The 56,149-nt window shown below is 69.6% G+C and carries 53 protein-coding genes and 1 tRNA gene (2 of these 54 cut by a window edge); 15 read left to right on the plus strand and 39 right to left on the minus strand.

Translation table 11 applies throughout. The features are described 5' to 3' along the window. The 9 genes from I5731_RS19035 to coaD all read right to left on the minus strand — a co-directional run. Window positions 1-184 carry the 5' portion of a hypothetical protein gene (locus I5731_RS19035; RefSeq protein ID WP_197312996.1) on the minus strand. Its footprint begins 137 nt before the window's first position, so the window shows 184 of its 321 coding nt (coding positions 1-184); it begins with the start codon at window positions 182-184; the stop codon falls past the left edge of the window. A gap of 296 nt (window positions 185-480) precedes the next feature. After that, on the minus strand, window positions 481-1,152 hold the full coding sequence (locus I5731_RS19040) for a sulfite oxidase-like oxidoreductase (RefSeq protein ID WP_197312997.1): 672 nt from the start codon (window positions 1,150-1,152) through the stop codon (window positions 481-483). Window positions 1,153-1,275: 123 nt separating this feature from the next. After that, on the minus strand, window positions 1,276-2,703 hold the full coding sequence (gene der, locus I5731_RS19045) for a ribosome biogenesis GTPase Der (RefSeq protein ID WP_197312998.1): 1,428 nt from the start codon (window positions 2,701-2,703) through the stop codon (window positions 1,276-1,278). 72 nt (window positions 2,704-2,775) lie between these two features. Next, a complete protein-coding gene (locus I5731_RS19050) occupies window positions 2,776-4,128 on the minus strand; it encodes an outer membrane protein assembly factor BamB family protein (RefSeq protein WP_197312999.1) in 1,353 nt (450 codons plus the stop codon). 35 nt (window positions 4,129-4,163) lie between these two features. Next, window positions 4,164-4,874, minus strand: coding sequence for a tetratricopeptide repeat protein (locus tag I5731_RS19055; RefSeq protein ID WP_197313000.1), 711 nt, complete (start codon window positions 4,872-4,874; stop codon window positions 4,164-4,166). Between the two features lie 159 nt (window positions 4,875-5,033). Continuing rightward, window positions 5,034-5,603: an NnrU family protein gene (locus I5731_RS19060; RefSeq protein ID WP_197313001.1), complete on the minus strand. Its 570-nt coding sequence runs from the start codon at window positions 5,601-5,603 to the stop codon at window positions 5,034-5,036. Window positions 5,604-5,716: 113 nt separating this feature from the next. Next, window positions 5,717-6,187, minus strand: a complete 471-nt coding sequence (locus I5731_RS19065; RefSeq protein WP_197313120.1) for a peptidylprolyl isomerase — start codon at window positions 6,185-6,187, stop codon at window positions 5,717-5,719. A gap of 64 nt (window positions 6,188-6,251) precedes the next feature. Next, complete coding sequence (locus I5731_RS19070) at window positions 6,252-6,788, minus strand: peptidylprolyl isomerase (RefSeq protein WP_197313002.1); 537 nt, start codon at window positions 6,786-6,788, stop codon at window positions 6,252-6,254. A gap of 58 nt (window positions 6,789-6,846) precedes the next feature. Further along, window positions 6,847-7,338, minus strand: a complete 492-nt coding sequence (coaD, locus tag I5731_RS19075) for a pantetheine-phosphate adenylyltransferase (RefSeq protein ID WP_197313003.1) — start codon at window positions 7,336-7,338, stop codon at window positions 6,847-6,849. 320 nt (window positions 7,339-7,658) lie between these two features. Here coaD and I5731_RS19080 point away from each other — a divergent pair, with 320 nt between their 5' ends. After that, window positions 7,659-7,901 carry a hypothetical protein gene (locus tag I5731_RS19080; protein ID WP_197313004.1) on the plus strand — a complete coding sequence of 81 codons (243 nt, stop codon included), beginning with the start codon at window positions 7,659-7,661 and terminating at the stop codon, window positions 7,899-7,901. Window positions 7,902-8,137: 236 nt separating this feature from the next. Beyond that, window positions 8,138-8,392 (plus strand): hypothetical protein, encoded by a 255-nt coding sequence (locus I5731_RS19085; RefSeq protein WP_197313005.1) that lies wholly within the window; start codon window positions 8,138-8,140, stop codon window positions 8,390-8,392. A gap of 168 nt (window positions 8,393-8,560) precedes the next feature. On the opposite strand, the gene gyrA is transcribed toward I5731_RS19085, so the two are convergent. The 6 genes from gyrA to I5731_RS19115 all read right to left on the minus strand — a co-directional run bounded on the left by gyrA (window position 8,561) and on the right by I5731_RS19115 (window position 18,003). After that, on the minus strand, window positions 8,561-11,284 hold the full coding sequence (gene gyrA / locus I5731_RS19090) for a DNA gyrase subunit A (RefSeq protein WP_197313121.1): 2,724 nt from the start codon (window positions 11,282-11,284) through the stop codon (window positions 8,561-8,563). Window positions 11,285-11,635: 351 nt separating this feature from the next. Beyond that, complete coding sequence (locus I5731_RS19095; protein ID WP_197313122.1) at window positions 11,636-13,189, minus strand: Ppx/GppA phosphatase family protein; 1,554 nt, start codon at window positions 13,187-13,189, stop codon at window positions 11,636-11,638. Beyond that, the gene (locus I5731_RS19100) at window positions 13,149-15,374 is read right to left on the minus strand and encodes an RNA degradosome polyphosphate kinase (protein WP_197313006.1); all 2,226 of its coding nucleotides are present in this window, start codon (window positions 15,372-15,374) and stop codon (window positions 13,149-13,151) included. The genes I5731_RS19095 and I5731_RS19100 overlap by 41 nt, the downstream gene beginning before the upstream one ends. Window positions 15,375-15,459: 85 nt before the next feature. Then, window positions 15,460-16,149: a P-loop NTPase family protein gene (locus I5731_RS19105; RefSeq protein ID WP_197313007.1), complete on the minus strand. Its 690-nt coding sequence runs from the start codon at window positions 16,147-16,149 to the stop codon at window positions 15,460-15,462. Beyond that, window positions 16,146-17,321 carry an AI-2E family transporter gene (locus I5731_RS19110; RefSeq protein ID WP_197313008.1) on the minus strand — a complete coding sequence of 392 codons (1,176 nt, stop codon included), beginning with the start codon at window positions 17,319-17,321 and terminating at the stop codon, window positions 16,146-16,148. The genes I5731_RS19105 and I5731_RS19110 overlap by 4 nt, the downstream gene beginning before the upstream one ends. A gap of 148 nt (window positions 17,322-17,469) precedes the next feature. After that, entirely contained in the window at window positions 17,470-18,003 is a 534-nt protein-coding gene (locus I5731_RS19115) for a CDP-alcohol phosphatidyltransferase family protein (RefSeq protein ID WP_197313009.1), read from the minus strand. A gap of 215 nt (window positions 18,004-18,218) precedes the next feature. Between I5731_RS19115 and purM the strand changes: the two genes are divergently transcribed. Next, window positions 18,219-19,298: a phosphoribosylformylglycinamidine cyclo-ligase gene (purM, locus tag I5731_RS19120; RefSeq protein WP_197313010.1), complete on the plus strand. Its 1,080-nt coding sequence runs from the start codon at window positions 18,219-18,221 to the stop codon at window positions 19,296-19,298. Between the two features lie 2 nt (window positions 19,299-19,300). Further along, window positions 19,301-19,978: a phosphoribosylglycinamide formyltransferase gene (gene purN, locus I5731_RS19125; RefSeq protein ID WP_197313011.1), complete on the plus strand. Its 678-nt coding sequence runs from the start codon at window positions 19,301-19,303 to the stop codon at window positions 19,976-19,978. 1,119 nt (window positions 19,979-21,097) lie between these two features. Here the strand turns inward: purN and I5731_RS19130 are convergent. From I5731_RS19130 to I5731_RS19170, 9 genes are all read right to left on the minus strand, one after another. Next, the gene (locus I5731_RS19130) at window positions 21,098-21,439 is read right to left on the minus strand and encodes a hypothetical protein (RefSeq protein WP_197313012.1); all 342 of its coding nucleotides are present in this window, start codon (window positions 21,437-21,439) and stop codon (window positions 21,098-21,100) included. Between the two features lie 92 nt (window positions 21,440-21,531). Continuing rightward, a complete protein-coding gene (locus tag I5731_RS19135; protein WP_197313013.1) occupies window positions 21,532-23,619 on the minus strand; it encodes a molybdopterin-containing oxidoreductase family protein in 2,088 nt (695 codons plus the stop codon). Between the two features lie 188 nt (window positions 23,620-23,807). After that, entirely contained in the window at window positions 23,808-24,230 is a 423-nt protein-coding gene (ndk, locus tag I5731_RS19140) for a nucleoside-diphosphate kinase (RefSeq protein WP_197313014.1), read from the minus strand. 113 nt (window positions 24,231-24,343) lie between these two features. Next, window positions 24,344-25,168: a sulfite exporter TauE/SafE family protein gene (locus I5731_RS19145; protein WP_197313015.1), complete on the minus strand. Its 825-nt coding sequence runs from the start codon at window positions 25,166-25,168 to the stop codon at window positions 24,344-24,346. 78 nt (window positions 25,169-25,246) lie between these two features. Continuing rightward, window positions 25,247-26,239: a tRNA dihydrouridine(20/20a) synthase DusA gene (gene dusA, locus I5731_RS19150; RefSeq protein ID WP_197313016.1), complete on the minus strand. Its 993-nt coding sequence runs from the start codon at window positions 26,237-26,239 to the stop codon at window positions 25,247-25,249. Window positions 26,240-26,473: 234 nt separating this feature from the next. Then, window positions 26,474-27,547, minus strand: a complete 1,074-nt coding sequence (locus I5731_RS19155; RefSeq protein WP_197313017.1) for a 4-oxalomesaconate tautomerase — start codon at window positions 27,545-27,547, stop codon at window positions 26,474-26,476. Next, window positions 27,540-28,211 carry a 4-carboxy-4-hydroxy-2-oxoadipate aldolase/oxaloacetate decarboxylase gene (locus I5731_RS19160; protein WP_197313018.1) on the minus strand — a complete coding sequence of 224 codons (672 nt, stop codon included), beginning with the start codon at window positions 28,209-28,211 and terminating at the stop codon, window positions 27,540-27,542. The genes I5731_RS19155 and I5731_RS19160 overlap by 8 nt, the downstream gene beginning before the upstream one ends. Then, window positions 28,208-29,179: a VOC family protein gene (locus I5731_RS19165; RefSeq protein WP_197313019.1), complete on the minus strand. Its 972-nt coding sequence runs from the start codon at window positions 29,177-29,179 to the stop codon at window positions 28,208-28,210. The genes I5731_RS19160 and I5731_RS19165 overlap by 4 nt, the downstream gene beginning before the upstream one ends. 62 nt (window positions 29,180-29,241) lie before the next feature. After that, window positions 29,242-29,976, minus strand: coding sequence for a PIG-L deacetylase family protein (locus I5731_RS19170; protein WP_197313020.1), 735 nt, complete (start codon window positions 29,974-29,976; stop codon window positions 29,242-29,244). Between the two features lie 125 nt (window positions 29,977-30,101). Between I5731_RS19170 and I5731_RS19175 the strand changes: the two genes are divergently transcribed. The 5 genes from I5731_RS19175 (at window position 30,102) to I5731_RS19195 (ending at window position 35,193) form a co-directional block, all read left to right on the plus strand. Next, the gene (locus tag I5731_RS19175) at window positions 30,102-31,316 is read left to right on the plus strand and encodes a LysR family transcriptional regulator (RefSeq protein ID WP_197313021.1); all 1,215 of its coding nucleotides are present in this window, start codon (window positions 30,102-30,104) and stop codon (window positions 31,314-31,316) included. 104 nt (window positions 31,317-31,420) lie between these two features. Then, window positions 31,421-32,350 (plus strand): NAD(P)-dependent oxidoreductase, encoded by a 930-nt coding sequence (locus I5731_RS19180; protein ID WP_235981959.1) that lies wholly within the window; start codon window positions 31,421-31,423, stop codon window positions 32,348-32,350. A 37-nt stretch (window positions 32,351-32,387) separates the two neighbouring features. Further along, window positions 32,388-33,377 carry a TRAP transporter substrate-binding protein gene (locus tag I5731_RS19185; protein ID WP_197313023.1) on the plus strand — a complete coding sequence of 330 codons (990 nt, stop codon included), beginning with the start codon at window positions 32,388-32,390 and terminating at the stop codon, window positions 33,375-33,377. A 6-nt stretch (window positions 33,378-33,383) separates the two neighbouring features. Next, on the plus strand, window positions 33,384-33,896 hold the full coding sequence (locus tag I5731_RS19190) for a TRAP transporter small permease (RefSeq protein ID WP_197313024.1): 513 nt from the start codon (window positions 33,384-33,386) through the stop codon (window positions 33,894-33,896). Beyond that, complete coding sequence (locus tag I5731_RS19195; protein WP_197313025.1) at window positions 33,889-35,193, plus strand: TRAP transporter large permease; 1,305 nt, start codon at window positions 33,889-33,891, stop codon at window positions 35,191-35,193. Before I5731_RS19190 ends, I5731_RS19195 begins: the two co-directional genes overlap by 8 nt. A 22-nt stretch (window positions 35,194-35,215) precedes the next feature. Here the strand turns inward: I5731_RS19195 and I5731_RS19200 are convergent, their stop codons facing one another. After that, window positions 35,216-35,659 carry a MarR family winged helix-turn-helix transcriptional regulator gene (locus I5731_RS19200; RefSeq protein ID WP_197313026.1) on the minus strand — a complete coding sequence of 148 codons (444 nt, stop codon included), beginning with the start codon at window positions 35,657-35,659 and terminating at the stop codon, window positions 35,216-35,218. 154 nt (window positions 35,660-35,813) lie between these two features. Between I5731_RS19200 and I5731_RS19205 the strand changes: the two genes are divergently transcribed. From I5731_RS19205 to I5731_RS19215, 3 genes are all read left to right on the plus strand, one after another. Beyond that, on the plus strand, window positions 35,814-37,730 hold the full coding sequence (locus tag I5731_RS19205; RefSeq protein WP_197313027.1) for an FAD-binding monooxygenase: 1,917 nt from the start codon (window positions 35,814-35,816) through the stop codon (window positions 37,728-37,730). A gap of 430 nt (window positions 37,731-38,160) precedes the next feature. Continuing rightward, window positions 38,161-38,234 (plus strand) — tRNA-Cys (locus I5731_RS19210). A gap of 100 nt (window positions 38,235-38,334) precedes the next feature. Beyond that, on the plus strand, window positions 38,335-38,538 hold the full coding sequence (locus I5731_RS19215) for a DUF2842 domain-containing protein (RefSeq protein ID WP_235981905.1): 204 nt from the start codon (window positions 38,335-38,337) through the stop codon (window positions 38,536-38,538). Window positions 38,539-38,594: 56 nt separating this feature from the next. Here the strand turns inward: I5731_RS19215 and I5731_RS19220 are convergent, their stop codons facing one another. Next, entirely contained in the window at window positions 38,595-40,592 is a 1,998-nt protein-coding gene (locus tag I5731_RS19220; protein ID WP_197313029.1) for a GumC domain-containing protein, read from the minus strand. Window positions 40,593-40,807: 215 nt separating this feature from the next. Here I5731_RS19220 and I5731_RS19225 point away from each other — a divergent pair, with 215 nt between their 5' ends. Beyond that, window positions 40,808-41,365 (plus strand): polysaccharide biosynthesis/export family protein, encoded by a 558-nt coding sequence (locus I5731_RS19225; protein WP_197313030.1) that lies wholly within the window; start codon window positions 40,808-40,810, stop codon window positions 41,363-41,365. 484 nt (window positions 41,366-41,849) lie between these two features. Here I5731_RS19225 and I5731_RS19230 read toward each other — a convergent pair whose 3' ends face one another. The 12 genes from I5731_RS19230 to rpoZ form a co-directional block, all read right to left on the minus strand. After that, window positions 41,850-42,524, minus strand: coding sequence for a class I SAM-dependent methyltransferase (locus I5731_RS19230; protein WP_197313031.1), 675 nt, complete (start codon window positions 42,522-42,524; stop codon window positions 41,850-41,852). A 1-nt stretch (window position 42,525) separates the two neighbouring features. Then, window positions 42,526-43,740, minus strand: coding sequence for a DUF3419 family protein (locus tag I5731_RS19235; protein WP_197313032.1), 1,215 nt, complete (start codon window positions 43,738-43,740; stop codon window positions 42,526-42,528). Between the two features lie 124 nt (window positions 43,741-43,864). Then, window positions 43,865-44,380, minus strand: a complete 516-nt coding sequence (locus I5731_RS19240) for a CinA family protein (protein WP_197313033.1) — start codon at window positions 44,378-44,380, stop codon at window positions 43,865-43,867. Further along, a complete protein-coding gene (locus tag I5731_RS19245; protein ID WP_197313034.1) occupies window positions 44,377-45,582 on the minus strand; it encodes a bifunctional 2-C-methyl-D-erythritol 4-phosphate cytidylyltransferase/2-C-methyl-D-erythritol 2,4-cyclodiphosphate synthase in 1,206 nt (401 codons plus the stop codon). Before I5731_RS19245 ends, I5731_RS19240 begins: the two co-directional genes overlap by 4 nt. 270 nt (window positions 45,583-45,852) lie before the next feature. Further along, the gene (gene era / locus I5731_RS19250) at window positions 45,853-47,052 is read right to left on the minus strand and encodes a GTPase Era (RefSeq protein ID WP_197313035.1); all 1,200 of its coding nucleotides are present in this window, start codon (window positions 47,050-47,052) and stop codon (window positions 45,853-45,855) included. Continuing rightward, complete coding sequence (rnc, locus tag I5731_RS19255; protein WP_197313036.1) at window positions 47,049-47,759, minus strand: ribonuclease III; 711 nt, start codon at window positions 47,757-47,759, stop codon at window positions 47,049-47,051. The genes era and rnc overlap by 4 nt, the downstream gene beginning before the upstream one ends. 20 nt (window positions 47,760-47,779) lie before the next feature. Continuing rightward, window positions 47,780-48,535: a signal peptidase I gene (gene lepB / locus I5731_RS19260; RefSeq protein WP_197313037.1), complete on the minus strand. Its 756-nt coding sequence runs from the start codon at window positions 48,533-48,535 to the stop codon at window positions 47,780-47,782. A 152-nt stretch (window positions 48,536-48,687) separates the two neighbouring features. Beyond that, window positions 48,688-49,113, minus strand: a complete 426-nt coding sequence (acpS, locus tag I5731_RS19265; protein ID WP_197313038.1) for a holo-ACP synthase — start codon at window positions 49,111-49,113, stop codon at window positions 48,688-48,690. Further along, on the minus strand, window positions 49,110-49,721 hold the full coding sequence (locus I5731_RS19270) for a DUF2062 domain-containing protein (RefSeq protein ID WP_197313039.1): 612 nt from the start codon (window positions 49,719-49,721) through the stop codon (window positions 49,110-49,112). Before I5731_RS19270 ends, acpS begins: the two co-directional genes overlap by 4 nt. A 98-nt stretch (window positions 49,722-49,819) precedes the next feature. After that, the gene (gene pyrE, locus I5731_RS19275) at window positions 49,820-50,398 is read right to left on the minus strand and encodes an orotate phosphoribosyltransferase (RefSeq protein ID WP_197313040.1); all 579 of its coding nucleotides are present in this window, start codon (window positions 50,396-50,398) and stop codon (window positions 49,820-49,822) included. Window positions 50,399-50,475: 77 nt separating this feature from the next. Further along, window positions 50,476-52,692: a RelA/SpoT family protein gene (locus tag I5731_RS19280; protein ID WP_197313041.1), complete on the minus strand. Its 2,217-nt coding sequence runs from the start codon at window positions 52,690-52,692 to the stop codon at window positions 50,476-50,478. A gap of 244 nt (window positions 52,693-52,936) precedes the next feature. Continuing rightward, entirely contained in the window at window positions 52,937-53,317 is a 381-nt protein-coding gene (gene rpoZ / locus I5731_RS19285; RefSeq protein WP_197313042.1) for a DNA-directed RNA polymerase subunit omega, read from the minus strand. Window positions 53,318-53,992: 675 nt separating this feature from the next. Here rpoZ and I5731_RS19290 point away from each other — a divergent pair. Continuing rightward, a complete protein-coding gene (locus I5731_RS19290; protein WP_197313043.1) occupies window positions 53,993-54,589 on the plus strand; it encodes a LabA-like NYN domain-containing protein in 597 nt (198 codons plus the stop codon). Then, entirely contained in the window at window positions 54,582-55,262 is a 681-nt protein-coding gene (locus I5731_RS19295; RefSeq protein ID WP_197313044.1) for a uracil-DNA glycosylase, read from the plus strand. The genes I5731_RS19290 and I5731_RS19295 overlap by 8 nt, the downstream gene beginning before the upstream one ends. Window positions 55,263-55,349: 87 nt before the next feature. On the opposite strand, the gene I5731_RS19300 is transcribed toward I5731_RS19295, so the two are convergent. Beyond that, window positions 55,350-56,149: the end of a sodium-translocating pyrophosphatase gene (locus I5731_RS19300; protein ID WP_197313045.1), read on the minus strand. 1,339 nt of this gene lie beyond the right edge of the window; the window shows 800 of its 2,139 coding nt (coding positions 1,340-2,139); its start codon lies beyond the right edge, outside the window; the stop codon is at window positions 55,350-55,352.

Here is a 56,149-nt window from a genome sequence, read left to right on the forward strand (position 1 = left end):
GCGAGGTAAGAAACCGCCCGTCGGGACCGTAGAGCAGCGGGCTGCCCGCGGCGATCGTCTCGTCGTGCGGCAGCGCGACCGGGTCGTCGGTGCCGATGCGGGCAATTTCACCCGCGGCCTTCTCGAAGCGCTGCTCGGCAGCGCGCATGCCGGAAAACGCCGTCCCGATTGCAGAGAGCAGCATCGCGACCTCCCGTCCTGGGTTGGTACGCGGGCATCCTGCGGTGCGAGGCGCTAAGGCGGGGTTGCGGGAAAGCGTTGGATTTTAAGGGGTTTGGGGTGGGTTCTTGCCGTGGGCTCCCCCCTCCCTGTCCCTCCCCCGCTTCGCAGGAGAGGGGACGATGGGCGAGAGGGCGTTCACATAACGAAAGCGACGCCGAACCGAGGCGCTGATGAGGCGAGCACCTTCTCCTCCTGTGTCCCCTCTCCTGCGAAGCGGGGGAGGGACAGGGAGGGGGGAAACCCCACGGCACGATCCCCTCAATCGTCGTCCGAATAGCGCTGCTCGCGCCACGGGTCGCCGCGGTTGTGATACCCCCGCACCTCCCAGAAGCCCGGGGCGTCGGCACCGAGGAACTCGATGCCGCGCAGCCATTTGGCGCTCTTCCAGAAGTAGAGGTGCGGTACCACGAGGCGGACGGGGCCGCCGTGTTCGCGGGCGAGCGGCTTGCCCTCCCAGGCGTGGGCGAGCAGGGCGTCGGGGGCGGCGAAGTCCGCGAGGTCGAGGTTGGTGGTGTAGCCGTCGTAGCTGTGCAGCACCACGACCCGGGCGGCCTCGGTCGGCCGGCAGGCCGCCAGCAGGTCGCGGGTCGCGACGCCGTCCCAGGTGTTGTCGTAGCGCGACCAGGTGGTGACGCAGTGGATGTCGGAGAGGAAGCGGGTCTGGGTCAGCGCCATCAGGCCGGCCCAGTCGAGGCTCAGCGGCTGTTCGACCGCACCGCCGACATCGAGCCGCCAGCTTTCCGGCGTTACCGACGGCTTCACGCCGAGGTCGAGCACCGGCCAGTCGCGCACGAGATGCTGGCCGGGCGGCAGCCGCTCGGTGTCGGGGCGGGCGGCGCGGCCGGTGAGGAACTTGCCCTCGTCCGCCCAGCGCTGCTTGGTGGTGGTGAGCTTGCTGTCCGGCGGCAAGGTTTCGCGGTCGTCGGTCATCGGCGGCTCCCGGAATCTGCTAGGGGGCTACGGTGCCACGCAACGGGTGGCGAGACCAGCCTGCGGGGCGGCTGGCTGGCATGAGCGCCGTGGCGCCCTCGCCAGCCCGGTCATCTCGCCCTGTCACTTGCCCTTGTCGAACGGGTTGTCGCCGCCCTTCTTGACGTGCAGCCGGATCGGCACGCCGGGCATCTCGAAGCTGTCGCGCAGGCCGTTGACCATGTAGCGCAGGTAGCTTTCGGGCACGGCGTCGGGCCGGGTCGAGAAGATGACGAAGTGCGGCGGGCGCGTCTTCGCCTGCGTCATGTAGCGCAGCTTCAGCCGGCGGCCCGAAACGGCGGGCGGCGGGTGATGCTCGATCAGCGCCGACATCCAGCGATTGAGCCGGCCGGTGGAGACGCGGGTGTTCCAGAGGTCGTAGGCCTTGACGCAGGCGTCCATCAGCCGGTCGAGGCCCTGCCCCACGAGGCCGGACAAGGTCACGAGCTGCACGCCGCGCGCCTGCGGCAGCAGCCGGTCGGCCTCCTCGCGCAGTTCCTTCAGCTTGGCGGTGCGGTCCTCGATCAGGTCCCACTTGTTGAGCCCGATGACCAGCGCCCGGCCCTCGCGCACGACGAGGTCGGCGATCTGCAGGTCCTGCTTCTCGAACGGGATCGTGGCGTCGAGCAGCACGACCACCACCTCGGCGAACTTCACCGCGCGGATGCCGTCGGCGACGGAGAGCTTTTCCAGCTTCTCCTGCACGCGCGCCTTGCGGCGCATGCCGGCGGTGTCGAAGATCTTGATCTCGCGGCCGCGCCAGACCCAGTCGACCGAGATCGAATCGCGGGTGATGCCGGCCTCGGGACCGGTCAGCAGCCGTTCCTCGCCGACGAGGCGGTTGATCAGCGTCGACTTGCCGGCGTTCGGGCGGCCGACCACGGTGATGCGCAAGGGGCGGATCGGGTCGTCGCCGATCGTGTTGCCCTCCTCGTCGACGGGCACGCCGGTGATGGCGATGTCTTCCGGGCGCAGGCCGAGGTCGTCGTCGTCGCCCGCGATCTCGGCGGCGCCGGCCGCCTCGAACACCTCGCGCAGCGCCGAATAGAGGTCGGCCATGCCCTCGCCGTGCTCGGCGGAGATCGGCACCGGGTCGCCGAGGCCGAGCTCGAAGGATTCGTAGGCGCCGGCCATGCCGACCTTGCCCTCGGCCTTGTTGGCGACGAGGATCACCGGCGGCTTCGACCGGCGCACGATGTCGGCGAAGTGGCCGTCGAGCGGCGTCATGCCGACGCGGGCGTCGATGACGAAGAGGATCGCGTCGCATTCGGCGAGCGCGGCCTCGGTCTGCGAGCGCATGCGGCCCGCGAGACTTTCGGGATCGGCGTCCTCGAGACCGGCGGTGTCCATGATCGTGAAGCGCAGGTCGCCGAGCTTCGCGTCGCCGGAGCGGCGATCACGGGTGACGCCCGGGGTGTCGTCGACCAGCGCGAGTTTCTTGCCGACGAGCCGGTTGAAGAGCGTCGACTTGCCGACGTTGGGTCGTCCGACGATGGCGACGAGGGGCAGCATCAGCGTCTAGCTCCGTGCGTGGCCGCGGCACCGCCCGCGACGGAGAAACCGAACGCGGGCGGTGGGCGGCGATCAGTTGAACCCGGACAACGTGCCGTCGGCGCCGAGCACAACCAGCGTGCCCGAGGCCGAAACCGGGGCGATCGCCCCGGCCGTGCCGCTCGAAATGGTCGAGCCGATCTGTCCGGTCGCCGCGTCGACCGTGGTCATGTTGCCGTCGTTGGCGACGAACCAGAGCCGTCCGCCGGCGAGCAGCGGGCCGGCCCAGGTCGAGGCGCGCCGGGCATCGGCCGGGCGCGGCAGGGCGACCTGCCACAGCACGGTGCCGTTCGAGCGGTCGAAGGCAACGGCGCGGCCGTCGAGGTCGACGAGGAACACGGCGCCGCCGGAGACGACGGGCGTGTGCGCGCTGCCGATCGGCTGCTCCCAGATGGTCTCGCCGGTGGCGAGCCGGGCGGCGACCATGCGGCCGCCGACGCCGGTGGCATAGACGACGCCGTCGTGCACGACGGGGCTCGCCGAGGCGTCGCCGAGGCCGGCGACGGCCATCGTGCGGCTGCCGCCGGCGACCGTGAAGATCCACTTCTGCGCGCCGTCGGCGGCCGAGAGGCCGACGATGTCGCCGGACGAGGTCGGCACCACCACCGTGTCGCCGGCGACCGCCGGGCTGGCGGAGGCGAGCAGGCCGGCGGAAGACGCGGCGGTCTCGACGGTCCACGCCACGGCGCCGCTCGCCTGGTCGAGCGCAATGACGCCGTTGGTGCGGGTCACGACGTAGACCTTGCCGCCGGCGACGGCCGGGGCGGTGCGGGCCGGGGAATCGAGCTGGGCGGTCCACAGCGTCGCGCCCGAGGCCTGGTCGAGGGCGGCGACGGTGCTGAAGCCGGTCGCGGCGAAGATCCGCCCGCCGGCCGCGGCGACGCCGCCACCCGCCGCGACGGCGTCTTCGCCGGTCGGGCGCAGCGAGGTGCTCCAGGCGCGGCCGCCGCTCGACAGCGAATGCGCCGAGACGTTGCCGGCCGGGTCGTAGACGATGACCTGGCCGCCGGCGATGATCGGCCGCGCCGAGACGCGCAGGCCGGAGCCGCCGAAGCCGAACGAACCGGCCGAGCCGGGCTGACCGGCACGGACGCTCCAGATGCGCGAGCCGCCGCCGGAGAAAGCGACGTTGCCCGGATCGTTCGAGGCGTTGCCGCCGGGCTGGGTCCAGTCGCCGAGCGCCGAGGCCGCGCCGACGGGCGCGGTGCGGTTGGTGGCGGTCAGCGTCGGGTCGCCGTTCGGCAGAACTGCGCGCCGCTCGCCCGGCAGCCGGGTTTCCGCCGGCTTGAAGGGATTGAGGTCGCCGACCGAATCGATGCCGTCAGAGCCACAGCCGGCAAGGCCGACCGCGGCGATGGACAGGAACAGGATTGCACTCCGACGCACGCTTGACCGTCCTTCCGCTGAATGACCCGGCCGGCTCAAGATCCGGCTCCTTCGGCGTCGCCGCCGGCACTGCCCATGCCGACCGTGCCGATCACGATGTCCATCAGGATCTGCGCCCGCGAGCGGACGTCGGCCGGCGTCGTCTCGTCGTCGAGCAGGTCGGAGAGATGGGTACGCGCCTCGTCCCAGCGCGCGGCTCGCACGGCGGCGAGGCCGGCGATCTCGCGCGCGGCGGCCCGCCAGGCGTTGCCCTCGGCGAGCAGCGGCGCGAGACGCGCCGAGACGGCGTCATAGTCCTCGATGTCGACGGCGATCATCGCGGCGCGCAGCCGGGCGAGATCGCGCAGGTCGGTGGAGAGCGACCCGTCGTCGATCAGCTGCTGCCAGGCGCCGAGCGCGCCTTCGGTCTCGCCGGCCGCGGCGCGTTCGCTCGCGGCGCGGAAGCGGGCGAGCACGGCATAGCCGGCCGGAGCCTCCGACGAGAAGGCGAGCAGCGCCGAGGCGGCATCGGCATTCGAGCCTTCGTCGCCGAGCTTGATCGCGTCGAGGTATTTCGAGGCCGCCGCCACCGACTGCTGCTGCTGCCAGTAGTCGTAGCCGCGCCAGCCGGCGGTGCCGACGACGACCAGCACCGCGACCGCGATGACATAGGCACCATAGGACCGCCAGGCGCGGTTAAGCCGCTCGCGGCGAAGGTCTTCGGAGACTTCGTTGAAGAGATCGACCATCGACGTGCCCTGCCCCATGACGCGCAACCCTGCGATCCAGGGCGGCGGTGGGGATCTGCTTCCCCGATGAATTCTTGTCCGGCCGGCGCACCGGCCCGGTATCACTGGCGTTTACAGCTTTTGCCCGCATCCGCCAACTGCACAAACCCGCAATTCGTCATGTGCGCGCGGTGACCCTCAGGCGACCGGGCTGACGCCGATCAGCCATTCGTGCAGGAACAGCACCGTCGCGACATAGAGCGCGAGGCCGGCGACCACCGCGATGACGTCGTTGCGCGTGCTGCCACCGGTGACGACCGGTGCGGTCGCCCGCCGCTTCACCGAGATGCGGTCGACCACCGCCCAGGCGAGCACCGTTCCGAACAGCAGCAGATCGGCCAGCGTGCCGTTGACGAGAAGGTGGGCGAAGGCCCAGATCTTCACCGACGCGAGCATCGGATGCTTCACCTTCGCCTTGATGCGGCCGGGCAGATAGGTCGCCAGCAGCAGCGGGAAGACGAACAGCATGAGGGCGAGCGAGAAATGGCGCAGGCCCGTCGGCGGCACGTAGAGCACGACGGGATCGAGCCGCGCGATGCCGTAGCCCCAGATGATCAGCAAGAGGCCGAGCGCCGAGACCAGCGAATAGACGCCGCGCCAGCCGCCGGCGCCGAGGCGGGCGATGCCGCGCTCGCGCAGGTCCGGTGCGAAGATCTGCACCGAATGCACACCGAGAAAGATCAGGAGCCCGAGTATCAGGATCGTCACGGCGTCACCTCGGGTTGCGGACGGGCAGCGGGGCCGGCGGGCCGGCTCGTGCGGGCGGGGCGAAGCCGGCCCGGAAATCCGGTGCCGCGCCGCGCCCCGCCCGCGGGGATTGGTCAGGCGGCGATGTCGGCCGCGACCTTCATCGAGACGATCTTGTCGGGATCACGCACGGGCTCGCCGCGCTTGATGCCGTCGACGACGTCCATGCCCTCGATCACCGCACCCCAGACCGTGTACTGGCGGTCGAGGAAGCGGGCATCGTCGAAGCAGATGAAGAACTGCGAGTTGGCGCTGTTCGGGTTCTGCGCCCGGGCCATCGACGTGGTGCCGCGGACGTGCGGCTCGGCGTTGAACTCGGCCTTCAGGTCCGGGTACTTGGAGCCGCCGGTGCCGGTGCCGTGCGGGCAGCCGGTCTGGGCCATGAAGCCCTCGATGACGCGGTGGAACACGATGCCGTCGTAGAAGCCTTCGCGGGCGAGCTTCTTGATGTGGGCGACGTGACCCGGCGCGAGGTCGGGACGCATCGCGATGACGACGGTGCCCTTGGTCGTCTCGAGGACGAGCGTGTTCTCGGGATCCTTGATATCGGCCAAGTCGGCCTCCTCTTCTTCGTTCTTCGTAACGTCCGGCGCCGCAGCGCCGTGGCGGTCAGTCGATGTCGGCGGCGATCTTCATCGAGACGATCTTGTCGGGATTGGTGGGCGGCTCGCCGCGCTTCACCTTGTCGACGAACTCCATGCCCGAGACCACCTCGCCCCAGACCGTATACTGCCCGTCGAGGAAGCGCGCATCATCGAAGCAGATGAAGAACTGTGAATTCGCGCTGTTCGGGTCCTGGGTACGCGCGGCGCCGATCGTGCCGCGGACGAAGGGGGTGTTGGTGAACTCGGCGGGGACGTCGGCGAGGTCGGAGCCGCCCATGCCGGTGCCGGTAGGATCGCCGGTCTGGGCCATGAAGCCCTCGATGACGCGGTGGAACACGATGCCGTCGTAGAAGCCGCTGCGGGCGAGTTCCTTGACGCGGGCGACGTGCTGCGGCGCGAGGTCCGGGCGCAGGGCGATGACGACGCGGCCATAGGTCAGCTCCAGGTAGAGCGTGTTCTCGGGGTCGGCGGCCTGGGCGCGCGCCTGCGGCGCGATCGCCAGCAGCGCCAGCGCCAGCGCGGCGATGAAGGTGCGGATCATTCTCGATTGTCTCCTGGATGGGCCCCCTGGCCGGACGGCGGATCTGTTGCGATCCGCGTCAGGCCGGCGGGAGGGTCAGGTTGCGGGCGACGTGCGGCGGAACCAAGGCGTCAAGCGGCCCGCCGAGCGCCGCCACCTGCTTGACGAGACTGGAGGCGATATGGCGCACATCGGCGCTCGCGACCAGGAAGATCGTATCGATGTCCGGGGCGATGGCCCCGTTCATGCCGGCCATCTGCGTCTCGTAGTCGAGGTCGGAGCCGTTGCGCAGGCCGCGCACGATGGCGCTGGCCCCGGCCCGGCGCGCCGCCTCGACGACGAGGCCGTCGAAGGTCGCCACCTCGATCCGCGCGCCGACCTCGGCCGGCAGGGTGGCCAGCGCCTCGGTCAGCATCGCGACGCGCTCGGCGGGTGCGAAGCGGGCCGACTTCGAATGATGGGCGCCGACGGCGACCACGACGCGGTCGAACAGGCCGGCGGCCCGCCGGATGATGTCGAGGTGGCCGAAGGTGACCGGGTCGAAGGAGCCCGAATAAAGCGCTGTCGTCATGCGGCATGGATAACGAAACCTAACCCGGGCCACAAGCGCGGGAAATTTCGCGGCCTGTCATGGCGATCTCTGGCGGAAAGCCGGGCTGCGCGTCCCGTAAGCCGGTATCGGGAGACACGGCACGACGTCGCAACCTCCCGTCAACGTAAACAAGGCCTCTCCCCCGGCGTCCGGATCCAAGGCGACCCATTCACCATCGCTTAAGGCTTGATTCAGATTCGAGTCATAGCGTCGAACGGTCCGCTTCCGATTGACGGTCCTGCGTATCCGGGCCGGAGGAGCGAAACAGAAGGTTGAAGATCATGCGCGTGTCCCCCTCCATGATCCGAGCCCGCCGGCTGGGCGCTCTCTGCCTCGCCATCGCCGCCGCCGCATCGACGGTCGGCGCCGCCTCCTACGAGTGGTCCTTCGCGCCGAAGGGCGACCGGGTCGTCTCCGCCGCCGATTGCCGCGGCGCCTTCATCGACGCGGTTGCCTGCGAAGGCACCGAACTGCCGGTCTACGCCACCGGCCTCGCCGAAGTCGCCCCCGGCGTCTCCGCGGTCGTGCGTATCGCCAACTGAGGCACGGGCGGCGCGCCCGCCCACCCCATCGGCCCCGGTTTCGACAGTGCCCGCAAGTCGTCGGACGATGGTCCGTGTCGATCACGCACGAATTGAACACAGCGTGATTGGAACAAACGGACTTGCATCTCCATTTCTGTTGCAGAGCGAAGGAAGACACGAGTGTCGCGTCTTCCGCCAACTCCAAATTTGATCGTTGCGCGAAGAGCGGACGACGTCACGCGGGAGGTTCGACGATGCGTACGCAGACCGGCCTTGTCATGCTCGGGTGTCTTGTCTCGATCGGCTTCGCCGCCGTCGGTTTCGCCGTCGCCGCCAACGCGGAAGCGGTTCTCGCCTCCGATATGGACAACTTCAGCGGCAAGTCGGACCGGATCGAGATCCCGGTCGATGTGCCGGTGTCGAAGTTCGTGACGATCGGTGCGACCGACGTCGATTCGCAGGCGTCGATCCTGCTGCGCTACGAAGCGCCGCGCGTCGCGGGCTCGTAAGGGCCAACGTCGTCGCGTCTCCCTCGATATTCCCCATAGCCAGACCCGATCAGGTCCGGCCTCCAAGGGCAAAGGCCCGGCACGCTCCACCCCCGTGCCGGGCCTTTGTCGATTCCGATCAATGAACTGCCGAAGTCCGCTGAGGTTGTTAGCGAACGGCAGCGAGGATCACTCCTCGCCGGGTTCCTCGTCGACTTCCGAGATCCGCTCGACGGAGACGACCTTCTCGCCGGCCGCCGTGTGGAAGATGCGAACGCCCTTCGACGCGCGGCTCGCGAAGCGGATGCCGTCGACCGGCACGCGGATCAGCTGGCCGCCGTTGGAGACCAGCATCAGCTGGTCGCTGGCGTCGACCGGGAAGGCGGCGATCAGGTTGCCGATTTCCTTCAGCTTGGTGTGGTCGGTCGCCTTGATGCCCTTGCCGCCACGACCCGTGACGCGGAAATCATAGGACGAGGTGCGCTTGCCGAAGCCGAGTTCGTTGACGGTGAGCACGAACTGCTCCGCCCCGCCCATTTCCGCATAGCGCTTCAGCGACAGGGCGATCTCGCCCTCCCCTTCGACCATCTCCTCGGGCTCGGCCGCGGCCGGCTCGTCGGAATCGGCGTCCTCGCCCATGGCGGCGCGGCGGGCGGCGCCCGCCTGCTTCAGGTACTCCGAACGCTCGGCCGGGTTGGCGTCGAGGTGATTCAGGATGCACATCGAGATGACGGTGTCGCCATCGCCGAGGGCGATGCCGCGCACACCCATCGAATCGCGGCCCTTGAAGACGCGGACGTCGCCGACCTCGAAGCGGATGCACTGGCCGAGTGCGGTGGTCAGCAGGACGTCGTCACGCTCGGTGCAGGTCTCGACCGAGACGATGCCCTCGCCGTCGTCGAGCTTCATCGCGATCTTGCCGTTGCGGTTGACCGAGACGAAGTCGGACAGCTTGTTGCGCCGGACTGTGCCGCCGGTGGTGGCGAACAAGACGTCGAGCGTCGCCCAGGCGGCCTCGTCCTCGGGCAGCGCCAGGATCGAGGTGATGCGCTCGCCGTCCTGCAGCGGCAGCAGGTTCTTGAAATACTTGCCGCGCGACTGCGGGTTGCCGATCGGCAGCCGCCAGACCTTCATCTTGTAGGCGATGCCGCGCGAGGAGAAGAACAGCACCGGCGTGTGGGTGTTGGCCACGAACAGCCGGGTGACGAAATCCTCTTCCTTGGTCGACATGCCCGAGCGGCCCTTGCCGCCGCGGCGCTGGGCGCGGTAGGCGGAGAGCGGCACGCGCTTGATGTAGCCCTCGTGGCTGACGGTGACGACCATGTCCTCGCGGGCGATGAGGTCCTCGTCCTCCATATCCGCGTCGCTCTCGGTGATCTCGGTGCGTCGCGGCGTCGCGAACATCTCCTTGATCTGGCCGAGCTCGTCGCGAATGATGCCCTGGATCCGCTCGCGCGAGCGCAGGATCTCGAGATACTCGCGGATCTCCGCCGCGAGCTTCTCGAGCTCCTCGGCGATCTCGTCGCGGCCGAGCGCGGTGAGGCGCTGCAGGCGCAGGTCGAGGATGGCGCGGGCCTGTTCCTCGGAGAGGTGATAGGTGCCGTCCTCGGCGACGCGGTGGCGCGGATCGTCGATCAGGCGAATCAGCGGCTCGATGTCGGCCGCCGGCCAGGCGCGCTCCATCAGCTGCGTGCGCGCGGTCGCCGGGTCCGGCGCGGTGCGGATCAGGCGGATCACTTCGTCGATGTTGGCGACGGCGATCGCGAGGCCGACGAGGACGTGGGCGCGGTCGCGAGCCTTCGCCAGCAGGAACTTCGTCCGCCGGCTCACCACCGTCTCGCGGAAGGCGATGAAGGCGACGAGCACGTCCTTCAGGCCGAGCAGTTCCGGCCGGCCGCCGTTCAGCGCCACCATGTTGACGCCGAAACTCGTCTGCAGCGGCGAGAAGCGGTAGAGCTGGTTCAGGATCACGTCGGCGACGGCGTCGCGCTTCAGCTCGATGACGACGCGCATGCCGTCGCGGTCGCTCTCGTCGCGGATGTCGGAGATGCCCTCGATGCGCTTGTCGCGCACCAGATCGGCGATCTTCTCGATCATCGTCGCCTTGTTCACCTGATACGGGATCTCGGTGATGATCAGCGCGTCGCGATCCTTGCGGATCTCTTCCACCGCCACCTTGCCGCGCATCACCACCGAACCGCGCCCGGTGAGATAGGCCTGGCGGATGCCGGAGCGGCCGAGGATCAGGCCGGCGGTCGGGAAATCCGGGCCGGGCACGATGTCGATCAGGTCCTCAACCTCGATCGCCGGATCGTTCATCACCGCGATGGTGGCGTCGATGATTTCGCCGAGATTGTGCGGCGGAATATTCGTCGCCATGCCGACGGCGATGCCGCCGGCGCCGTTGACGAGCAGGTTCGGGAAGCGCGCCGGCAGGACGGAAGGCTCGCGCTCCGAATTGTCGTAGTTCGGCGTGAAGTCGACGGTGGCCTTGTCGAGGTCGGACAGCAGTTCGTCCGTGACCCGCTCGAGCCGCACCTCGGTGTAGCGCATCGCCGCCGCGGGATCGCCGTCGACCGAGCCGAAGTTGCCCTGGCCGTCGATCAGCGGCAGCCGCATCGAGAACGGCTGCGCCATGCGCACCAGCGCGTCGTAAATCGACTGGTCGCCGTGCGGATGGTACTTACCGATCACGTCGCCGACGATGCGGGCCGACTTGCGGTAGGGCTTGTTCCAGGCGTAGCCGTTCTCGTACATCGAGAACAGGATGCGCCGGTGCACCGGCTTCAGGCCGTCGCGCACGTCGGGCAGCGCGCGGCTGACGATCACGCTCATCGCGTAATCGAGATAGCTCCGCCGCATTTCATCTTCGATGGAGATCGGCCGGATGTCCGAGGGATGCGCCCCCGGCATGGCGGGCGGAGGCGTCGTCTTGTCGTCGTCTGCCAAAAGGATGCTCGTCGTTTGGGCCGCCGGTCAGCGCCGAGGCGGCAGGAACGCTCAACGTAAACGTGACTTCTAGCCGATTCCGTGGGCTGCGGCCACCCTTCGGGCGGGGTTTGGGGGCGTGCCGCGGTGCCGCCCCCTCCCTGTCCCTCCCCCGCTTCGCAGGAGAGGGGACGATGGGCGAGAGGGCGGTGGTCCCATTCACGTTTCGCCGAAGCGAGGGCCTATCGGTGATGGCGCCCCATCCTCCTGCGTCCCCTCTCCTGCGATAGCCGAGGGAGGGACAGGGAGGGGGCACCACACGGCACGGCCCCCACCTCACCCGACGATCTGCACCCGTCCGTCCTTCATGCCGCCGAGCTTGGCGAGCTGGGTGAGGCGCTTCTTCAGGCGGTCGCCGTCGATCAGGGCGAGCGCGGCGGGCACCTTCAGCACCAGCCGGTCGCCGTCGGTGTCGAAGCTGGTCGCCGGGACGACGCCGGGCATCGAGGCGGAGATCAGGTAGGCGACGCGCAGGGCGGCGCCCAAGGTGCGGGCGCGCTCCTTGACCCGCGTCGAGGCGAGCTCGCGGATGCGCGGGCCGACGGCCTCGTCGACGATGCCGATGTGGCGGAAGTAGTTCGACAGGGCGAGATAGGCGCGACCGGGATGGTCGATGCCGATGAACGAGCCGTGCGCGACGATGTTGAGGCTCTGCTCGCCGCGATAGTCGGGGTGGGCGCGCCAGCCGATATCGGAGACGAGGCAGCCGGCGGCGCGCAGGCGGGCCTCCTCCGGGGTTTCCTCGATGCCGAGCGCTGCAAAGGCGTCGGCGGTCCAGTCGATCAGTTCCTCGGCGTGGCGCGGCGAGCGCGAGCGGAGGTAGGCGAGTTCGGCGCAGGCCTCGAGCAGCGGATCTTCCGCCTGCTCGGCGGGGTCGAGCAACTCGTAGAGATGGCCTTCGCGGACGCCGAGCGCCGAGATCACCACCTCGGACGGGCGCAGCACGCGCAGCACCTGCTCCAGCACCAGCGCGCCGAACGGCAAGAGGCCGCGGCGCGACTTCGAGACGACGCCGATCTGGTCGATGCTTTCGGGATCGCGCCGGGCGACGATGCGCGAAAACTCCAGCGCCTCGTCCGCCGCGATCGAGTAGTGGTGCATGACGTGGAGCGGGTAGCCCTTCTCGAACATGTGCAGCCGGGCGAGCGAGCGCCAGGTGCCGCCGACGGCGTAGAACGGCTGGCCGGCCCCGCCCATCACCTCGCCGGCGCCGGCGAGCGCGGCCTCGACGAGCTTTTCGGCCTTCCGGATCGAGCCCTCGGCATCCTCCTCGAGGCGGATGCCGCCGAGCGGATAGGTGCGCCCCTCGCCGATGGCGCCCTTGTCGAGCGCCACGAGTTCGAGGCTGCCGCCGCCGAGGTCGCCGACGACGCCGGTGGGCTTCAGGAAGCCCGAGACGACGCCGAGCGCCGACAGACGCGCCTCGTCGGCCCCCGACAGCAGCGTCACCGGGACGCCGCAGATCGACTCGACCGCGTCGAGGAAGTCCTTGCCGTTGGCCGCGTCGCGCGCGGCGGCGGTGGCGAGGATGTGCACCTCGACGCAGCGACCCTGGTCGGCGAGGAACTTGAAGCGCCGGATCGCGTCCAGCGCCGCGGTTACGCTGTCGCCGGCGAGCTTGCCGGTCGCGCCGATGCCGCGGCCGAGCCCGGCGAGCACCTTCTCGTTGAAGAGCACCGAGGGTGTTCGGGACAGCCGTTCATAGATGACGAGGCGAACGGAGTTGGAGCCGATGTCGATGACGGCGATCGGGCCCCGGCCGGCAAGCCGGCCGGGCGCGCGCGGCCCGTCAAGAGCGTCGGCGACGACGTAGGATCGGTTTTGGAGAATCGGTTTCAAGAGACTGTCCACGACCCGAAAGCGATGGGTTCGTCATGAAGTACTGATGGGCGTTGAAGGGCTCTTCGCCCTCCTCCGGTACGATGCGTTCATGCGAACCGTCGGACAGGAGCCGCCAGCTCTGCTGATTGTCGCGCAAGCTCGCCATCATGATCTGGTCGACCACCTGGTCGTGCACGGTCTGCGTCGTCAGTGGCACAAGGGTCTCGACACGCCGGTCGAGGTTCCGAGGCATCATGTCCGCCGACCCGATGTAGACCTTGGCGCGCTCCGACGGAAGCCCGTGGCCATTTCCAAAGCAGAATATCCGGCTGTGCTCAAGGAAGCGGCCGACGATGGAGCGGGCGCGGATGTTCTCCGAAAGCCCGGGAACGCCGGGCCGGAGGCAGCAGATGCCGCGGATCACGATGTCGATCTGCACGCCGTTGTTGCTGGCGAGATAGAGCCGGTCGATGACCTGCGAATCGACCAGCGAGTTCATCTTCAGCCAGATCTGCGCCGGCCGGCCGGCGCGGGCATGCTCGATCTCGGCGTCGATGTTGGCGAGAATCGTCTGGCGCAGCGATAGCGGCGAGACGCTGATCGCCGACAGCTTCTGCGGCTCGGCATAGCCGGTGATGAAGTTGAAGATGCGTGCGACGTCGTGGCCGATGGTCTTGTCGGCGGTGAAGAACGACAGGTCGGTGTAAACCTTGGCCGTGATCGGGTGATAGTTGCCCGTGCCGATGTGGCAATAGGTGGCGAGACCCTGCGGCTCGCGCCGGACGACCATCGACAGCTTGGCGTGGGTTTTGAGCTCGATGAAGCCGAACACCACCTGCACACCGGCCCGTTCGAGGTCGCGCGCCCAACGGATATTGGCTTCCTCGTCGAATCGCGCCTTCAGCTCGACCAGCGCCGTCACCGACTTGCCGGCCTCGGCCGCCTCGATCAGGGCGCGGACAATCGGGCTGTCGTTCGAGGTGCGGTAGAGCGTCTGCTTGATCGCGACGACGTCGGGGTCGAGCGCCGCCTGCCGCAGGAACTGCACCACCACGTCGAAGGTCTCGTAGGGATGGTGGACGAGGATTTCCTTCTGGCGGATAGCGGCGAAGCAGTCGCCGCCGTGCTCGCGGATGCGCTCGGGGTAGCGCGGCGTATAGGGCGGGAACTTCAGGTCCGGGCGGTCGAGGCTGACGAGCTGGCCGACCTCGTTCAGCGCCAGCGCGCCCTCGAACAGGAACATCTCGTCCGGCGAGGTGCCGATCGCCTGGGCGACGAAATTGCGCAGTGCGACCGGCGTCGCCGCCTCGAACTCGAGCCGGATCACCGAGCCGCGGCGGCGGCGCTTCAGCGCCGTCTCGAACAGGCGGACGAGATCCTCGGCCTCTTCCTCGACTTCGAGGTCGGAGTCGCGCACCACGCGGAAGGCGCCCTGCCCCTTCACCGTGTAACCCGGGAACAGCCGGTTGGTGAACAGGCTGACGAGGTGCTCCATGATCATAAAGCGCGCGACGCCGGGCTCCTCGGGGCGATCCGGCAGCCGCACGAAGCGCTCGATCTTCGAGGCCATGCGGATCAGCGCCGTCATGCGCTGGCCGTCGCGGTTGCGCTCGAGGTCGAGCGCCAGAGTGAAGCCGAGGTTCGGGATGAACGGGAACGGATGCGCCGGGTCGATGGCGAGCGGCGTCAGCACCGGGAACACCGAGGCGAGGAAGTAGTCGTCGATCCAGGCGCGTTCCTCGGCGTTGAGGTCCTCGGCCGCGGTGATGACGATGCCGACGTTGGCGAGTTCGCCGAGCAGCCGCACCCAGCGTCGCTGCTGCGACGCTGCCAGCGCGGAGGCGCCCTCGGAAATGCGCGCGAGTTGCTCGGCCGGCGTCAGCCCGTCGTCGGAGCGCGTGGTGATGCCCTCGCGGATCTGGCCCTTGAGGCCGGCGACGCGGACCATGAAGAATTCGTCGAGGTTGTTCGCCGAGATCGACAGGAAGCGCAGCCGCTCCAGCATCGGGTGCCGCTCGTTGTCGGCCTCCTCGAGCACGCGCCGGTTGAAGCCGAGCCAGGACAGCTCCCGGTTGATGAAGCGCTGCGGAGAGGTGGTGATGTCGTCGCGCGGCTCGGGCGCAGCGTCGGGCGGTGCCGGCAACGCGGACTTGGTCTCATCATCCAGCGGGGCCGCCTCGGGCAGGTCCATCATCAATCCTCGTATCCGCAAACTCCACGATACTCGTACCTTAGCCGTGCATTGTGAAGGTTCTAAGAGGGTGATCCGACGACCGCGGCTATTCGGTGTCCTCGTCGCCGTGGCTTTCGGCGAGGATTTTGGCGGCGAGGCCGCGTCCGAGAGGGCGTCCGCGCGCCAGCGAGCCCTCGTCGAGGCGCTGCACGATGGCGCTCGCAGCGGCGTAGGAGCGCTCGATGCGCGGCAGCAGGTAATCGATCACGCTGCGGTCGACGTCGATCTGCCGGTCGGCAAACAGCTTCACCAGCACCCGGGCGAGCAGGTCGTCGTCGGGCGCGCCGAGCCGCACCGGCTGCGCCGCCCTGAGGCGCGAGGCGAGGTCCCGCAGCGCGCGGGCGGCCGGCCAGCCGGCGGCATCGCCCCGTCCCGCGGCGAGCAGCCGGCCTCCGGCGGCACGAACCGCGTTGACGAGGTGGAAGAAGGCGGCGGGATCGGTGGCTGCCGCATCGGCGTCGTCGAGCGCGACGGGCCGCCCGGCGAGCGCCAGCGGGTCGCGGCCGGCGAGATCGGGACCGGCGAGCAGCGTCGCCCCGGCCTCGTCGGCGAACACGCGCAGGAGATGCGACTTGCCCGAGCCGGCCGGCCCGGCGAGTACGGCGACCGGCGCCGCCCAGTCGCGCCAGCTGCCCACCAGCCCCCAGGCGGCGCGGTTGGCGTCGCCGACGACGAAGTCGTCGCGCCCCAGCGCCGCGACATGGGCGATCGGGATCGGAAGCTGCGCCGGGGTCATGGCTCGCGCTTGGGTCCGGGACCCGGCAGGGGCAGGCTGGTCGCCGGCCCCGGCACGGGCGTTCCGGCGAGGCCCGGCAGGCGCCCGGTCGACGGCGGGGGGACGACCGAGGGCTGGACGCCCTGGTAGAGCGGGCTTTCCATGTATTTCGCCAGCGCAAAGCGCGTCAGCACCGCGACCGCCGTCGCGGCGGGCACGGCGATCAGCATGCCAACGAAGCCGAACAGCGTGGCAAATGCGAACAGCGAGAACATCAGCCACACCGGGTGCAGCCCGACGCTGCCGCCGATCAGCTTCGGCTGCAGGATGTTGCCCTCGAGGAACTGGCCGAGGGCGAAGATGCCGGCGATGATGGCGATCATCGTCCAGTCGGGCCAGAACTGCATCAGGGCGACGCCGATGGCGACGAAGCCGCCGACGAAGGAGCCGATATAGGGGATGAAGCTGATCAGGCCGGCACCCATGCCGATCAGCAGGCCGAAGTTCAGCCCGGCGATGATCAGCGTCACGGCATAGAACAGGCCGAGCAGCAGGCAGACCGAGAACTGGCCGCGCACGAACTTCGAGACGCCCTCGTCCATCTCGCGGGCAAGGCTGCGGATCGTATCGGCATGGTCGCGCGGCAGCCAGCCGTCGACCTTCTGCACCATGCGGTCCCAATCGAGCAGCAGGTAGAAGGCGACGACGGGGGTGATGACGAGCGCGGACACCACCGAGACGATCGCCTGGCTGCCCGAGAGGATCTGCTTGGCGAGTTCGGTCAGCCAAGAGACGCCCTGGTTGAGCACGCCGCCGACCGAACTGCGCAGTTCGTCTTCGCTCATGTTGAGCATCTCGGAGATGCGCGGGCCCGCCGTATCGACCACGAAGGACTGCAGCCAGGCCACCGACTCCGGCAGGCGGGCGACGAGGCCGGTGAGCTGGTTGGCGAGCACCGGGATGATCAGCACCATCAGCAGCACGACGACCATGAGGAAGAGCAGCACGATCAGCACCGTCGCCAGCATGCGCGACAGGCCGAGCCGCTGCAGCCGGTCGGCAATCGGGTCGAGCATGTAGGCGACCGCCATGCCGCCGACGAACGGCAGCAGGATGCCCGAGAACACGTAGAGGAAGAGGATCAGGCCGACCGCCGCCAAGACCCAGAAGATGACCGTGTTCTTGAGACTCACGACGTTGCGCCTTGGGGCCAGCCGGGGGCCCGGTTCGGGAAGCAAAAATTGTCTGGCCTGCGACCGTGGCGAAGGTGGGGCACCGGTCACCGGCGCCGCTGCACCGCATCCCGACGCAGGAAACGCGCCATGCGCCGGGCGACCGGCGTCAGCGCTCGTCCATGTGGCGTGTCCAGGCGATCAGGTAGGCCGCGGTCGAGGCGAGCGTCAAGGCGGCAACCAGCCAGACGCCGACCTCGATCAGGCCGCCGATGCGCCAGCCGTAGCCGAGCCCGGCCAGCACCACCGCCGCAAAGCCGAGCTGCACCGCCGTGTTCGCCTTCGAGACGAAGATCGGCTCGATCGCCACCGGCCGCCCGACCACCCATGACAGCACCACCCCGCCGATGATCAGGAGGTCGCGGCTGACGACCAGCACGATCAGCCAGACCGGGATGTGGCCGATGTAGCCGAGCGCCATGTAGATCGAGACGAGCAACGCCTTATCGGCGAGCGGATCGAGATAGGCGCCCAGCGCGCTGCCCTGGTTGAAGTGCCGCGCGATGATGCCGTCGATCGCGTCGGAAATGCCCGCGGCGACGAACAGGATGAAGGCGAGATCGTACCGGCTGGCGAGCATGAACATCACGACGGCCGGTACGGCGCAGAGCCGGGCGAGAGTGATGAAGTTCGGAATCGTCACGTCAGGGTCCCACCCGCCTGCTGCCTCGTCGCCCTCATGTGGTCCTGCGCCGGCCGCTTTGAAAGGGATTTCCGCTGCGCCGCCGGCATCGGCGCCCTCCCCGGCTTTTGACCGCCGCTGCGCAGATTCGTCTTGTAATGCCCGCCGATAGTTGATTTCTGCGGCGGATCGGGACCGGGCGTGACGACAACGCCGGATTGACGGGGACGACGGACATGGCGGGCGAACCGACCGAGCCGCGCAGCGGGCTCACCTATCGCGACGCGGGCGTCGACATCGATGCCGGCAACCTGCTGGTGGAGCGGATCAAGCCGCTGGTCAAGGCGACGCGGCGGCCGGGGGCGGACGCCGACATCGGCGGCTTCGGCGGCGTGTTCGATCCGCGCGCGGCGGGCTTCAAGGACCCGGTGCTGGTCGCGGCCAACGACGGCGTCGGCACCAAGCTGCGCGTCGCCATCGAGGCGGGGATCCACGACACGGTCGGCATCGACCTCGTGGCGATGTCGGTGAACGACCTCGTCGTGCAGGGCGCGGAGCCGCTGTTCTTCCTCGACTATTTCGCGACCGGCCGGTTGTCGGTCGACACCGCGACCGCCGTGGTCGCCGGCATCGCCGAAGGCTGCCGCATCGCCGGCTGCGCGTTGATCGGCGGCGAGACCGCCGAGATGCCGGGCATGTACGCCGACGGCGACTACGACCTCGCCGGCTTTGCCGTCGGCGCCGCCGAGCGCGGCACGCTGCTGCCGCGGCGCGACGTCGGCCCCGGCGACGTGCTGCTCGGCCTCGCCGCGTCGGGCGTCCATTCCAACGGTTATTCCCTCGTGCGCCGCATCGTCGAGCGCGAAGGCCTTTCGTACACCGACCCGGCGCCGTTCGCGCCCGAGACCAGCCTCGGCGCGGCGCTGCTGACGCCGACGCGGATCTATGTGAAGCCGCTGCTCGCGGCCCTGAAGGCGACCGACGGCATCAAGGCGCTCGCCCACATCACCGGCGGCGGCTTCGTCGACAACGTGCCGCGCGTGCTGCCGGCCGGCGTCTCGGTGCGGATGGACCTCTCCGCCGTCCCCGTGCTGCCGGTGTTCAAGTGGCTGGCGGCGGCCGGCGGCGTGCCGGCGGCGGAAATGGTGCGCACCTTCAACTGCGGCATCGGCATGGTGGTCGTCGTCGAGGCGTCGACCGCCGACGCGGCGATCGCCGCGCTGACCGAGGCCGGCGAGGCCGTGGTGCGCCTCGGCACGCTGGAAGCCGACGCCGAGGGCCCGCGCACGCTGTTCTCCGGCGAACTGGCGCTCTGACGATGGCGGACGCGGCACCGGGTCCACAGCGGCCGAAGCTCCGCGTCGCGGTGCTGATCTCGGGCGGCGGCAGCAACATGGCCGCGCTGCTCGGCGCCGCCGCGGCCGCAGACTTCCCGGCCGAAATCGCGCTGGTGTTGTCGAACCGCGCCGACGCCGGCGGGCTCGCCAAGGCCGCGGCGGCCGGCGTCGCCACCGCCGTCGTCGATCACCGCGCCTTCCCCGACCGCGACAGCTTCGACGCCGCCATCGATGCGGAACTCGCCCGGCACGGCATCGAGTTCGTCTGCCTCGCCGGCTTCATGCGGCTCCTCACCGAGGGCTTCACCGACCGCTGGCGCGACCGGATGATCAACGTCCATCCCTCGCTGCTGCCGCTGTTCAAGGGCCTGCACACGCACCAGCGCGCCCTCGACGCCGGCGTGCGCTTCCACGGCTGCACGGTGCATTTCGTGCGCTTCGGCATGGACGAGGGCCCGATCATCGTGCAGGCGGCGGTGCCGGTGCTCGCCGGCGACGACGCGGACAGCCTCGCCGCGCGGGTGCTGGCGATGGAGCACAAGATCTACCCGCTCGCCCTCCGCCTCGTCGGCGAGGGCCGCGCGGTGGTCGACGGCGAACGGGTGCGGATCGAGGGCGAAGGCGCGGCGCCGGGCGGGATGTTGTGGCCGGCGGGGTGAGGCGGAAGCCGGAGTCTTTTCAGGGGGAAGGCCCGGCCGGCTGAGAGAGTGAGTCAGCCGCGGGGTCGGAGGGGTGGCGGATTGCGGCGCGGGAGTTTCGCCTGGCGACCGCAGCAGAGGGCGGGCAGAACGCCCCTCACTCGTCGATCCTCAATCATCAGCCCGGGGATATGGCCGACAGGTGTTCCGGGACATCACCGACGCTTCCGTCGCGCGTCAGATCGCTGACCAGCAAAGCTGCGCTGCCCGAAAACCCCTTCGATCGTCATCGCCGGGCTTGACCCGGCGACCCAATGGCGTCGCCGCAAGCCACACCTCAGGACTTAAAACTCATTATTTCCAGATGGTTGAACCATTCTGCTGCGGTAGGCTAGTGGGTTGCCGGGTCCAGCCCGGCAATGACGACTGAGAGGGGGGTGGGGTGGCGCTGGGGCTGGGGGGGTGCCAATCAGCCACCACGTTGCGATCCCGAAGTTCCCGCTGACCTTCCTCGGTAAACCGGCGCGGCGACGCCTCGGCTTTTCCCTCGCCCTTCGAGACAGCCGCTCCGCGGCTTCCTCAGGGTGAGGGAAAAGGACAAATGCCTGCAACGAAGCGAAAAATCCTCCGAGGCCTCATCCTGAGGAGGGCCGTCAGGCCCGTCTCGAAGGGCGAGGCCGGGTGCGTCGGCGCGGGCCATGGGATGAGCCGGACAGTCGCGGGTCAAGCCCGGCAATGACGACTGAGAGGGGGGTGGGGTGGCGCTGGGGGGGGCCAATCACCCACCACGTTGCGATCCCGAAGTTCCCGCTGACCTTCCTCGGCAAACCGGCGCGGCGACGCCTCGGCTTTTCCCTCGCCCTTCGAGACAGCCGCTCCGCGGCTTCCTCAGGGTGAGGGAAGAGGACAAATGCCTGCAAAAAAGCGAAAAATCCTCGGAGGCCTCATCCTGAGGAGGGCCGTCAGGCCCGTCTCGAAGGGCGAGGCCGGGTGCGTCGGCGCGGGCCATGGGATGAGCCGGACAGTCGCGGGTCAAGCCCGGCAATGACGACGGCGAGGGTTTGGGAGGGGTGACCCATCCGCGTCGCCCGGCCCGGGCGATCTCGACGTTCCAAAGAGGCGGAAACCCGCCCCACCCGCTCACTTTACGCAGGCGGCGATGCCGGCGCGCAGCGCGGTGTCCTGCGGGCCGGTCAGGGCGCCGCCGCGGGCGAGGACGTAGTTGCCTTCGGGCAGCGTCTTGATGGCGTTGCGGGCGGCGCAGCGGCAGCCATCGACGAGGGTCATGCGGTTGACGCCCTCGACGCGGTACTGGCGATAGATGCAGGCGTCGGCGAGGCGGCGCTCCATCACCGGCCGGTCGAGCGGCGTCGCGCCGGCCGTGACCGGGGCCGGGCCGCCGCCGCTGGTCTGCGGTGTTGCATTGCAGGCGGCAAGCACCAGAGCGAGGGCGGGAACCAGGAAGCGGCCAAGGCGAATCATCGTGCCACGCGAGACAGGAGGTGGAAAACGTCGTTCGTTTGCCACGAAGTCCTTGGCCGCGCAACGCCTTGGCTGCATGACGCCCCGTCACCTCACGCGGGCTTGATCCAGACCTTGTTGTCGTGGAACGCCGCGCCGCCGTAAGGCGCGACCGGATCGGCGCCGGTCAGGGCGTTGATGCCGACGCCGCCGTCGTGCGCCGCATTCGGCCAGATACCCTCCGCGACCAGCACGCCGGGCTTCAGGCCGTCGAAGAACTTCGCATGGACACGGGTGCGGCCGCGGCCGTTGCCGATCTCGACGAGGGCACCCTCGGTGATGCCGTGGGCGGCGGCATCGCCGGGACGGATCATCACCTCGGGCCGCCCTTCCCGCTTCAGCGAGCCCGGCGTCTCGGTGAAGGTGGAATTCAGGAACGAGCGCGCGGGTGCCGTCACCAGCCGGAACGGGTGCGCGGCGTCGGCCTCCTCGATCACCGGCCAGTAGTCGGGCAGCGCCGGCATTGCCTCCCACGGCCCCATCGGCCCGGCATTCGGCGCCTTCACCCGGCGCCAGTCGGGCCGGAAGCGGAACTTGCCGTCCGGCTGGGCGAAACCGTCGAGATAGTGCGCGGTGCGGAAATCGGGCTGCACGTCGAGCCAGCGCTTCTCTTCAAGCTCGGCGAGGGTGCCGAAGCCGGACTTCTGCAGCATCCAGTCGACGTGCTCGCGCGAGCTCATCTCGAAGCCGCGGTGGCTGGCGCCGAGGCGGCGGGCGAGCTCGACGTGCACGAAATGGTTCTCGCGCGCTTCGCCGGGCGCCTCGGCGAGCTTCGGCCCGAACAGCAGATACTGGTGGCCGCCGCCCTTGTAGATGTCGTCGTGCTCGACGAACATCGTCGCCGGCAGCACGACGTCGGCCATTTTCGCCGTCTCGGTCATGAACTGCTCGTGCACGCAGACGAAGAGATCCTCGCGCGCAAATCCCGCCGCGACCCGCGCCTGATCGGGGGCGACCGACACCGGGTTGGTGTTCTGGATGAACAGCGCCGCGACCTTCGGCCCGCCGAGCAGCGCCTCGGCGTCGCCGGTGAGGATCGCGCCGATGCGCGACTGGTCGAGCCGGCGGGTCATGCGGCCGGGGATGTCGTTGCCCTCGATCATGGTCTTGTCGAGGGTGTAGATCGCGCCGTTGTTGTGGAACGCGCCGCCACCTTCGTGCTGCCAGGCGCCGAGCACGGTCGCGATCGAGGCGGCCGCGTGCATCGAGACCGTGCCGTTGCGCTGGCGGGTGAAGCCGTAGCCGAGGCGGAAATAGGTTTTGGGCGTGGTGCCGACGAGCCGGGCGAAGGCCTCGATCTCGTCCACCGACAGGCCGGTGATCGCCGCCGCCCACTCCGGGGTGCGCGTCGCGAGATGCGCCTCGAGCTCTTCGGGGCAGTCGGCATAGGCGGCCATGTAGGCGCGGTCGGCGTAGTCGTCGCGGAAGGCGACGTGCATCACGGCGCAGGCGAGCGCGGCGTCGGTGCCGGGGCGCAGCACGAGGCCCATGTCGGCCTGGCGCACGGTCTCGGTCTCGTAGACGTCGATCGCGACGATCTTCGCGCCGCGCGTCTTTCGCGCCTTCACGGCGTGGGTCATCACGTTGACCTGGGTCGCGACCGCGTTGGTGCCCCAGATCACGACGCAGTCGGAAAGCGCCATCTCGCGCGGATCCGGCCCGGCGAGCCGGCCGGTGCCGGCGATGTAGCCGGTCCAGGCCGGGTTGGTGCAGATGCTGTCGAACTGGCGCGAATAGCCCTTGGCGTGGCGCAGCCGGTGGATGCCGTCGCGCTGCACGAGGCCCATGGTGCCGGCGTAGTAGTAGGGCCAGACGCTCTCGGCGCCGTGCTGCCGCTCGGCCTCGAGCAGCTTTTCGGCGACGAGGTCGAGCGCCTCGTCCCATGACGCGCGCCGGAATTCGCCGCTCCCCTTGGCGCCGGTGCGGATCATCGGGTGCAGCAGCCGGTCCGGATGATGGATGCGCTCGCCGTAGCGCGCGACCTTGGCGCAGATGACGCCGAGCGTATAGGCGTTGTCCGGACTGCCGCGCAGCCGCCCGATCCGCCCGTCGGGCAGGATCTCGACGTCGACCGCGCAGGTGGACGGGCAGTCGTGCGGGCAGGCGGAATGGCCAAAGCGGGGGCCGGCCGGCTTGTTCATCGGAGCCTCGAACGGGATGGGGCGCGCAGGTCGTCGCGGCAACACTAGCGCGACTTCGGCGCCCGCGACACCTCACGCCGGCGACGGGCAGGCATGAGCATCCCGCCATCTCCGCGGCGGCGACGCGCGAAAAGAAAAAGGCGGCCGAAGCGGCCGCCTTGATCAGAAGCGTCGGAAGAAGTGTCGGCTCAGCCGACGATCTCGGTCTTCGAGAACCAGAAGGCGATCTCTTCGGCGGCGGTTTCCGGCGCGTCGGAGCCGTGCGCGCTGTTCTCGCCGATCGAGAGGGCGAACTCCTTGCGGATGGTGCCCTCGGCGGCGTTGGCCGGGTTGGTGGCGCCCATCACTTCGCGGTTCTTGAGGATCGCGTTCTCGCCCTCGAGCACCTGCACGACGACCGGACCGGCCGACATCTGCTTGGTCAGCTCCTCGTAGAACGGGCGGCCCTTGTGCACGGCGTAGAACGCCTCGGCCTGGGCGAGGCTCATGTGGATGCGCTTCGAGGCGACGACGCGCAGGCCGGCGTCCTCGAGCTTGGCCACGATCTTGCCGGTGAGGTTGCGCGCCGTGGCATCCGGCTTGATCATCGAGAAGGTGCGTTCGATCGCCATGGAGAAAAGTCCCGGTTTCTGTGCCCGGAGCGGGCGTTACGTCGAGGGAATGGTTGGGCGGTGTATAGCCGCCGGCTCGAAGCCCCGCAAGCTGCCGCCGGCGCAACAACGCCTCAGAGCAGCGACCAGCCGAACTTGATCGAGACCGAGATCAGGAACAGGCCGAACAGGATCTCCAGCTTGCGCCGCGACAGCGCGTGCGCGAGGCGGACGCCATAGGGCGTGACCCACAGCGACACGGGAATCAGCAGCGCGACGCCGACCGCGTTGACGAAGCCCAGCGAGAACGGCGGCAGTTCCGGCCGGCCCCAGCCGGCGACGATGTAGCCGATTGTGGCCGGGATCGAGATCAGCACGCCGACGCCGGACGAGGTCGCCACCGCCTGGTGCATCGAGCGGCCGTAGAGCGTCATGAAAGTGTTGTTGATCACCCCGCCGCCGATGCCCATCAGTGTGGAAAGGAAGCCGAGCACCGAGCCGAAGATCGCCCGGCCCGGATTGCCCGGCAGCGCGGTGCCGAGGCGCCAGCTGTCGCGGTTCAGCAGCATGCGCGCGGCGAGCACCAGCGCGATCACCGCGAAGATCGCCCGGAGGCCCTCGCTGGAGATGAAGGCGGCAAGCGCGGTCGCGAGGATGACGCCGAGCGGCACCCAGACCACCCAGCCCCTCAACAGCTCCATATCCACCGCGCCGCGCGCCTTGTGGGCGAAGTAGGAGCGCAGCGAGGTCGGCAGGATCACGCCGGTGGAGGTCGCGACCGCGACGTGCATGCGCACGCTCTCGTCGACGCCGATGACGCCGAGCAGCTGGTAGAACACCGGCACCATGACGGCGCCGCCGCCGATGCCGAACAGGCCGGCGAGCAGTCCGGAGATCGCCCCGGCGGCGACCACGACGGCGGCGAGTTCGAAGAGTTCCATCGGCGAGACGGCGAGCATCGGCACTATTCCGGGGTGGCGCGGGCGGCGATGCGCCGGGCGCGGGGAGCCGCAGGGGGGGTCGGGAGCGCCGGGCCGTCAGGCGGCTTCGGCGCGATCGTCGCGGCGGACGGCGGCGAGTGCCCGGACGAGCAGGTCGGCCCCCGCCTCCGGATCGGTCGCGCCTTCGGTGAGGATGCGGCGCCAGGCGCGCGCGCCGGGGCGGCCCTGGAACAGGCCGAGCATGTGGCGGACGTAGTGGCGCACCCTGCCCCCGGCGGCCCGGTGGGCGGCGATCACCGGGATCAGCGCCTCGACCACCGCAAACGGATCGGGGTCGTCAACGGCCAGGCCACAGATGCGGCGGTCGACGCCGGCGAGCAACGCCGGCGACTGGTACGCCGCGCGGCCGAGCATGACGCCGTCGACGTGCTTAAGGTGCGCTTCCGCCGCATCGAGATCGTTGATGCCGCCGTTGATGCCGATGAAGACGCCCGGCAGGCGGGCTTTCAGGCGATAGACGCGGCCATAGTCGAGCGGCGGCACGTCGCGGTTCTCGCGCGGCGACAGGCCCTTCAGCCAGGCTTTCCGGGCGTGCACCCACAGCGCATCGGTGCCGGCGGCGACGACGCTGTCCGCCATCGCGTCGAGCGCGGGTTCGGGGTCCTGCTCGTCGACGCCGATGCGGCACTTCACCGTGACCGGGATCGATACCGCCGCCTTCATCGCGGCGACGCAGTCGCCGACCAGCGCCGGCTCCTGCATCAGGCAGGCACCGAAGCGGCCGGACTGGACGCGGTCGGACGGGCAACCTACGTTGAGGTTGATCTCGGCATAGCCGTAGTCCGCGCCGATCCGGGCGGCGCGCGCGAGATCGGCCGGGTCGCTGCCGCCGAGCTGCAGCGCGACGGGTTGTTCGTCCGCGGAAAAGCCGAGCAGCCGCTCGCGGTCGCCGTGGATCACCGCGCCCGTTGTCACCATCTCGCTATAGAGCAGCGCCTCGCGCGTCAGCGCACGATGGAACGTCCGGCACCAGCGGTCGGTCCAGTCCATCATCGGGGCGACGGCGAAGCGCCGGTCGAGGTCGGTCATTCGGATACGCTTTGCTGCTCCCGGTCGGTCCGGGACACGGCCGGGCCGACCGTTGAAGTCGTTGCCATATCATATCCGAATGCACGCGAAACAGCGGCAATGGCCTCCGGCCGGCGGGAGGCAGCCTTGTCGTGATCGCACACGGGCGCATCCGGCGCCGAAGACCGGGTGCTCGGACGCCAGCCGGCGGCATGGCCTCGCGCCGGCTCAGGCGCCGGCGGCGCGCGCCGGCGCTTAGGGCCGAGGGGCCGGGAAGACGCGGCCGTCGAAGAGTTTGCGCGCCGTGCGGATCGTGCCGGCCGCAACGACGGCTCCGGTCGGGTCGCGCCGGATCGCCACTTCCGCGGCCCCGGACGGGTGCTCGATGCGGAAGATGCCGTCGGGCGGGAGCACGGCGAGGCAGGCGGCGGGGCCGTCCGGCAAGGCGCACGCGGTGGCGACGCTGACGGCGGCGAACACGCCGATCGAGGCGTGGCAGCGGTGCGGAATGAAGCTGCGGGTGGCGATGGCGCCGCCGTGCCGCGGCCGGGACACGAGGGTCATCTTCGGCACGGACTTTTCGGTGACGTCGCCGAGGTTCATGAGCGGCCCGGCCTGCAGGCGGATCGCCTCGAGCCGGCCTTTCAGGCCGGCGTCGGCGTCGAGCTCGGCGCGGGTCTCCTGCCCGGTGAGGCCGAAATCGGCCGCGTCCAGCACCACGATCGGCATGCCGTTGTCGATCAGCGTGCAGGCGACGCCGTCGATGATGTCGACCGCGTGGCCGGTCGGCAGCAGCGCCCCCGTCATCGAGCCGGCGATGTTCTGGAACATCAGCGGCACGGCCGCGTGCGCGCCCGGCACGCCGTCGATGCGGGCGGTGCCTCGGTAGGAGACACGCCCGCCCGGTGTCGCGACCTGCGCGACGGCGACTTCGCCGGTGTTGACCATGTGGATGCGGACGGGGGTCTCGTCGCCAGTCGCGGCCACGAGCCCGCGCTCGATCGCCGCCGGGCCGACGCCCGCGAGGATGTTGCCGCAGCCCTGCGCGTCTGACACCAGCGCCGCGTCGACGAAGACCTGCAGGAACAGGTAGTCGACGTCGGCATCGGGCCGGGTGGACGGCGACAGGATCGCGACCTTGGACGTCAGCGGATCGGCGCCGCCGATGCCGTCGATCTGCCGCGCGTCCGGCGACCCCATGACCCGCAGCAGCAGGTCGTCGATGGCCGCGCGATCGGGCGGCAGATCGGAGGCAAGAAAATAGGCGCCCTTCGACGTGCCGCCGCGCATCCAGAGGCAGGGGATGCCGTCGAGTTCCGGGTCAGACATATTTCAGCCCGAGGTCGGCGAGGCGCTGGCGCATGTCGTAGATGTCGAGCCCGAGTTCGCCGGCGGCGAGGCGCCGGCGCTTGGCGTCCTCGGCCGCGACGCGCTTTTCCGCGGCGGCGGCCACAGTCGCAGCTTCGGCGCGCCGGACGACCACGACACCGTCGTCGTCGGCGACGATCACGTCGCCGGCCTCGACCAGCTGGCCGGCGCAGACCACCGGCACGTTGACCGACCCGAGCGACGCCTTGATGGTGCCCTGCGCGCTGATCGCCTTCGACCAGACCGGGAAGCCCATCGCGGTCAGGTCGCGGATGTCGCGGACGCCGGCGTCGATGATCAGCCCGCCGCAGCCGCGGGCCTTGGCCGAGGTCGCCAGCAGGTCGCCGAAATAGCCGTTGTCGCAGGGCGAGGTCGGGGCGAGCACGAGGATGTCGCCGGCGCGCAGCTGCTCGATGGCGACATGCAGCATCCAGTTGTCGCCGGGCGGCGCGCTGATCGTCACGGCGCTGCCGGCGATCTGGGCGCCGGAATAGATCGGCCGCATGTAACTCGCGAGACACCCCGTGCGCCCCTGCGCCTCGTGGACGGTGGCCACCCCTGCCGCGGCGAGACGGCGGATCGTCTCGGGGTCGGCGCGCTGGATCTCCGTGACGACGACGCTCATCGGCCGTGCTCCTTGCCAGCGACCGGGGGCGTTCCGTGCGAATGGAAGGTGTCGATGGTCTTCAGGCCCCAGGCCTGGCCCTTCTTGCGGTCCTTTTCCGTCCAGACGATCGGTCGCCAGTCGGGGGCGAGGATCAGGCGCGCGCCGGCGTTGGCGAGTTCCACCCGGTTGCCGGCCGGCTCCCAGACGTAGAGGAAGAAGGTGCCCTGGATCGCATGCTTGTGCGGGCCGGTTTCGATGTGGACGCCGTTCTGCAGGAAGATGTCGGCGGCGCGCAGGATGTCCTCGCGCTGGTCGGTGGCGTAGGTCACATGGTGCAGCCGGCCGTTGCCGCCGCCGTGCTCCTCGGTGCAGGCGAGGTCGTAGGTCTTGTTGTTGACCGTGAACCAGCAGCCGCCGAGGCGCCCGTTGTCGAGCTGGATGCACTCGGTGACCCGCGAGCCGAGGCAGGTCTCCATGAAGCGGCGGAACTCCGTCACGTCGGCGCTGAGGAGATTGAGGTGGTCGAGGCGGCGGGGCGCCGCGCCGGTGAAGGCCGACGCCGTGTTCTTCAGCGCCGCCCGGTCGCTGTCGTCCGCCGGCTCGTACCAGACCGTGTCGTAGTAGATCTCGAAGACGTGGCCGAACGGATCCTCGAAGCGGAAGGCGGCGCCGTGGCTGAGGTCGCCGTCGTGCCAGCCGTGCAGCTTGTAGCCGGACGCCTTGATCAGCGCGACGCGCTCGGCCAGCGCTTCGGGTGAGGCGGCGCGATAGGCGATGTGGCCGACGCCGGTCGTCGCCGCCCGCGTCAGCTTCAGCGAGCAGAACTCGTAGTCGTCCCAGGCGCGCAGATAGGCGCTGGTCTCGTCACGTCCGGAGAGCTTCAGCCCGTAGACGCGCACGAAGAAATCGAGGCTCTCCTCGAACTTGTCGGTGAGCATCTCGACGTGGCCGAGGTGGGCAATGGCGCCCGAAGGATTGGTCGACATCGTCAAGCGTTTCCTCTGCAAATGGTGGCCGCGGCAAGCCGCGGGCGCCGGTTCGGACCAGCCTAGAGCTCATCCACCGTGCGCGGGAACACCGCCTGGAACCCCTCGGCATACTTCGAGGCGCGCCCGCCGGACTGGCCGCCGGAGTTGCGCTGGAAGTGATTGCCGCGGTTCTCGGCGACGTTGGTGTAGAAGTCCCAGAGGTGTTCCTGGCCGGCCATGCATTCGATCGCGGCGCGCTTCTTGTCCCAGACCTCGGTGATGTCGAGGAACACATCCGGCTTCCAGCCCATCTGTTCGGTCTGGTGCGGCTCGAACAGGTAGAGCTGCGGCGCGCCGAGCACCTTCTGGCCGGGGTTGTGACCCCAGGCCTGGGCGATCATCCGGCAATCCAGCACGAACCGCGTCGTGTTCATGTGATCGGTGTTGTAGGGGTCCCACAGCGAGTGGCTCATCATGAACGCCGGTTGCACGGCGCGGATGAGATCGACCATCCGGTCGCGGCTGTCGGGGCCGAAATCGAGCGGATAGTCGCCGAGGTCAAGAAATTGAATATCGTGCACGTCCAGCACGACGGCGGCGGCCTCGGCCTCCCTGCGGCGCGCGGCCTTGACCTCGGCGAGCGTCATGCCCGGCTGCTTCCACAGCTTGGCGCTTTCTCCGCGTTCGCCGAACGACAGGCAGGCGACGGTGACGTCATAGCCGAGCTTCTGGTGCAGCGCGATCGCGCCGCCGCAGCGCCAGACGAAGTCGGCGGCATGTGCGCTGACGACCAGCGCGGTCTTCTTTCCGGACAAGGCCAGTCTCCCAAGGGTAACTCGTCCCCTGGTTTCTGAGCGCGGGGGGCGCGAAACGCCATTCCAATGCGCTGTCCCTGCGATAATTTATTGATACAGTCGGTGCGTGGTCCGGAGGCGACGCGATGGAAAAGTTCAACCTGCGCCACCTGCGCGCGTTCCAGGAGGTCGCCCGCTGCGGCAGCGTCTCGCGGGCATCGGAGCAGGTGTTCCTGTCGCAGCCGGCGATCACGCAGGCGCTCTCGAAGCTGGAGCGAACGCTCGGAACCCGGCTGTTCCTGCGCAAGAGCACCGGCATGTACCTGACCGAGGCCGGCACCACCCTGCATGTTCGCGTCGAGCGCGCGCTGGAGCTGCTGGCGAGCGGCGCCCGGCGCGCCGCGCGCGCCGCCGGCCGCGGCCATCACGGCGGGTTCCAGAACTTTGACCAGCTGCTGACCACCGTCCAGCTCCGCGGGCTGCTCGCGCTCGCGAGCACGGGCAACTATTCCTGGGCGGCCCGGACCCTCGGCCTGTCGCGGCCGTCGATCCATCGCTCGATCAACGACATCGAGCGGATCGCGGGCTTCGAGATGTTTGCGAAGACCGCGCAGGGCTTCGAGCTGACCCAGGCCGGCAACCTGTTCCGGCGCAGCGTGCTGCTGGCCTTCGAGGAACTGCGCCAGGGGCTCGAGGAAATCGACCTGCTGCTCGGGCACGATACGCCGCGGCTCGCGGTCGGCAGCCTGCCGCTCGCCCGCAGCTTCATCCTGCCGAAGGTGATCAACGACCTCGGCGTGATCCGGCCGGAGGTGCGGATCACGGTGCGCGACGGCTCCTACAGCGACCTGTTGCACGCGCTGCGCTATGGCGAGATCGATCTGCTGGTCGGCGCCTTGCGCTCGCCGCTGCCGTTCGACGATGTCGAGCAGGAGCCGCTCTATACCGACCGGCTGGCGATCGTCGGCCGCGCCGGCCATCCGCTCGCAGGGCGCGGCGATCTCGACGCCAAGACGCTGGCGCTATTTTCCTGGGTTACACCGTCGCCGGACATTCCGACGCGCAAGCACTTCGACAGCCTGTTCAGCGCCGCCCATGTGCCGGCGCCGACGCGGCTGGTGGAGAGCAGCTCCCTCGTGCTGACCCGCGGCCTGCTGCTCGGCAGCGACCGGCTGACGATCATCTCGCGCCACCAGATCGCGCGGGAGCTCGACGAGGGCATTCTCGCCGAGATCGACTTTCCGCTCGTCGGCTCGGAACGCGAGATCGGGGTGACGACGCGCAGCGGCTGGCAGCCGACCACGACGCAGTCGCTGTTCGTCCGCATGCTCCGCGACGTCTGCGCCGGGCTCTCCCGCTAGCGCTGCCCTGTCCGGTATTTGGATAGCAGCGGCAGAAATCCGATTTCAGGCCTGCCGCCCGCTTTGCTATCCCGGCAGGGTGGAGCAATGGGAGAGCGGGCGTGATGCCTGATGTTGTGCCGCATGACCCGACCTTGCCTCGCGTCGCCTTCGTCGGCTTCGGCGAGGCCGCCCAGGCGTTCTGGACGGGCTGGAGCCGCACGGCGCTGCCGGCCGCACGCGCGTTCGACATCGCCACCGACCTCGCCTCCCGCCGGACGTCCAAGCGGGACGACTACCGGCGGACCGGGATGGACGGCGCCGCGACGCTTCCCGAAGCACTGCGGAACGCCGAGGTGGTGTTTTCGCTGGTGACGGCCGACCAGGCCAACGCGGCGGCCGCCGCCGCGGCGCCGGTGCTGCCGCGCGGGGCGCTCTGGTTCGACTGCAATTCCTGTGCGCCGCAGACCAAGCAGGCGTCCGCCGCGCTGATCGAAGCGGCCGGCGGGCGCTATGTCGACGTCGCGGTGATGGCGCCCGTCCATCCGCGCCTGCACCTCACCCCCCTGCTCGTCAGCGGGCCGCACGGGGATGCGGCGCTGGCGGCGCTGCGGGCGCTCGGCATGGACGCCGAGGTCGTTTCCGACACGGTCGGCACGGCGTCGTCGGTGAAGCTCTGCCGGTCGATCATGATCAAGGGCCTCGAGGCCCTGACGGCCGAATGCCTGCTGGCGGGCCGTCACCTCGGCGTCGAGACCAAGGTGCTGGCGACGCTCGAGGACACCTTCCCGGGCTTCGACTGGACCCAGCGCGCCGCGGGCATGCTGGAGCGCGCCGCGTCGCATGGCCGGCGCCGCTCGGCGGAAATGCGCGAGACCGCGGCGATGATCGAACAGCTCGGCCTGCCCGGTCGCATGTCGCACGCCGCGGCAATCTGGCAGCAGCAGATCGGCGAACTCGAGCTGAAGGTCGGGCGCACTGATCCCGGCGCGACGGCCGATGCGATCCTTTCGGCGCTGAACGGCAAGGGACGCAAGACGCGCAACTCCGCTTAGCTCGGCAAGAATAAAATCGATTGAAGGAGGAACCGACATGTTGAAGCAGAAACTGGCGTTCGCTTTTGCCGCCGCGATGTTCGCCACCACGTCGCTGGCGTCGGCGACCGAACTGAAGCTCGCCGATTTCCAGCCCCCGACGCACTTCGTCGTCAAGAACGCCTATGAGCCGTTTGCCGCCTCCGTCTCGGAGAAGACCGGCGGCGCGGTGACGGTGAAGGTGTTCATGGGCGGCGAACTCGGGCCGGGACCGGCCGAGCAGTACAGCCGCGCCGTCGACGGCGTCACCGACATCGCCTTCGGCCTGCCCGGCTACACGGCCTCCAACTTCCCGAAGACGCTGCTGACCGAGCTTCCGGGCGTGCTGTCGGCGGATACCGGCACCGCGCAAATGATCGCCAACATCGACATGCTCGCCGACGAATACCGGCGCGTCGTGCTGCTCGGGCTGTGGAACAACGCCCCGAACATCATCTTCACCGCGACCAAGCCGATCCGCAGCTTCGAGGACCTCAAGGGCCTGAAGATCCGCGTTCCCTCGCGCAACGCCGGTCTCGTCGTCGAGGCCTGGGGCGCGAGCCCGGTGTCGATGCCGGCGCCGGAAATCTACAACGCGCTGCAGACCGGCGTGATCGACGGCGCCATGACCGACGCGACGACCCTCGGCGCGTTCAAGCTCGCCGAAGTGACAAACTACATCACGGTCGGCATGGACACGACGATCTCGAGCTTCTTCCTGATCATGAACCGCGACAGCTTCGAGGGCCTCGACGAAGCCCAGCAGCAGGTGGTGGTGGACGCCGGGCGCGAGGCCGCGCTGAACGGCAACAAGGCCTGGCTCGGCATCGCCGACAAGGCGCTCGCCGGCTTCGCCGCGACCGAGGGCAAGGAAGTCATCACGCTCGCGGACGCGGAAACGGCGAAGTTCAATGCGGCTTCGGCGGCGGTCGTGGCCAAGGTCGTCGCCGACGCCGAGGCCCAGGGCATCGCGGCCGGCGCCTTCGTCGACGCCCTCAAGAGCGAGTAACGCGCCGTGGCCAATTCGCGACGCGACGTGGCCCATTCGACACCCGTCGAATGGGCCGTTCGATCCCTGACGTTCCTGTCGGCCACCGCACTCGGCGTCCTGCTGGTCGTGACCTTCGCCAGCGTCATCATGCGCTACTTCTTCAACGCGCCGATCCTCGGCTCGAACGAGATCATCCAGCTCGCCTCGGTCGTCCTCGTGATGCTGGCGCTGCCTGGTGCAGCCCAGCGGAGCATGCACATCCGGGTCGACGTGTTCGACCGGCTGATCGGCCCGATCGGGCGGCTCATCGGCGATGTTCTCGCGCGCGTCCTGTCGGTCTACCTGCTCGGCATTCTCGCCTGGCGCGCCTTCGGCAAGCTGCAGGATGCCGCCGAGTTCGGCGACACGACGAACATGCTGCAGATCCCGCTCTGGCCGTTCTACGGGCTGCTCGTGCTCGGGGCCGTGCTCTACGCCCTCGTGCTGGTCATCCAGCTCATCGACCTCATCCGCACGGGGGCTGCCCGCGATGAGTGATTTCGGCCTCGGCGTCAGTGGCCTCGCGGCCATGTTCGCGCTGATGATCCTGCGCATGCCGGTGGGCATGGCGATGCTGGCGGTGGGCTACTTCGGCATCGTCATCATGAACGGCGACCGCTCGGCCAACGCGCTGCTGGTGACGGAAGCGTTCTCGGCGACGGCGAACTACAGCCTCACCGTGATTCCGCTGTTCATCCTGATGGGCAACATCGCGTCGGCGACCGGGTTCTCGCGGCGGCTCTACGAGGCGGCCTTCGCCTGGGTCGGCGGCTTGCGCGGCGGGCTCGCCTCGGCGTCGATCGTCGGCTGCGCGGCGTTCTCCGCCGTCAGCGGCTCGTCGGTCGCCACCGCCGTCACCATCGGCAAGGTCGCCCTGCCGGAGATGAAGCGCTTCGGCTATTCGGACGCGCTCGCCACCGGGTCGATCGCCGCCGGCGGCACCCTCGGCTTTCTGATCCCGCCGTCGACCGGCTTCGTGCTCTACGCGATCCTCACCGAGGAGAGCATCGGCCAGCTCTTCATGGCCGGCATCTTGCCCGGCCTGCTGCTGACGGCCCTCTTCATGATCACCGTGACGCTGGTCACGCTGCGCAACCCGGAAGCCGGACCCCGCGGCGCGGCGGTCTCGTGGCCGGAGCGGATGCGGGCCGTGCTCAGGGCGGCGCCCCTCCTCGCGATCATCCTGACCTCGATCGGGGGCATCTACTTCGGCGTCTTCACCCCCGTCGAAGCCGCCGGCATCGGGGCGGGCCTGATCATCCTGATGGCGCTTGTCATGGGCAAGCTGCCCTGGGGGGTGCTCACCGACGCGGTGCTCGACACCGTGCGCACCACGGCGATGCTCTACCTGATCATCATCGGCGCCAGCGTGCTCAATCCGTTCCTCGCGCTGACGCAGGTTCCGGCGACGCTGGGCGAGGGCCTGACCTCCCTCGGCCTCGGGCCCTACGGCGTGCTCCTCGCGATCGTCGTCATCTATCTGTTGCTCGGCATGTTCATGGACGGCCTCGCCATGCTGGTGGTGACGATCCCGATCTTCTTCCCGATCATGACCGGGCTCGGCTTCGACCCGATCTGGTTCGGCGTCGTCGCGGTCATCCTGATCGAGATGGGCATGATCACACCGCCGGTCGGCCTCAACGTCTTCGTCGTGAAGAGCGTGGCGAAGGACGTGCCGATGAGCACGATCTTCAGGGGGGTGCTGCCGTTCTGGTTCGCGATGGCGGCCTGCCTGCTGCTGATCGTGGTCTTCCCGCAGATCGCGGTGATGATCCCGCAGGCGATGTTCCGCTAGCCGGCACGTCCCGCCGGCAGCCTCAGTCCTCGCCAAGGCCGCCGCCGGCCTCGGCGACCTTGGCGGCGAGGGCGATGAACTGCCGGTACTCGTCATCGCCCAGCCCGCGCAGGATCTCGCGCTGCAACTCCTCGACCACGGGCGCGAGCCGGGCGAGCAGGGCGGCGCCCTCCCCCGTGAGCGTCAGCACCCGCGCGCGCTTGTCGCGCTCGCTGACGCTGCGCGCGACGAGGCCCTTCTGTTCGAGCCGGTCGACGACCGCGCCGGTCGTCGCGCGGTCCTTTGCCACCAGCTCGGCGAGACGCGCCTGGTCGACGCCCCGGTTCGCGCTCAGCGCATCGAGCGCGGCGAACTGGACCGGCGTCAGGTCGAAACCGGCCTGGCGGACGCGCTGGGTGAAGACGTGGGTCGAGATCTGGTGCAGGCGCCGGATGAGATGGCCCGGCCTTCGCGACAGCGACATCATCGACCCTCCCCGCTTGTCCGCGGCTGCGGCATGGCGGTGCCGCGGTGCCCCCACCATAAGCCAGAACTGATATCTGTACTTATCATTTGAATGGGCATCCCGGTCTGCGAAACGATACGTTGACTTATCAATTCGGTCCTGGGGAGGAATAAGAATGCAGTATCACCTCGACGGCTTTCATCCCGGCGACCCCGAGACCGCCGCACCGGCCCCGGGCCGGCCGCTGATCGACAAGGATTTTGCCGAGCCGGTCGACGTGCTGATCGTCGGGTGCGGCCCGGCCGGGCTGACGCTGGCGGCGATGCTGTCGGCCTATCCGGAGATCCGCACCCGGATCGTCGAGCGGCGGCCCGGCCCGCTGGTCAAGGGCCAGGCGGATGGCATTTCCTGCCGGTCGATGGAGATGTTCAACGCCTTCGGCTTCGCCGAAAAGGTGATCCGGCAGGGCTACCAGGTCAACGAGACGACGTTCTGGAAGCCCGACGCGGCGCGGCCGGAGTTCATCGCCCGCACGGGGCGGATCCAGGACGTCGAGGACGGGCTGTCCGAGATGCCCCACATGATCCTCAACCAGGCCCGCGTGCACGACATGTATCTCGAGGTCATGCGCAAGTCGCCGTCGCGCCTCGAGCCCGACTATGCGCTGCAGTTCGTCGATCTCACCATCGATCCGGACGCGCCGGACCATCCCGTCACGGTGACGCTGGAGCGGCAGGACGCGGGGCACGAGGGCGAGACGCTCACCGTCAAGGCGCGCTACGTGGTGGGCTGCGACGGGGCGCGCAGCGGCGTTCGCAAGGCGATCGGCCGCGAGCTCGTCGGCGATGCGGCGAACCAGGCCTGGGGCGTCATGGACGTGCTCGCCGTCACGGACTTCCCCGACGTGCGCTGCAAGACGCTGATCCAGTCGGCCAGCGAGGGCAACATCATCATCATCCCGCGCGAGGGCGGCTATCTCATCCGCCTCTATGTCGAACTCGACAAGCTCGGCAGCGGCGAGCGGGTCGCGGCGCGCAACATCACCGTCGAGCAATTGATCGCGACCGCGCAGCGGACCTTTCGGCCCTATTCCTTCGACGTCCGCGAGGTGGCGTGGTGGTCGGTCTATGAGATCGGCCAGCGCCTGACCGACAAGTTCGACGATGTGCCGGACGACGCCGATCCGTTGCGGCTGCCGCATGTCTTCATCTGTGGCGATGCTTGTCACACGCACAGCCCGAAGGCCGGCCAGGGCATGAACGTCTCGATGGGCGACGCCCTCAATCTCGGCTGGAAGCTGGTGTCGGTGCTGCAGGGCCGCTGCGCGCCGGAGGTGCTGCACAGCTACTCCGCCGAGCGGCAGGCGGTGGCGCAGGACCTGATCGACTTCGACCGGGAATGGTCGCGCATCATGAGCGAGCGGCCAAAGGCGGGCACGGAGACGGACGGAGAAGCGCCGAAGTTCCAGCGCTACTTCATCCAGCACGGCCGCTATACCGCCGGCATGTCGGTGACCTATCAGCCCTCGGCGCTGACCGGCGCGCCGACTTGGCAATCGCTCGCGCCGGGCTTCGCGATCGGGTCGCGCTTCCATTCCGCGCGGGTGGTGCGCCTTGCCGACGCCAAGCCGCTGGAACTCGGCCATGTCGTCCGGGCCGATACCCGCTGGCGCCTGTTCGTGTTCTGCCCGGACGAGGATCCGGCGGCGCAAGACGCCGCCATCGCCAGGCTGGGCCGCTTTCTGGGCGACGCGACCGATTCGCCGCTGCGCCACCACACGCCGGCGCAGGCCGCCCCCGATGCGGTGTTCGATATCCGCGCGGTCTTCCAGCAGGGCACGCGCGAACTGTCGCTCGACAAGCTGCCGGCCTTCCTGAAGCCCCGCAAGGGACGGCTGGGCCTGACCGACTACGAGAAGATGTTCTGCGCCGACCGCACCGGCGGACGGGACATCTTCGACCTGCGCGGCATCGACCGGGAGAAGGGCTGCATCGTCATCGTGCGACCGGACCAGTATGTGGCGCACGTGCTGCCGATCGACGGCTATGAGCCCCTGGCGCGGTTCTTCGGCGGCTTCATGCTGCCGGGTTGAGAGCGGCTGCCGGAGCGCCTTCGCGATATCCGCCGGCCACCCGACCCTAGCGCCGCGGCCGGCGACCGCCGCCGCGGCGCAGGAAGCGGCGGATCTGGCCGCGCATGGTCCGCATGAGGATGCGCATCAGCATCGCGATGGCTCGATCCATGGTCAATTCCTCTCGGCCGCGGTTCGGGTGCAGCCCCAGATACCCACAGGCAGAACGGCCTGTCGAGCGGCGTGTTCCGCGCGCGGGGCCATCGTGCGGGTCGCAGGCGGTGGGCGCGCGCCAGTCCCGCAGCCGGCGCAGCCACGCGCCGACGCGGTCCTGAAGCCCGTCTCCGGCCGCATGATCGTCCATCTTCCCGCGGGCTTACGGCAATCTTGACGTTGTCCCCGATTGTCCCTTGCACGCCGGGTTGGCGTCATTTAGAGACTTCGACCCGAAGGCCACGTGGCGGAGTGGTTACGCAGCGGATTGCAAATCCGTGTACGGGGGTTCGATTCCCTCCGTGGCCTCCAGTTTCCCGTTCCGGGCACGCCGTCGACCGGCCCCCGAAACGCTCCGGCGCGGCTATCATGCCCGCCGACCAGCCTGCGAGGCGCCCCAATGCCCGGTCGGATGCGTAGCTTCGTCGGCGCCGTGCTCCTGACGGTGCTCGTCGTGATCTATCCCCTGATCGTGATGGGCTTTGCCGCGATGCCGATGGCGGGGGCGACGAAGACGACGCAACTCGTGTTCTACGTCGTCGCCGGATTGGCCTGGGTGCTGCCGGCCGGCCTGATCATCAGCTGGATGGCCCGCGGCCGCCGCAAGCAGGCCTGAGCGGCCGCCCGACAGCCTGCCCCCTGCCCCCCGTTTGATCGCCGACGCGCCCTGCCTCAGGCCGCCAGCCGTGCGGCCACGTCACGCGCGGAGACCAGCGACAGGCTGGTGATGCCGCTGCGCAGCAGCGCCGCCGATACCGCCCGCCCCTCCTCCGCCGCGCCGGTGATCAGCACGACGTGGTCGGCGGCGGCGACGAGGCTGAGCCGACCGGGGGCGTCGCCGAGCGGGCCGAGGTCGAGCAGCACCAGATCATAGGTCATTTCCAGCGCCTCGAGCACGGTGCGCAGCTGCGCCGAGCCGAACAGCGCATCGTCGATCGCCGTCCCGCCGGCCGGGAGCCAGTGCGCGCGGCTGCGCGGATGCCGGGTGATCACGCCGGAAAAACCGACCTTGCCGTCCAGCAGTTCGCAGAGTCCCGGCTCGGCGCCGCCGGCGCCGTGCACGGTCTCGACCACGATCGCGCGCAACCCTTCGGCGGCGGCCGAGTCGCCGAGCGAGGCGGCGACGAGGTCGATGCCCGGGCCGCTCGCGACCAGCGACACCACCGCGATGGTCGAGGCGCCGTCGGCGAGCAGCGTCGCGCGGAGCGCGTCGAGCGTCACGGTGCCGGCCTCGTCGTCGTCCGCCGGATCGACGGAGTCCGGCTCGATGGCGAACGGCGCGGCATGGGGCGGCACCGCGTCGTCGCGTGCGCCGGGCGGGACGTCGTCGTTGGCGGGCCGGGCGAGATCGTCGCCGCTCAGCGGCGAGACGAGGTCGCTGGCGAAGGGCGGTGCGGGCAGGTCGACGGGCTCGGGCATGGCCGCGTCGCTCGGGCCGACCCCGGCGGCGAGGCGGCGGCGGTCGCGGCGCGGGCTGAGGGCGCCGATGCCGAAGGCGGTGAGGGCGAGACCGAGGCCACCGAGCGCGCCGGCGAGCGCGAAGCTGCCGACCGACCAGCCGGCGGGGTCGCGCGGCGCGGTGGCGCGCACCACGATCGGGGCCGGCATCGGCGCTGCGGCGGCCGCGGCGCGGCGCTGGGTGAGGCGGCGCGTGAGGTCGTCGAGCAGCGCGCGCTGGAATTCGGCGTCCTTGGCGAGCGCCTCAGCCGCACCCGACTGGTCCGCGGCGGCGATCTCGGCGGCGAGATCCGCGCGAAGCGCCTCCGCCTCGGCGCCGCGCACGGCGGCCTCCTGCGCGGCGATCGCCCGCAGGCGGCGGGATTCGGCGGCGACGCGCGCCCGGGCGGCCTCGAATTCGGCGACGATCGCCTTCAGGTCCGGATGGGCGGGCAGCAAGGTCGCCGACAGTTCGTCGACCCGGGTGCCGAGGCTCGCGACGCGGGCCGCCAGCGCGGCGAGTGCGGCCGTTCCGGCATCCGCGCCGTATTCCGGCGCGGCGCCGCGGCCGGTGGAGATCGCGTCGATCGCCGCGACCCGGGCTGCGGCGTCCGCGGCGGCGGCTTCGGCGTCGGCGAGTTCCTGTTGCAGCCGCTGCTGCGCCGGCCGCGGCGCCGGGGCGGCCTGCGCGGCCTCGAGGTCGGCGATGCGCGCCTCGACGCGGCCGATCTCGGCGAGCAGCCGGCTCGCCTCCTCGTCGGGGGTCGCCCGGCGGTCGCGGCTCAGCGCGAGAAATTCTTCGGCGACGGCGTTGGCACCGTCGCGGGCGAGGTCGGGATCCTGCGCCGAGAAGCGCACGGCGAGGCCGCCGTCGACCGGGACGACGCCGAGCCGGTTCATGAAGGCGGTGAGGACGCGCTCCTCCGGCGAGGTGCGCAGCGGATCGTCGACGAGGCCGACGATGCGGCCGGCGGTGTCGAGCAGCGATCCACGGCCGCCGACGAATTCGGGCTGGTCGGCGAGTTCGAGCCGGCCGGCGACGCGGCGGGCGAAATCGCGCGACGTCAGCATGCGGGCGGCGGAGTGAGGCACGGCATCGGCGCTCGCCGCGAGCAGCTGCGCCTCCGCGACATAGGTCGCCGGCGTCAGCAGCGCCCAGCCGGCGGCGAGACCCGCGCCGAGCGCGGCCGCGGCGACGAGGCGCGGCAGCCGGCGGCGAATGCCGGCCGGCATCCCCCCTCGCCGTTCTCCGTCGCTGCCCACTGCCGCCATGCCCCGGCGCCTCCGGTTTCCGAACCACGAGGCATTGTCGGACGATATGGTAACCGCAAAGTAAATGTTGCTCGCGGAATTGCGTCATATATTAACGGATGTAAATATTCGTTTGCATTTTATTAACCATGCTCGCCTAGACTTTTTACCATCAGCCTCATCCTCGGGGATACGGAATGCCGGGTCGCATCGTCTGCCTCCTTCTCGCGCTCGTCCTGTCCGCCTGCATGGCGACGGGGTCGGTGAAGCGCGTGCCGCAGGCCGACCTCGCCGCGGAGCCCTACCGGCTCGACAGCGGCGACCGGCTGCGCGTCGTCGTGTTCGGCCAGGCCGACCTCAGCAACAGCTTCGCCGTCGACCAGGGCGGGCACATCGCCATGCCGCTGGTCGGCACCATCCCGGCGCGCGGCGCGACCACGCAGGAGCTCGCCGGCCGCATCGCCACCGCGCTGCGCGGCGGCTTCCTGCGCGATCCGGACGTCTCGGTCGAGATCGAGCAGTACCGGCCGTTCTTCATCATGGGCGAGGTGCGCGCGCCCGGGCAGTATGTCTACGTGGCGGGCATGACGGCGCAGACCGCCGTCGCCATCGCCGGCGGCTTCACGCCGCGCGCCTCGGAGGGCGACGCCGAGATCACCCGCGCCATCGACGGCGAGGTGATGCGCGGCCGCGTCGCCCTCACCGCCCCGATCCGGCCGGGCGACACGATCCGGATTCGGCAGCGGCTGTTCTGAGCGAAGGGCTGGGTGAGGCATCGTCCCTCCCCCTTGTGGGGCTGCGTAGCAGGCGGAGGAGACACGCGGCTCCGTAGCTGGGGTGGCCCGGCGCAGCCGGGTCGGGAGGGGTCACGGCTTCTCCGTACATTCCGAACCCGGCCAGTACAGGAGGCGGCGCCGCACCCCTCCCGACCCCGCCTGCCGGCGGGGCCACCCTCCCCATAAGGGGGAGGGATGAGCACTCGCAGCGCCCGGACCTCGATTTACTCCTGCAAAGTAAGATGATGGAGCATTCATCCCTCCCCCTTGTGGGGAGGGTGGCCCGGCGAAGCCGGGTCGGGAGGGGTAACGGCCTCGCCGTACGTTCCGACGCCGGCCAGTGCAGGAGGCGACGCCGCACCCCTCCCGACCCCGCCTTCCGGCGGGGCCACCCTCCCCACAAGGGGGAGGGATGCCGGCCGGACAGGTCCGGATCCTGTTCAATCACAGAGATATCAGCCGATCAGGCCACTCCCACCAGGCCGATGATGCCGTATTGGGCGTAGCCGCGCAGCGGGCGGGCGAAGCGGAGATCCCGGCCCTCGCCGACGGCGAGGCGGTGCATCTCGGCTTCGAGGCCGAGCCGCGGCGTGACGCCGAACAGGGCGAGCCAGCCCGACAGCCCTGCCCGCGCGGCCGCCGGCAGCCGCTCGCAGCCGCCGAAGTCGACGGCGGCGAGGCTGCCGCGCGGGTCGGTGAGGGCGAGGCCGTGGCGGAGGGCGCCGGTCCAGTCCGGAATCATCGACAGCGTGAACGAGAAGATCACCCGGTCGAAGCGATCGATGCCGAAGGCCGACCTGGGATCGAAGACGGCCGCATCGCCCTCGGCGAGCGCGACCCGGCTGGACAGCCCGGCCGATTTCACCGACGCCTGCGCCGTCTTCAGCATTTCCGACGAGATGTCGAAGCCGAAGAGCCGGAGGCCGGGGTGGAGTTCGGCGGCGCGGACGAGGTTGCGTCCGGTGCCGCAGCCGACCTCGAGCAACGTGCCACCGGCGGGCGGATCGAGCGCGGCCAGCATCGTGTCGCGGCCGAGCAGGTAGGGCCGCCGCGTCAGGTCATAGACGTGGCGGGTGTAGCGGTACATCCGGTCCATCGCCGCGGCATGGCCGGCGGCGGTCGCCTGCGGCGCGGCCATCTCAGTCGCGCACGGTGTAGAGGTGGAAGCCGCCGTAGATCGACGACCGGTCGCGCGCGCCGAGACGGAGCGATTCGACCGGGTCGTAGCGCCATTCGGCGAGCGTCGACGGCGGCAGGTTCTCGGGCAGCGGGCTCGCCTCGCCGGCGGTTCGGAAGATGACGCGGGCGCCGGGGGCGGCGGTGCGGGTGATCTGCTGCCAGAGCGCGGTCATCTGTGCCGCGGTCATCCAGTCCTGCGCGTCGAGCAGCACGAAGCCGTCGAGCGAGCGGTCGGGCCGGGCGGCGAGCAGTTCGGTCAGCGAGGCGTGGTGCACTGTGACGCGGTCGGCGTTCTCGCGCAGCGTGTCGTAGACCTCGCGGCGGAGATAGGGCGGCACGGCGCGGCGTGCGGTGCGGTCATAGCCGCGGGTGAAGGCCTGCCAGGCGAAGTAATTGTCTTCCAGCGGGAAATCGCAGGCGAGCTTTTCCAGCCGCTTGCGCAGCAGCCCGGCCATGTCGCCGTTCGACGAGGCGAACAGATAGGCGAACTGCGCCGGCGGAATGCCGAGACCGTAGAGCGACACCGGCATGCGGCACAGCCAGCGCACGAGGCGGCGGTCGAACACGGGGGCCAGCGTCTCGTCGAACAAGCGGCGCTGCTCGTCCATGCTGGTGGCGGCGAGCATCTTGCGCGGGTTCTTGCCGTGCACGCGGGCGACGAGGTGGACCGCGCCGATGAAGCGGCCGAGCAGGCCGAACTTGTAGATGTTACGCGCGAAGAGGTTGATGCGCCGGCCGCGCAGGCCGCCGCGGCCCTCCCAGTAGCGCCGCGATACGTCGTCGAGGCCGTCGCGGATGAAGCGGTCGTAGCGCTCGGTGTTGGCCTTCTCGTCGGCATGGCCGAAGAAGCGGAAGAAGGCCTCGTAGTTCGGCAGCCGGCGCACGGCGGCGAGCTTCAGTTCGAGCAGCGCGACGTGGGCGGGGTTGAGGTCGACCGCGACGATCTCGGCCGGCGAGGCGGTGAGGTAGTTCATCACGTTGCAGCCGCCCGAGGCGATCGTGACGATGCGCTTGCCGGGGGCAAGGTCCAGCGCCTCCATGTCGACGGCCGGGTCTTCCCAGATCTGCGGGTAGACGAGGCCGGAGAAGGCGAGCGTGAACAGGCGTTCGAGCATGCCTGTGCGGGAGGCCAGCGGAGAGGCATGTACCGCCTTGAACAGTCGCTCGTTCTTCATCGCCGCGTCGCTCCCGTGCCACGGATTCGCGCCTGAATCCGCTCCGGGGGACCAGCAACCATGCGCCGATGACAGGCGGACGATGGTTGAATGACGGAAATGCGACGCGGCGGGCGGCGGCGGCTCAGCGCGGCTCGGCGAGGGCGTCACGCAGCAGGCCGAGGGCGTCGCGCAGAGTCTCCGCGCGGACGGCGTCGCGGCCGATGTCACCGTAGCGTCGCACGAGATGGCGGGTCGCGCCGCCGCGGATGGCGACCGCGAGGTGGACGAGCCCGACCGGCTTCTCAGCACTGCCGCCGCCCGGCCCGGCGACGCCTGTGACGGCGACGGCGAGGGCCGCGCGCGACGCCGCCACCGCCCCCTCCGCCATGGCTCGGGCCACCGCCTCGCTGACCGCACCGACCCGGTCGATCAGTTCGGCCGGCACGCCGACGAGGTCGGTCTTGGCGGCGTTGGTGTAGGTGACGAAGCCGCGGTCGACGACGTCGGACGAGCCGGGGATCGCGGTGAGCGCCGCGGCGATCAGGCCGCCGGTGCAGGATTCCGCGGTCGCGACCATGACGCCGCGGGCGCGGGCGGCGGCGAGCACCGCGGTGGCTGTGGCCTCGATGTCGGGCGGGAAACCGACGACGGGGTTCATAGCGGAAGCCGGATCGTCGCGGTGGCAAGCGCCGCGATGCCCTCGCCACGGCCGACGAAGCCGATCCGCTCGTTGGTGGTCGCCTTGACGCCGACGCGGTCCAGCGTGACGCCGGCGATGCGGGCGATCTCGGCGCGCATCGCGTCGCGGTGCGGGCCGATCTTCGGTTCCTCGGCGACGATCTGGACGTCGAGGTGGGCGACGAGGCCGCCGCGTGCCGCAACGCGGCGCACCGCATCGGCGAGGAACACCGCCGAGGCGGCGCCGCGCCAGCGCATGTCGCTCGGCGGGAAATGCGCGCCGATGTCGCCGTCACCGAGCGCGCCGAGAATCGCGTCGGTGAGGGCGTGCAGGGCGACGTCGGCGTCGGAATGGCCCTTCAGGCGGCGGTCGTGCGCGATGAACACGCCGCCGAGCGTGACGCCGTCGCCGGGCTCGAGCACGTGGACGTCGTAGCCCGTGCCGACGCGGACGTCGGGACAGGCGGCGAAGGCGTCACGCGCGAGCCGCTGTTCGGCGGCGGCGAAATCCTCGGGCGTGGTCAGTTTCACGTTGTCCTCCGGGCAGGCGAGCATCCGCACCCTGCCGCCCGCTGCCGCGAAGACGGCGGCGTCGTCGGTGAACGCGGCATGGTTGCCGCGGGTGGCGGCGGCGCGGTGCGCGGCGAGGATCGCGGCAAAGGCAAAACCTTGCGGCGTCGCGGCGCGCCAGAGCCCGTCGCGCGGCACGGTCTCGGCGATCCGGCCGTCGGCATCGGCCCGCTTGATCGTATCGACGATCGGCACGCCGGCACAGGCCGCGTCCTCGCCGGCGGCGAGTGCGGCAGCCACGGCTGCGATCGTGGAGGGACGGACGAAGGGGCGCACGGCGTCGTGGATCAGGACGGCGTCGGGTGCAAAGCCGGCGAGCGTCTCCAGCCCGGCGAGCACCGACTGCTGGCGCTCGGGGCCGCCGTGCACGGGGGGCAGCAGGCGGGCGTCATCGGCAAAGGGGGCTGCTGCGGCGGCGTAGAGGTCGGCGTCGTCGGGGTGGATCACCACGGCGATATTCGCGACGGCGCTGGCTGTGAGGAAGCGTTCGATGGTGTGGGCGAGCACCGGCCGGCCGCCGAGGTCGCGGTACTGCTTCGGCACCCCCTCCCCGGCCCGCCGTCCACGGCCACCGGCGACGATCAAGGCGGCGACGATCGGGAATCGGGACATCGGGTCGGGTCCGGGGTTTGGGGAAGCGCCAGCGTGCACGAGGATAGGTGTTCCGTCGGGGGGCAAGGCGGCGCCGTCGTGGTCTCCCTGGTGCCCGTTCCACCTCATCCTGAGGAGCAGCGCGGCAGCGCTGCGTCTCGAAGGACGAGGTGGCCGGAGCGGTGGCCAGGAAACAGCGGGGCCGCCCTCGTCCTTCGAGACGGCCCTGCGGGCCTCCTCAGGATGAGGGCGGATAGAAGGGGTTGCAGGAACACTGCCCCCCGTGCCCCCTCAGCGCGGGAAGTTCAGGCCCATCTCGCGGTAGCGCTCGGGGTCGTCGGCCCAGTTCTCGCGGACCTTCACGAACAGGAACAGGTGCACCGGGCGTTCCAGGATGTCCTGGATTTCCTGGCGCGCCGCCATCGAGATCGCCTTGATGGTCTGGCCGCCCTTGCCGAGCACGATCTTGCGCTGGCTTTCGCGCTCGACGTAGATCGTCTGCTCGATGCGGGCGGCGTTGCCCTTCATGTCCTTCCACTGCTCGGTCTCGACCGTGGAGGAATAGGGCAGCTCGTCGTGCAGGCGCAGGAACACCTTCTCGCGGGTGATCTCGGCGGCGAGCATCCGCATCGGCAGGTCGGAGATCTGGTCTTCCGGGTAGAGCCAGGGACCTTCCGGCACCGCGGCCGCGAAATGGTCGAGCAGGTCTTCGGTGCCCGAGCCGTTCAGCGCCGAGACCATGAAGGTCGCGGAGAAGTCGACGCGCTGGTTGGCGTCGGAGGCGAGCGCCAGCAGGCTGTCGCGCTTCACCGTGTCGATCTTGTTGAGGATCAGGATCTTCGGGCGCTTCAGGTCGGCGAGCTTGTCGAGGATCTCGCCGACTTCCGCATCGATGCCCTTCCGGGCGTCGACGAGCAGCGCAATCATGTCGGCGTCCATCGCGCCGCCCCAGGCGGTGTCGACCATGGCGCGGTCGAGCCGGCGCTTCGGCGCGAAGATGCCGGGGGTGTCGACGAAGATCACCTGCGAGGCGGCGCGCATGGCGATGCCGCGCATGATCGCCCGCGTCGTCTGCACCTTGTGCGAAACGATCGAGACCTTGGCGCCGACGAGCTTGTTGAGCAGCGTCGACTTGCCGGCGTTGGGCGCGCCGATCAGCGCGACGAAGCCGGCGCGGTGCGGACCGAGCGCGGCGGGATCGACGTCGTCCTCGCCGAGGTCGTCTTCCTCATCGTCACCGTCGTCGTCTTCATCATCGTCGTCGTCAGCGTCGTCTGCTTCGTCGTCGCCGTCATCGTCGTCGTCCGGATCGCCGTCGAAGTCGTCCTCGTCGTCCGGGTCGCCGCCGCCGTCGCCCTCAGCGTCGTCGCCTTGCTCCGGCGACGCGGAAGTGTCCTCGTCGTCCGGTGCGGCGACGGGATCGCCGGCCAGCGCCGGATCCTTGTCGCCGGGTTCGTCCTCGCGCGGGTCGCGCCCATCGTTCGCCGTCATGGCTGTCCTGTCCAGATACCTTCGCGCACCAGCACCGCGGTCGCCGCGGCCTGCTCGGCCTCGCGTTTGTTTCGCCCGTTTCCGAGCGCCGACTCTACACCGGGAATGTCCACCCGCACCGTGAATTCCGGCGAGTGATCCGGGCCGCTGCGCGAGACCAGCGCATAGGTGGGGGCCGAATGGCCCCGGCCCTGCGACCATTCCTGCAGCGTCGTCTTCGCGTCGCGCAGCGGTCCGGCGGCGGCGACCATGCGCGGGGCCCAGTGCGTCTCGACGAAGCGCCGCGCCGCCTCGAATCCGGCATCGCGGAAGATCGCGGCGATCACCGCCTCGGCGACGTCGGCGAGGATCGCGTCCTTGCGGCGGCCGCCGGTCTGCCGCTCGCCGGGGCCGAGCCGGAGCGCGGCGCCGAGATCGAGGTCGCGCGCCACCTCGGCGCAGGTCTCTTTCCGCACGAGCAGGTTGAAGCGCCGGGCGAGATCGCCCTCCTCGTCGCCGGGATAGCTGCGGAACAGCAGGTCGGCGATCACCAGCGCCAGCACGCGGTCGCCGAGGAACTCGTGGCGCTGGTAGCTCTCGGCGGCGCCGCGTTCGCCGGAGACGGCGCTGCGGTGGGTGAGCGCGCGCACCAGTTCGCTGCGGTCGGCGAAGCGATGGCCGAGGCGCTCCTCGAGGGCGTCGAGCGTCCGCTGCAGCGAAGAACTCATCGGCGGCGCCCGGTCCCGGCTCAGTGCAACGTGTCGAGGAGACGGTTCCAGCGGACGGTGTCCGGCCATCTCCAGACCATCCACGGCCGCGCGTCCTCGTCGATCGAGAAGAAGATCATCTGCGCCTTGCCGACGAGATTCTCGAACGGCACGAAGCCGACGGCGCCCGCGACGCGGCTGTCGGCCGAGTTGTCGCGGTTGTCGCCCATCATAAAGTAGTGGCCGTCGGGGACGACGAATTCCTGGGTGTTGTCGGTCGACGCGTTCGGCATGATGTCGAGCGTCAGGTAGCTGACGCCGTTCGGCAGCGTCTCGCGATAGCGCGGGATGCGCACCTCGCGGCCGAAGGGATCGCGGTCGACGAAGTCCTCGACCCGCTCGCGCGGCACGGCGACGCCGTTGAGGAAGAGCACGCCGTCGCGCATCTGCACCCGGTCGCCCGGCAGGCCGATGGTGCGCTTGATGTAGTCGACGTTCGGGTCGCTCGGCAGCTTGAAGACGACGATGTCGCCCCGGTGCGGCGCGCTCGCCCAGACCCGGCCCTCGAACGGCGCGAAGCCGAAGGGGAAGGAATAGCGGCTGAAGCCGTAGGAGTATTTCGAGACGAACAGATAGTCGCCGACCAGCAGCGTCGACATCATCGACCCCGACGGGATCGAGAACGGCTGGAACAGGAACGTGCGCACGAGCAGCGCCAGAACGAGGGCCTGGATGATGACCTTCACGGTCTCGCCGAAGCCGCCCTTGCTCGTCTCTTTCGGGCTCGTCACGCTCATGGTGTCCTTCGATGCAATGGAACGGCAAGGCTCGGGCGCCGCGAGGACGGCGTCCGGCGCCGTTGATAGCGACTAGGCCGGGTCGCCGCAACGGATGACGGCGAATTGCGCCGGAATCTGGACTTTTGCCGCGCGGCGGTGAACCGGGCGGCTCAGCGGGCCGCCGGCAGCGACGGCCAGTCGGCCGGCCAGGCCGAAATCACCACGAAGGCCTGCGCCAGCGGATAGTCGTCGGTGATGGTCACGTCGATGCGCGCGACGAGGCCGGGCGGGGTGAGATCGGCGAGGCGCTGCGCCGCCGAGCCGAGCAGCGCGATGGTCGGCCGGCCGCTCGGCAGGTTGACCACCCCCATCTCGCGCCAGGCGACGCCCATGCTGATGCCGGTGCCGAGCGCCTTGGAACACGCCTCCTTGGCGGCGAAGCGCTTGGCGTAGGAGGCGGCGCGCTCCTTGCGCCGGTCCGAGCGGGCGCGCTCGACCTCGGTGAACACGCGGTGGGTGAAGCGCTCGCCGAATCGCTCCAGCGTCTTCTCGACGCGGCGGATATCGATGAGGTCGCTGCCGATGCCGACGATCATAGGGCCTCCTGCCGGTCGGGCACGCCGCCGGCGACGATGTGGCGGCGCTCCGCCCGGTGCCGCTCGCGCCGGCGCGCCTGGTGGCCGGCGACGATCTTGTAGGCGACGACGTAGACGACCGCCGCCGCGACCAACCCGATCGGCACGGCGCCCACCATCATCGGCTTCAGGATCGGCCAGAGTCGGTGGAGACCGACCTCGAAGATGCCGCGGGCGAGCAGTTCCGAGCCCGGTGCCGACGACGCGCCGTCGATTGTGATGTCATGGTCGCCGCCCGACATGATGAAGCGGCCGACCTCGAAGGTCGCGACCCAGATCAGCGGGAAGGTCAGCGGGTTGCCGATGGCGGTGCCCAGCGCCGCCGCGATCATGCTGCCGCGCACCGCCCAGGCGATGGCGAAGCCGAGCAGGAAGTGCAGCCCGATGAACGGCGTGAACGAGGCGAAGGTGCCCGCCGCGACGCCGGCGGCGATCGCGTGCGGGGTCGCGCGCAGCCGGACGAGCCGGGTGCGATAGTAGCGGCCAACCCGGGCCCAGCCGCGCCGCGGCCAGAAGAAGCGGCTGATCCGGTCGCGCAGGCCGGGGCGCCGCGTCCGCCGCGCCGTCATCGGCAACTCCCGCCGAGAGCGGTCCGGTCGGGTCCCGCGGCGGGCATCATTGGTCTGTTCATCGTTTCCTCGACCGGCAGGATCGCCTTCCGGCGGCGTCAGAGACCACGGCTGCCCGGCTTCACCGGGGGCAGCGCCGCGAGCTCGGGCGGCAGTTCGTCCGGAGCATAGGACGGAACCTCATATTCGGCGAGCGCGATCAGCGGCGCGCCGCAGTCGGCCTTGCCGGCGGCGCGGTCGATCAGGCAGGCGACGGCCACGACCTCGAGGCCGAGCGGCGCCAGCGCGGCGATGGTCTCGCGGCACGAGAGGCCGGTGGTGACGATGTCCTCGACCACCACGACCCGGGCGCCGCGCGGCAGCTCGAAACGGCGCAGGCGGAACTCGCCGCCCTCGCGCTCGACCCAGACCGCCGGCACGCCGAGGTGGCGGGCGGTCTCGTAACCCGGCACCAGCCCGCCGATCGCCGGCGACACGACGTAGTCGACCCCGCCCGGCACCGCGGCGCGGATCTTGTCGGCGAGCGCCTTGCACAGGATCTCGGTGCGGTCCGGGTGCATGAACACCCGCGCCTTCTGCAGGAAGACCGCGCTGCGCCGGCCGGAACTCAGGATGAAATGGCCCTCGAGGATCGCCCCCGCCTCGCGGAACACCGCCAGCACTTCGTCTCTCGTCATCACCCGCTCCGCCTCGTCGTCGTTCGTCGCGACTCCTATAGCGCGATCGCGGGGGCGTTCGAAACAGGCTGACGCCATCAACCGTTCATGCGCTCGACCTTGCTGACGTTCGCCTGCGTCTTCAACTGGTTGATGATCCGGTTGAGGTGGGCGAGGTCGTAGACCTCGAGGTCGATGATCAGGTCGTGGAAGTCGGAGGTGCGGGCGATCATCTTGACGTTGTCGATGTTGCCGTCGTTGTCGCTGATCGAGCGGGCGATGCGGGCGAGCGAGCCCGGCACGTTGAGCGACGACACCACCACCTGCGCCGGGAAGCGGGCCGGCTTGTTGTCGTCGATGTCCCAGCGCACGTCGAGCCAGCGCTCCGGCTCGTTGTCGAACGCCTTCAGCGCCGGCGACTGGATCGGATAGATCGTGATGCCCTCCCCCGGCGTCAGGATGCCGACGATGCGGTCGCCGGGCACGGCGCCGCCGTCGGGCGCAAAGCGTACCGGCAGGTCGCCGGCGATGGAGCGCACCGGCAGCGACGGCTCGGCGGCGTCCGTCGGGCTGCCCGGCAGGCGGAACTTCATGGTGTCGGCGCGGGCGAAGCTGTACCAGCCGTGGTCCGGCGTCATCGGCTCGGTGGCGGCCGGGGGCACCTTGAAGTCGGGATAGGCCGCCTTGATGACGTCGACCGAGCGCAGTTCGCCGCGGCCGACGGCGGCGAGCACCTCGGCGGCGTTCGGCATGCCGAGCCGGGGCGCCGCGCGCTCCAGCGCCGCGTCGCTGAGCTCGCGCCCGGCGCGCTGGAACGGCCCGGGCAGCATCTGGCGGCCGACGGCGGCGTACTGCTTGCGCAGCTGGTCGCGGGTCGCGCGGCGGATCGCGGCGCGGGCCTTGCCGGTGACGGCGATCGATTCCCAGGTCGGCGGCGGCACCTGCGCCGGCGAGCGGATGATCTCGACCTCGTCGCCGCTCTGCAGCGGCGTCGGCAGCGGCATGATCGCGCCGTTGACCTTGCAGCCGACGCAGGTGTTGCCGACGTCGGTGTGCACGGCATAGGCAAAATCGATCGGCGTCGCGCCCTTCGGCAGCGTGATCAGCATGCCCTTCGGGGTGAAGCAGAACACCTGGTCCTGGAACAACTCCAGCTTGGTGTTCTCGAGAAACTCCTCCGGGTTCGAGCCGTCGGACAGCATCGAGATCATCCGCCGCAGCCAGGCATAGGCCTGACTTTCCTCGGAGAGCTTCGGCAGCGAGCTGCCGTCGTAGGCGTGCGGATCGTCCTTGTAGACCGCGTGCGCGGCGATGCCGTACTCGGCGACCTCGTGCATCTCGCGGGTGCGGATCTGCAGCTCGACGCGCTGGCGGTGCGGCCCGACCACGGTGGTGTGCAGCGAGCGGTAATCGTTCTGCTTCGGCGTCGAGATGTAGTCCTTGAACCGGCCCATCACCGACGACCACAGCGTATGGACGACGCCGAGCGCGCGGTAGACGGTGTCGGGATCGTCGACGATGACGCGGAAGCCGTAGATGTCGGAGAGCTGCTCGAAGCCGATGCGCTTCGTCAGCATCTTGCGGAAGATCGAATAGGGCCGCTTCTCGCGCCCCTCGACCTCGGCCTTGATGCCGCGCTCGCGCAGAGCGTCGGAGAGTTCGCGCTCGATGTCGTGGATGAGGCCGGTGTTCTTCGAGCGCAGATCTTCGAGATGCTTCTCGACGCGCAGGAAAGCCTCGGGGTTCAGCGTCTTGAAGGCGAGGTGCTCGAGCTCCTCGCGCATGTCCTGCATGCCCATGCGCCCGGCGAGCGGCGCATAGATGTCCATGGTCTCCTCTGCGATCCGCCCGCGCTTGTGCTCGGGCATGTGATGCAGGGTGCGCATGTTGTGCAGGCGGTCGGCGAGCTTGACCAGCAGCACGCGAACATCGTCGGCGATGGCGAGCAGCAGCTTGCGCAGGTTCTCCGCCTGCTCCGCCCGCTTCGAGACGAGGTCGAGGCGCTTCAGCTTGGTGAGGCCCTCGACGAGGCGGCCGATGCCCTCGCCGAACATCTGGTCGATCTCGGCCCGCGTCGCGTCGGTGTCCTCGATGGTGTCGTGCAGCAACGCGATGACGATGGTCGCATCGTCGAGGCGGAGATCCGTCAGGATGCCGGCGACTTCTAGCGGGTGGGAGAAGAACGGGTCGCCGGAGGCGCGCTTCTGGCTGCCGTGCTTGCGCATGGCATAAACGTAGGCCTTGTTGAGCAGCGCCTCGTCGCAATGCGGATTGTAACGCTGAACCCGCTCGACGAGCTCATACTGACGCATCATGACAGCGCGCACTCGAATCAAGGTGGGGGCCGGCGGGGCGGCCAAGGTCGAACGTTCCCGGAGGCAAGGTGCCTTCCGATTCAATATGGCACCGGGCGCCAATGCTTTCAAAGCGCTGGCGCCATTTTCGAGAGCGCTGAAAACGCGGCGCAGCCCTGCTCCGGACGCGCGAACGGCCCCTCGCCGAGGGGCCGCTGGAGAGTGGCGGGCAGATGCGTCGGCGACCCGGCGGATCGCCGGCCGGTCAGATCTCTTCGACCTTTTCCGGCGGCACGAGGTTCTCGAGGCCGCGCAGCAGGTCTTCTTCCGACATCTGGTCGAAGGCGATCTCGCCGTCGTCCTCGGCCGCGGCCTGGTTGCCGATGAGCGCCACCGGCTCCTGCTCGGGCTCGTCGACCTCGACGTACTTCTGCAGCGAGTGGATCAGGTCCTCTTTCAGGTCCTGGGTCGAGACCGTGGTCTCGGCGATCTCGCGCAGCGCGACGACCGGAAACTTGTCGTTGTCGCGGTCGACGGTGAGCGGCGAGCCGGCCGACAGCATGCGGGCACGGTGGCTCGCGAGCAGCACGAGTTCGAATCGGTTCTCGACCTTGTCGATGCAGTCTTCGACGGTTACGCGGGCCATGGTCGGTCTTCTCCTTCGGCTGCCACCCTCGGCGCGACGTCTCGCGCGGGCGATGCTGCCCTGTCGGCGGACGCGCAGCGCGCCGTCACCGACGGGGCTTTCATACGACAACCGTCCTGTGGAAACAAATTTTTGAACAGCAAATCCACCGGCTTGCCTGTTCGCGGTCGCACCAGCACATAAATCCGCCTCGACAAGAATGCAAGAGTATCCTAGTTCTCGCGGCACTGAGATCACGCCTGTTCGTCAAATCGTTCAATCAGTTGCATTAAGTTTCTGAGTTGTTTCCGAGGCGATGCCGGTGTGAGGGAAACGGTGGCGCCGGCCCGGCGCCGTTCACACAAACCCTGAAAAACGAGGAATGACAAAACAAGGAGACGGATGCGATCGCGATGCGGAAGCCCATTCCCCGCGGTGCAAGACGGCTTGGCGACGGCTCGAAGCGAGACGGGCACCATGACTTCCGGAACAACGGGAGCGGGCCCGACGGCGGGACAGCGCAATGCACGGAATGACGACAGCACGACTACAAGAGCCGAAAAATTGCTGTACACTGTTCCCTGTGTTTCGATGACCCTCTTTGCTTTCGACCGATAATCAAAAGAATCGAACGTTCGATTAGCCAACCTGACAATTGCACGCTTCGATCCATGTTTTGATCGAAAAGGCTTTGAAATGTTTGACGAAAGAGAAAAGATTGCCCTGTTTATCGATGGAGCCAATCTGTACGCGACCGCCCGCGCGCTCGGATTCGACATCGACTACAGGCGCCTCCTGAAGGAATTCGGCTCCAAGGGGTATCTTCTGCGTGCGCTGTATTACACCGCGCTGGCTGAAGATCAGGAATACTCTTCGATCCGCCCGCTGATCGACTGGCTGGACTACAACGGCTACAAGGTCGTCACCAAGCCGACCAAGGAGTTCTACGACGCCAGCGGCCGCCGCAAGGTCAAGGGCTCGATGGACATCGAGCTCGCGGTCGACGCGATGATGCTGGCCGAGTACGTCGACCATCTGGTGCTGTTCTCCGGCGACGGCGACTTCCGCTCGCTGGTCGAAGCGGTGCAGCGCAAGGGCCGCAAGGTCAGCGTCGTCTCGACGCTGCAGACGCAGCCGGCGATGGTCGCCGACGAGCTTCGCCGCCAGGCCGACCACTTCATCGACCTCGCGACGCTGTCGACGCGCATCGGCCGCGATCCGCAGGAACGCGCGATGCGGCCCGAGCGGACCGTGCGGATTTCGGCGAACGGTGACGACGGCGACGATGGCTGAAGTTACGGGCGGAATCGGTCACGGGCCCGTCGAACCGGGTCGTGACTGCCCGCTCTGTCCGCGCCTCGTCGACTTCCGACGGAAGCATCGCGCCCTCGAACCCTCCTGGCACAATGCGCCGGTGCCGAGCTTCGGCAGCGATGACGCACGCCTGCTGATCGTCGGCCTCGCGCCGGGCCTGCGCGGTGCCAACCGAACCGGCCGGCCGTTCACCGGCGATTTCGCCGGCGACCTGCTCTACGAGACGCTGGGCGAGTTCGGTTTTGCGCAGGGCAGCTATGCGGCGCGGCCGGACGACGGGCTGAGGCTGGTCGGCGCCATGCTGACCAACGCCGTGCGCTGCGTGCCGCCCGAGAACAAGCCGGTCGGCGCCGAGATCGCGACCTGCCGCACCTTCCTGTCGGCGACCATCGCCGGGCTGCCGCGGCTCGCCGTGCTGGTGGCGCTCGGACGCATCGCGCATGAGTCGACGCTGAGGGCGCTGGGCGCCCGGCAGGCGGCGCATCCGTTCGTGCACGGCGCCATGCACCGGATCGCCGGACCGCACGGCCCCCTGGTGCTTGCCGACAGCTATCATTGCTCGCGCTACAACACGAACACCGGACGGCTGACGCCGGCGATGTTCAAGTCGGTGTTCGCCGCGGTGCGGGCGGAGCTCGATCGCGGCGCGTGAAACCGACGTTCCAAAGAAAAAGGCCGGCCGGGTGATGAACCCGGTCGGCCTTTTTGCATTCGGTCCGATGCTGTCCGGCCCCTGCCCTCAGTGGGCGAGGATCGCCAGCAGCAACAGGGCGACGATGTTGGTGATCTTGATCGCCGGGTTCACGGCCGGGCCGGCGGTGTCCTTGTAGGGGTCGCCGACGGTGTCGCCGGTGACGGACGCCTTGTGCGCTTCCGAGCCCTTCATGTGGCGGACGCCGTCCTTGTCGACGAAGCCGTCCTCAAAGCTCTTCTTCGCGTTGTCCCAGGCACCGCCGCCCGAGGTCATCGAGATGGCGACGAACAGGCCGTTGACGATGACGCCGAGCAGCGAGGCGCCCAGCGCCGCGAAGGCCGAGGCCTTGGAGCCCGAAATCGCCAGCACGCCGAAGTAGACGACGACCGGCGCCAGCACCGGCAGCAGCGAGGGGATGATCATTTCCCGGATCGCCGCCTTGGTCAGCATGTCGACCGCCCGGCCGTAGTCGGGCCGCTCGGTGCCTTGCATGATGCCGGGCTTCTCGCGGAACTGCCGGCGGACTTCCTCCACCACCGCACCGGCGGCGCGGCCGACGGCGGTCATCGCGATGCCGCCGAACAGGTAGGGGATCAGGCCGCCGAAGATCAGGCCGGAGACGACGTAGGGGTTGGAGAGGTCGAAGTTCACCGGGCCCATGTCGGCGAAATAGGGATAGGTCTCGCCGTTGGCCGCGAAGAAGGCGAGGTCGTTCGCATAGGCGGCGAACAATACCAGCGCGCCGAGACCGGCCGAGCCGATCGCGTAGCCCTTGGTGACCGCCTTCGTGGTGTTGCCGACCGCGTCGAGCGCGTCGGTGGTGTGGCGCACGTCCTTCGGCAGGC

The organism is Methylobrevis albus (assembly GCF_015904235.1).
In the GTDB taxonomy this organism is placed as follows: domain Bacteria; phylum Pseudomonadota; class Alphaproteobacteria; order Rhizobiales; family Pleomorphomonadaceae; genus Methylobrevis_A; species Methylobrevis_A albus.

Bases quoted from the DNA above. Each gene is read 5' to 3' on its own strand.
- I5731_RS19105 (WP_197313007.1), bottom strand. From the start codon at position 16,149: ATGACCCCGGCGCAGCTTCCGATCCCGATCGCCCATGTCGCGGCGCTG.
- I5731_RS19055 (WP_197313000.1), bottom strand. From the start codon at position 4,874: ATGGGGCAGGGCACGTCGATGGTCGATCTCTTCAACGAAGTCTCCGAA.
- I5731_RS19070 (WP_197313002.1), bottom strand. From the start codon at position 6,788: ATGATCCGCACCTTCATCGCCGCGCTGGCGCTGGCGCTGCTGGCGATC.
- I5731_RS19220 (WP_197313029.1), bottom strand. From the start codon at position 40,592: ATGCCGGCCGGCATTCGCCGCCGGCTGCCGCGCCTCGTCGCCGCGGCC.
- rpoZ (WP_197313042.1), bottom strand. From the start codon at position 53,317: ATGGCCCGCGTAACCGTCGAAGACTGCATCGACAAGGTCGAGAACCGA.
- I5731_RS19280 (WP_197313041.1), bottom strand. From the start codon at position 52,692: ATGATGCGTCAGTATGAGCTCGTCGAGCGGGTTCAGCGTTACAATCCG.
- I5731_RS19165 (WP_197313019.1), bottom strand. From the start codon at position 29,179: ATGTCGACCAATCCTTCGGGCGCCATTGCCCACCTCGGCCACGTCGAG.
- coaD (WP_197313003.1), bottom strand. From the start codon at position 7,338: ATGACGACAGCGCTTTATTCGGGCTCCTTCGACCCGGTCACCTTCGGC.
- I5731_RS19080 (WP_197313004.1), top strand. From the start codon at position 7,659: ATGATCCGAGCCCGCCGGCTGGGCGCTCTCTGCCTCGCCATCGCCGCC.
- I5731_RS19295 (WP_197313044.1), top strand. From the start codon at position 54,582: ATGGCTGAAGTTACGGGCGGAATCGGTCACGGGCCCGTCGAACCGGGT.
- I5731_RS19290 (WP_197313043.1), top strand. From the start codon at position 53,993: ATGTTTGACGAAAGAGAAAAGATTGCCCTGTTTATCGATGGAGCCAAT.
- lepB (WP_197313037.1), bottom strand. From the start codon at position 48,535: ATGAGCGTGACGAGCCCGAAAGAGACGAGCAAGGGCGGCTTCGGCGAG.
- I5731_RS19200 (WP_197313026.1), bottom strand. From the start codon at position 35,659: ATGATGTCGCTGTCGCGAAGGCCGGGCCATCTCATCCGGCGCCTGCAC.
- purN (WP_197313011.1), top strand. From the start codon at position 19,301: ATGGCGGACGCGGCACCGGGTCCACAGCGGCCGAAGCTCCGCGTCGCG.
- pyrE (WP_197313040.1), bottom strand. From the start codon at position 50,398: ATGACGAGAGACGAAGTGCTGGCGGTGTTCCGCGAGGCGGGGGCGATC.
- I5731_RS19245 (WP_197313034.1), bottom strand. From the start codon at position 45,582: ATGTCCCGATTCCCGATCGTCGCCGCCTTGATCGTCGCCGGTGGCCGT.
- purM (WP_197313010.1), top strand. From the start codon at position 18,219: ATGGCGGGCGAACCGACCGAGCCGCGCAGCGGGCTCACCTATCGCGAC.
- der (WP_197312998.1), bottom strand. From the start codon at position 2,703: ATGCTGCCCCTCGTCGCCATCGTCGGACGACCCAACGTCGGCAAGTCG.
- I5731_RS19100 (WP_197313006.1), bottom strand. From the start codon at position 15,374: ATGATGGACCTGCCCGAGGCGGCCCCGCTGGATGATGAGACCAAGTCC.
- gyrA (WP_197313121.1), bottom strand. From the start codon at position 11,284: ATGCCGGGGGCGCATCCCTCGGACATCCGGCCGATCTCCATCGAAGAT.
- I5731_RS19240 (WP_197313033.1), bottom strand. From the start codon at position 44,380: ATGAACCCCGTCGTCGGTTTCCCGCCCGACATCGAGGCCACAGCCACC.
- I5731_RS19155 (WP_197313017.1), bottom strand. From the start codon at position 27,547: ATGTCTGACCCGGAACTCGACGGCATCCCCTGCCTCTGGATGCGCGGC.
- I5731_RS19225 (WP_197313030.1), top strand. From the start codon at position 40,808: ATGCCGGGTCGCATCGTCTGCCTCCTTCTCGCGCTCGTCCTGTCCGCC.
- I5731_RS19270 (WP_197313039.1), bottom strand. From the start codon at position 49,721: ATGACGGCGCGGCGGACGCGGCGCCCCGGCCTGCGCGACCGGATCAGC.
- I5731_RS19180 (WP_235981959.1), top strand. From the start codon at position 31,421: ATGCCTGATGTTGTGCCGCATGACCCGACCTTGCCTCGCGTCGCCTTC.
- I5731_RS19235 (WP_197313032.1), bottom strand. From the start codon at position 43,740: ATGAAGAACGAGCGACTGTTCAAGGCGGTACATGCCTCTCCGCTGGCC.
- I5731_RS19145 (WP_197313015.1), bottom strand. From the start codon at position 25,168: ATGCTCGCCGTCTCGCCGATGGAACTCTTCGAACTCGCCGCCGTCGTG.
- era (WP_197313035.1), bottom strand. From the start codon at position 47,052: ATGACGGCGAACGATGGGCGCGACCCGCGCGAGGACGAACCCGGCGAC.
- I5731_RS19215 (WP_235981905.1), top strand. From the start codon at position 38,335: ATGCGTAGCTTCGTCGGCGCCGTGCTCCTGACGGTGCTCGTCGTGATC.
- I5731_RS19205 (WP_197313027.1), top strand. From the start codon at position 35,814: ATGCAGTATCACCTCGACGGCTTTCATCCCGGCGACCCCGAGACCGCC.
- rnc (WP_197313036.1), bottom strand. From the start codon at position 47,759: ATGAGTTCTTCGCTGCAGCGGACGCTCGACGCCCTCGAGGAGCGCCTC.
- I5731_RS19040 (WP_197312997.1), bottom strand. From the start codon at position 1,152: ATGACCGACGACCGCGAAACCTTGCCGCCGGACAGCAAGCTCACCACC.
- I5731_RS19160 (WP_197313018.1), bottom strand. From the start codon at position 28,211: ATGAGCGTCGTCGTCACGGAGATCCAGCGCGCCGACCCCGAGACGATC.
- acpS (WP_197313038.1), bottom strand. From the start codon at position 49,113: ATGATCGTCGGCATCGGCAGCGACCTCATCGATATCCGCCGCGTCGAG.
- I5731_RS19085 (WP_197313005.1), top strand. From the start codon at position 8,138: ATGCGTACGCAGACCGGCCTTGTCATGCTCGGGTGTCTTGTCTCGATC.
- I5731_RS19130 (WP_197313012.1), bottom strand. From the start codon at position 21,439: ATGATTCGCCTTGGCCGCTTCCTGGTTCCCGCCCTCGCTCTGGTGCTT.
- I5731_RS19195 (WP_197313025.1), top strand. From the start codon at position 33,889: ATGAGTGATTTCGGCCTCGGCGTCAGTGGCCTCGCGGCCATGTTCGCG.
- I5731_RS19185 (WP_197313023.1), top strand. From the start codon at position 32,388: ATGTTGAAGCAGAAACTGGCGTTCGCTTTTGCCGCCGCGATGTTCGCC.
- I5731_RS19230 (WP_197313031.1), bottom strand. From the start codon at position 42,524: ATGGCCGCGCCGCAGGCGACCGCCGCCGGCCATGCCGCGGCGATGGAC.
- ndk (WP_197313014.1), bottom strand. From the start codon at position 24,230: ATGGCGATCGAACGCACCTTCTCGATGATCAAGCCGGATGCCACGGCG.
- I5731_RS19135 (WP_197313013.1), bottom strand. From the start codon at position 23,619: ATGAACAAGCCGGCCGGCCCCCGCTTTGGCCATTCCGCCTGCCCGCAC.
- I5731_RS19175 (WP_197313021.1), top strand. From the start codon at position 30,102: ATGGAAAAGTTCAACCTGCGCCACCTGCGCGCGTTCCAGGAGGTCGCC.
- dusA (WP_197313016.1), bottom strand. From the start codon at position 26,239: ATGACCGACCTCGACCGGCGCTTCGCCGTCGCCCCGATGATGGACTGG.